Source organism: Pseudomonas sp. BN414 (assembly GCF_029871275.1).
Taxonomy (GTDB): domain Bacteria; phylum Pseudomonadota; class Gammaproteobacteria; order Pseudomonadales; family Pseudomonadaceae; genus Metapseudomonas; species Metapseudomonas resinovorans_C.
The window spans coordinates 1-56,456 of record NZ_SSOL01000032.1 but is presented as its reverse complement, the minus strand read 5'-3'; the positions used below and the strand labels follow the sequence as shown (position 1 = coordinate 56,456).

Here is a 56,456-nt window from a genome sequence, read left to right as displayed (position 1 = left end):
GCTGGAAAACATGCGTACCTTCTGGGACTTCGACGGTCGCATCACCGCGCCACTGCACGGTTTCAGCGATGCGCACGACTACTATCGCCGCGCGTCCAGCCGCTACTACCTGGGCGGAATCCGCATTCCCACCCTGCTGATCCAGTCCGCCGACGACCCCTTCGTCTTCCGCCACAGCCTGCCGGAGGCCCATGAACTTTCGGCCTCGACCCGCATGGAGCTGCATGCGCGGGGCGGCCACGTGGGGTTCATCGAAGGATCGCCGCAGCAGCCCGCCTATTACCTCGAGCGGCGGATTCCGGACTGGCTTGCGAGTCAGACAACGGAGCGCTGAACGCTGGGGCTCAGTGATCGCTGGCCCAGCTGTCGAGCCAGCGCCAGCGATGGGGGAAGCGCGCCTTCAAACCCAGACGGTCCACACGCCAGAACGCCGGCCACTCCCCTTTTACCCGCGCCAGCAAGCGCAGGTTGCGGCTCGGGGCGCTGAATGCCTCGCGCAGCTCCACCGGCACAGGAGCGGCGTCCTCCACCATGCGCACCACCTCGGCAGGCAGCCAGGTGCCGTCCGGTAGGCGCAGCCGGAAAGGCTGGCCTGGAGAGGCATAGACGGCATCCCGCGGGTCGAGATAGACCCAAAGTTCGGCGTCGCCCAGACGCTGCAGGCGCATCAGCGGCGTCCCGGGGCCGACGTTCTCGCCCTCATCCACCAGCACCTCGCTGATCACCCCGGACTCACCAGCCTTCAGCTCCAGCCCATGCAAGCGTGCTTGCAGCCAGTCGCTTTCCAGTCGGCGTTGACGCTCCAGAGTGTCGTCCACCGGTTGCGACTCTCGCCGCTCGAATTGCAGCAGGTCACGCTGGCGTCTGTCCCGCTCGTCCTGGGCCTGCTGCACCTCACCCCGGGTCGCGGCACCGGCGGCGAGCAGCCCGCGCAGGCGTCCCAAGCGATCCTCCGCACTGGCCAGAAGACGCTCCAGGGCCTGACGCTCCTGCTCCGGCAAGGGCCGATTCCCGGCAGGCTGTCGCGCCTGGGCGGCGGAGTCACCGAGCAGGGCAAGTCGACCGCGCCACTCGGGGTTATCCATCTTCACCAGCAACTGGCCGGCCTCGACCCGGTCGCCGGGCCTGGCCAGCACGCGCTCCACCTGTCCAGCCTCCCTCGCCCGCAGCTCGGTGGACGGCAGGTGCAACTGCACCGGCGCCTCGATCAGCCAGAGGCCGAGGAACTCGCGCCCGACCAGGAACAGCAGCGGACTGGTGACCGCGAGCAGGATCAGGTACCAGCGCAGCTTGAAGGCCAGGCGCTTACCGGGTGCGTAGAGCACCTTGAGCCCCTGCTCCTGGGTGGGCTGCTGTTCCTTGGGGCTGGAGAATCGAATCTTCATGGCCTGACTCAACGGGGGAAATGGGTCCAATCCTGCCAGTCGACACCGGTGATACCGGCGGGCTGCAGGCGCGTGCGCCAACGCTCGAGCTGTTCCCGCAACTGCGTGCGCGATGCCCCGGCCCAGGATTCCTCAGCCGGTAGCTGGGGCTCGACACTCTGGGCCAGACGGAAGCGCAGTGCCGGCCAGCGCCGGGCGATGGATTCAGCCAGTTCGGCGCTTCGGGCGGGATTACGGGTGTAGATCATCAGGTCGACCTGCCGCACGCCGCGCTTCGGCAGGGCACAGGGCACGCAGGTCGCGCCGGCAACTGGCTCGGCGAACCAGCGGGGATGGCTGGACAGCTCCAGCGGCCAAGACACGGCCCCGGACACGGCGCCCAAGGTGTCCAGCCAGTCCTGCATGCGGCGGTCGGGCACCGGCCAGCCGAGTTGCTCCACCTCAAGATCCAGATGCAGGGCATCGAACGGCAGCCCCTTGAGCTTGCCGAGCAGATCCAGCAAACCCGGGCGCCCAGCGGGCTCCAGCCAAGCCGGATCACCCAGCAGCAAGGCCACCTGCAAGCCTTGGCCGTGGGCTTCATCAAGGGTGTCCTGCAGTTGCTTGCGCAGGGCCGGGATGTCGGCCACCTGCCCAGCATCGAGCCCCAGGTACAGTCGCGTCATGCCGGCGCGGCGCAGTTCGCGCAGCTCCGCGTGACGAGTCGCGGGATTCAGCAATGCCCCGCTTTTCCACAGGTAAACACCCGGACTCCAGCCCGTCGAGCCGACGCCCTTCGGCGCCGCCCCAACCACACCCAGGGCCGTCCAGTCGAGACGCTGCGGCCCCAGCAGGCCAGCCAGGGCCTGGTCATCGTCGACAAACAGTCGCAGAGCCGCTTCGCGCAGCCAGGCAGCGTGCCAAGCGGCAATCAGGCGCAATCCGCTGTTGTAGCGCTCCAGTTCCACAGCCAGTTCCTCGGCCGCGCTCTCGGAAACCGAGCGCTCGGCGCGCAGCCGCTGCTCCCGCAGGGCCTGGTCTGAAACGGCTAACTGCTCGCGCTCTCGATCCAGGTCCAGCGCTGCCTGGCGTTGGGCCTGCAGGGTTTGCCCAAGGGACTGGAGCAATTGCTGGCGCTCGGCCTCCAGCTGCGCCAGGGCAGCTTGATGGCGCGCCTCACCTTCGCGATTGCGGGCCCGGCCGTAGTTCATCAGGTCGAAGGGCGCGGACAGACTGAGGGCGGCCACCAGCCCGTCGCCGCTCTTGCTAGCGCCGCTGCGTGACTCGTAGCTCTGCGCAACGCTGAAGCTTGAGTCGACGCTCTCGTACCAGGGCGATTGACGATTGCGCTCGGCGTGGCGCAGTTCGTCCTGTTTCTCTTGCAAGCTCGGGTGACCCTCCAGGGCCTGACGCCAATTGGACAACGGCAGCACTTGCGTTGACAGCGATTCCGCTTCGGCCTGTTGACCAGGGCCGATCTCCATACCCGCCAACCCGGCCAGGCTGGCACGGGTGTCTTCCACCAGGAGCGCGCTCTGCCGGCAACGCTGCTGGAGACCCTGCCACTGGCCGTCCAGCAATCGCGCCTGCGAAGGCAGCAGCCAGCCGCCCTGCTGACGCCGGGCCAGGCGCTCACGAGCCGCCTGGGATGCAGGCAGCAGCCCCTTGCACCAGCGCTCTTCCTGCTCGGCGCGCCACCAGTCGGCGTAGGCGCTGCGCAAGGCCAGCCGTTGCTCCGCCAGGCGCAACAGGCGCTGCGCCTGCTGCCGCTGCTGCTCAAGCTCCACCGCCGATACGGCCTGCACTTGTCGACGCAGGCTGCCAAGCAGCGGGTGGCGCAGGCCGAGGGCCAGGTCACGCCCGTAATAGTCGTCACGCAGATCTTCGGTCACCAGTTCGTGATAGTGCCCGGTACTGCCGGAGCCGAACCACTGCCAGCCCGCCTCGGCTTCGCGCTGTTCCTTGAGTGCATCCAGCGCCCGCAGCTCGGCCGCCTTGGCCTGCAGCACGGCCCCGTCTTCGGCGCGGTCCAGCACCTGGGCCAACGGCAGCACTTCGGCCCGGACCATGCCGGCGGCCAGCAGCAGTGTGCAGAAAAGAAATGGACGAATCATGAACTCAGAACCTCTTGGCCCTGCGCAGCACCCACCAGGGCGCCATGCTGGTTTCCTCATGGCCGCGACGCAGGGCCTCGTTGAGCATGGCCACCGCGCTCCACATGCGCATGACCAGCATGAACAGCGGGAAGACGAAGACCACGGGGAACAATCGCAGGTCCAGGCGCGGCCGCTCGGACACCAGGGCCAGCATGGCCACATAGAGCAACAGCGTCATGCCCAGATAGACCAGGTAGATGAGGGCGGCCAGGGCCAGGAAGCGCGGCCAGGGCAGCACCAGGGGCCCGGCCAGGCAATAGCCGGCGATGATGAAAGGCAGTACCAGCTGGAAGAAGAAGCCGGTGATCAGGGTCATCAGGAAGTTCGGCCAACCCAGCAGTCGCGGATTGAAGCTGTGGCGATGCTTGCGGATGTAGAGGAAGTACAGGTCACCGTCCCAGCGCAGGCGCTGCTTGAGGAACTGCAGGAAGGTCACGGGGGCGTCGGTATGGCCGATGGCGCCGGGCTCGAAGGGAATTCGCAGAGGCCTGCGGCCGAAGTAGTTCTTGATCCGCAGGGTGATGTCGAGGTCTTCCGCGGTGTGGGTGTCCCAGCCGCCGATCTTGTCGAGGAAACTGCGGCGAAACGCGCCGAACGCGCCGGATACGTTATTCACCAGGTTCCATTCGCTGAGACCGATCTTGGCCATATGGATCGACAGCTGATACTCCAGCGCCTGCATGGCGGTGGTGAGCGAAGCCCGGGCATTGCGCACGCGAAGGCTTCCTGCCACGGCCGGAACGTCCGGGTCGGCGAAATGACGGACCATCTGGCTGACCATGTCGTTGTCGAAGGAGGTGTCACCGTCCAGGGCCATCACCACTTCGCCGGTGCAGTGCGCCAGCCCTGCGTTCAGGGAGGAGACCCGGCCGCCGCGCTGCCACTTGGCAATGGGTCGCAACAGGCGTCGCGGATAGAGCTGCGGATCGACGCGAAAGTCCCGCACGGCCTGCATGGTGGGCTGGTTCACGGCAGCTCCGTCAACCACCGGAATCATCTCGATGTAGCCGGGGTAGGTCTGCTCGCACAGGCTGCGCAGGGTCGTCTGGACGTCCCGACCCTCGCTGTAGCAGGTGATGATGCAGGACACCCGCGGCCGATAGGTGCTCTGCTGGGGCAACTCGAATGGCTTGCGGACGAACCAGCGCAGGACGCCGATCAGCACCAGCAGGTTGAGCGGCAGCTCCAGCAGCAGGAAGGCCGGCAGCAGCATGAAGGCACCCTGCAGAATGCCATCGCTCCTGGCGAACTCGCCGAGGAGCAGCAGCCACTGCTCGACAAAGGCTTCCATGCTCAGCCCAACTGTCCGCCCAGACGCGCCAGCAGCAGGGCAGCGTCTTCCTGGTCCTGCTGATCATCAGGAGCCGTGAAGACGGCCAACCGCACCTCGATGGGCGTCGCCTGTCCGGCGGTCAGGCGTTCCGCGCCCTTGATCAGGCGCTTGCGCACCACCTCCAGGCCGATGGCATCGGTGTGCGGCATCAGCAGCCAGAGCACCTCCTCGCTCAGCCGGCAACAACGATCGGTTTCCCGCACGGCTTCCTGCAGGCGCTCCACCAGCCCGTCCACCAGCGCGTGGCCGCGCATCTCGCCGAGTTGGGAGAGGGTTTCCAACAGGTTGACGAAACGCAGACCGAGTAGGGAGAAGGCCGGCTCCCGGTGCCGTCGCGTCAGTTGCAGCTGCCAGTTCAGCAGCTCGAAGAAGGCCTGGCGTGGCAACAAGTTGAGGCTGCCGAAGCGCTCGAGGTTCGTCGCCCCGGCGCCAAAGCCTTCCCGGCATCTCAGGCGCCCGGCCTCGGCCAGGCGGAAGTGGCGTATCTCGCGCACGCGCAGCTTGTCGGGCGCGTGGGATTGGCCGCAGTCCAGGCAGCGCGCATCCACGGCGGCATCGACGAAAAAGGCCTGGCAGTTGCGGCAGCGGTAGTTCTCCAGCGGACGGTCGTAGTCGCTGCCAATATGGCGAAGACGGGTCAGGCAGTTCGGGCAGAGCAGCACGCCTTCCTTGAGGAAGTGTTCCTGGGGGCCGACGTGCCCGCAGGTGAAGCAATGCAGCGAAGGCTGGCGACCGATGTCCAGGGCCTGGCACTCGGGACAGACATCCACGTAATTGAGGCGGCCCGAGCCACAGCTGGTGCACAAACGCAGCCTGTCCTGCAGCTCCCCCTCCTCCAGCCAGCCCTGCTGGCTCATCAGCTGTAGCCAGGAGAATTGATTGATGGTCTCTTCGTTGCCCAGGACTTCCATCAGCGGATAGCGGTAGTGCTGGGGCACGCCGGCATCACGCACTGCAAGGACTTCACCACGTGAGCGCAGCCAGAGCCACGCCATCACCCGTTCCTCGAAGCGTTCCGGGGCGGCTCCGCGATTGAAAAGGCCAAAGCGCTCGCGCCAGAGGCGCCAAAGGGGCGTGATCGCACCAGGGTCGGCCGGCGGCGGGCCGTCACCCAGGGCAATGCACCAGGGATCCTGGTCCTGGCAGCAGTAAATCAGACTGAAGCGATAGCGAGGATCGAGGCGCAGGCTCCGCAAGGCCTGGCCCGCCTGCGCGCCCGGCAGGTCGACCAACAGCACATCGGCTTCGGAATCGGCCTGCAGGCTCGCAAGATCGGTGTAGCGTTCCAGCTCAATGCCAGGGAATCGATACGAACCAGCGCCAAGTAACGCAATCCTGGGTGTAGTTCTGGACATGGATAAAACTCAAGCATTCCTTGGCTCAATTTTCTCACTATAGACGCGCCCCTTCGCCTTAACACGCGTCAATGTTTCCTCGATCAGCTCGGTACCACCTGCTCCAGTGGTACATACAGTTTCTCGTACAGGGCCTTGACCGCAGGCTGGGCTTCGGGCGCGAGGTAGCCACCTTCCAGCGCCAGCACCTGGTAGATGCCACGGCGCAGCAGTTCCTGGCTGAGGTCGGCGGCATCGCCTCGGGTGGTACAGAGGAAGCGCACCCAGGAGGTGACGATGATCCAGCTGTTGAGGGTCAGGGCTTCAACCTGGGCAGGACTCATCAGCAGGATGCCGGCGCCGACGAAGCCGCGGTAGATGCCCTGGGCATGATCCAGGCAGCGCTGGGCGAACAGGCGATAGCGCGCGGCAAGCTCGGCATCTGATTCCAGCAGGTGTTCCAGGTCCCGGTGCAGGAAGCGGAAATCCCACATGGCCGCCAGCAGCGACTCCAGGTAGAAGGTCTTGTCTTCCACCGTCACCGGGCGACCTTCCGGCAGGCGCAGGAAGCTGTCCACCCGCGCCTCGTAGAGTCCGAACAGCTCGGCGATGATCTCCTGCTTGTTGCGGAAGTGGTAATAGAGGTTGCCCGGCGACATGCCCAGGTGAGCGGCGATGTGGTTGGTGGTGACGTTGCGCTCGCCCTGGGTGTTGAACAGCCCGAGGCTCTCCAGAACGATACGGTCGCGGGTCTTGGGTCTTGGGGACATCAGGTGGAAATTCCTGCAAATCGATGGAACGCGGCGAGCGCTAAAGGTACACCGCAAGACGCTCCGGAAACACCCGGTGTTACCGGGACCCGACACGCCCAGCTTTTCGATGGGCTGCCGGCGGACGGGTCACAGGGCAAGCTAATTTGACAGATTAGAGCAATTGCTCTAAAAATCCAGCGACATCACAAGAACAGAGCCTTACCGTATCCGTACAGCGGATGCGAACGGCTCGTCCGGAGCCGCCGAGGAGCAGCGCCATGGTCGCCGACATCGCTTACCTGCAACAGACCCAGCAGCAGATCAGCCAACTGGAGTCCCTCTTCCAGCGCCAGCGCGAAGCCTTTCGCGCCAACCCCATGCCCAGCGCCGCGCAGCGCATCCAGTGGTTGAAGGCGCTGCGCGACCTCCTGTTCACCGAGCAGGACGCCCTGATCGCCGCCATCTCCCAGGATTTCAGCAACCGCTCAGCGGATGAGACGCTGCTCGCGGAGATCATGCCCAGCCTCCAGGGCATCCACTACGCCAGCAAGCGCATCCGCAAGTGGATGAAGCCTTCCCGTCGCAGCGTCGGCATGGCGTTCCAACCGGCTTCGGCCAAGGTGGTCTACCAACCGCTGGGTGTCGTCGGCGTCATCGTGCCGTGGAACTACCCGCTGTTCCTGGCCATCGGCCCACTGGTGGGCGCGTTGGCGGCGGGCAACCGGGTGATGATCAAGATGAGCGAATCCACCCCGGCCACCGCCCAGCTGCTGCAGGATCTGCTGGCGCGCGTCTTCCCTGAAGACCTGGTCGCCGTAGTCCAGGGCGAGGCCGAGGTCGGCGTGGCGTTCTCCCGCCAGCCCTTCGATCACCTGCTGTTCACCGGCGCAACCAGCATCGGCAAGCACGTGATGCGCGCCGCCGCCGAGAACCTGACCCCGGTAACCCTGGAACTGGGCGGCAAGTCGCCGGCCATCGTCTCCGCCGACGTGCCCCTGACCGACGCCGCCGAGCGCATCGCCTTCGGCAAGACCATGAACGCCGGTCAGACCTGCGTGGCCCCGGACTACGTCCTGGTTCCGGAAGACCGCGTCGACGGCTTCGTCGAGGCCTATCGCCAGGCCGTGAAGGGCTTCTACCCGCAGCTGACCGACAACCCCGACTACACCGCCATCATCAATGACCGCCAACTGGGCCGCCTCAAGGGCTACCTGACCGACGCCGAAGCCAAGGGCGCGCGTCTGGTCCCGCTATTCCCCGAAGCCCAGGGCCGTCGCCTGCCACACACCGTCGTGCTGGGCGCGACCGACGACATGAAGCTGATGCAGGAGGAGATCTTCGGCCCGCTGCTGCCCATCGTCCCCTATCGCGCCATCGACGATGCCTTCGCCTACATCAACGATCGTCCGCGCCCGCTGGCCCTCTACTACTTCGGCTATGGCAAGGCCGAACAGCAGCGCGTGCTGCACGAGACCCATTCCGGTGGCGTGTGCCTGAACGACACACTGCTCCATGTGGCCCAGGACGATATGCCCTTCGGTGGCATCGGCCCGTCCGGCATGGGCCACTATCACGGCCATGAAGGCTTCCTGACCTTCAGCAAGGCCAAGGCGGTGTTCATCAAGCAGCGCTTCAATGCCGCGAAGCTGATCTACCCGCCCTACGGCAAGGCCATCCAGAAGCTGGTCTTCAAACTTTTCGTCCGCTGAACCGGGCCTTCGCAGGCAGATAACAAGAATGAGCGAAACCATCCTCGACGCGCCGGGGCTCTCCCGGCGCAACCTGCTCAAGGTCGGCCTGTTCGGCTCGGCCTTTCTCGCCACCGCCGGAGTGACCGCCAGCCTCACCGGCTGCTCGGCCAGCGTACCCGCCAGCGGTTTTGCCGTGCTGCGGGACTCCGACCTTCCCTTCCTGCGCGCGCTGGTGCCGGTGATGGTGGACGGCGCCGTATCCATCGAACAACTCCCGGCGGCGGTGACTGGCACCCTGCAAAGCCTGGATTACGCCCTGCACCGTCTATCGCCGGAAATGCTCAAGCTGACCCTGCAGCTCTTCGACGTGCTCGCCCTGCCGGTCACCCGTGGCCCGCTGACTGGCGTCTGGGGCAGCTGGGAGAAGGCCAGCGCCCAGGACGTCCGCGACTTCCTCACGCGCTGGGAAAACAGCTCCATCGGCCTGCTGAAGATGGGCCACGCGTCGCTGCTGCAACTGGTGATGATGGCCTGGTACGGCCGGCCGGAATCCTGGGCCCACTGCGGTTACCCCGGCCCGCCCAGCGTGTGATCCACGCCCATAACGACAAGAATTCGCTCGAGACCCTGACATGCCTGTACCCGATCTGTTCGCCGAAGGCCTCGCCCGCGGCTGGAAAACCCACAACGGCTCGCGACTGGAGCAAGACCTGACCCTGGAAGCCGACGTTGCGATCGTCGGCAGCGGCGCCGGCGGTGGCACCACCGCGGAAATCCTCAGTGCTGCAGGCTTCAAGGTGTTGCTGATCGAAGAAGGCCCGCTCAAGACCAGTTCCGACTTCAAGATGCAGGAGGCCGAGGCCTACCCGAGCCTCTACCAGGAAGGCATCGGCCGCATGACCAAAGATGGCGCCATCACCATCCTGCAGGGCCGCGCCGTGGGCGGCACCACGCTGGTGAACTGGACATCCAGCTTCCGCACCCCCGACCTGACACTGCAGCACTGGGCCAGCGAACATGGTGTTAAGGGGCTATCGGTGGCCGAGATGGCGCCCTGGTTCGAGAAGATGGAACAGCGCCTGGGCGTCGCGCCCTGGGCGATTCCGCCCAACCCGAACAACGATGTGATCCGCCTTGGCTGCGAAAAGCTCGGGCTGCACTGGAAGGTGATTCCGCGCAATGTGCGCGGTTGCTGGAACCTCGGTTACTGCGGCATGGGCTGCCCGACCAACGCCAAGCAGTCGATGCTGGTCACCACTATTCCCGCCACCCTGGAAAAAGGTGGCGAGCTGCTCTATCTGGCCCGTGCCGAAAAACTGCTGATCGAGGGCGACAAGGTCACCGGCATCGAATGCCTCGGCCTGGACGAGCGCTGTGTGGCACCCACAGGCCGCAAGATTACCGTCAAGGCGCGCCATTATGTGCTGTCCGGCGGCGGCATCAACACCCCCGGCCTGCTCCTGCGCTCCAATGCACCGGACCCGTACGGCCGCACCGGCAAGCGCACCTTCCTGCATGTGGTGAACTTCTCCGCCGCGCAGTTCGAGCGGGTGATCAACCCCTTCTACGGCGCGCCGCAGTCGATCTATTCCGACCATTTCCAGTGGGATGACGGCGCCACCGGACGCATGTCCTACAAACTCGAAGTGCCGCCACTGCAGCCCGCGCTCACCAGCACCCTCCTTGGCCGTTTCGGCGTCGACAATGCGCTGCGCATGGAACAGCTGCCGCACACCAACGTGATGCTGGCCCTGATGCGCGACGGCTTCCACCCGGACAGCGCCGAGGGCACGGTGGAGCTGCGCGGCGACGGCAGCCCGGTGCTCGACTACCGCATGACCGACTACACCTGGGACGGCATTCGCCGGGCGTACCACGTCATGGCCGAGATCCAGTTCGCCGCAGGGGCCCGCGCGGTACTGCCCATGCACAACGACGCCGACTACGTGAAGACCCTGGCCGAAGCCCGCAGCCTGATCGACAGCCTGCCGCTGGAGCTCTACCGCGCCCGCCTGGGTAGCGCCCACGTGATGGGCGGTTGCGCCATGGGCGAGGACCCGAAGCAGGCAGTGACCGACAGCCTGGGCCGGCACCATCAGTTGGCCAACCTGTCGATCCACGACGGCTCGCTGTTCCCCACCAGCATCGGCGCCAACCCGCAGCTGTCGGTCTATGGCCTGACGGCTAAGCTGGCCAGTGACCTGGCCGAGCGGCTGGGCAAGGTGTAACGGCTCCCCGCGAGGACAGGCCCCATGGACAAGTTCCTCTCCGCCCTGCTGATCGTCGCCGGCATCATTCACCTGCTGCCGATCAGCGGCCTGCTCGGGGCTGAACGACTGGCGGCGCTCTACGGCGTGCCATTCAGCGAGCCCAACCTGCTGATCCTGATGCGCCACCGTGCGGTGTTGTTCGGCCTGCTCGGCGCGCTGCTGGTCTGGGCGGCCTTTCGTCCGGCGCTGCAATCTGCAGCCATCCTGGGCGGGCTGGTGAGTGTGCTGTCGTTCCTGCTGCTGGCCTGGCTTACGCCTGGCTACAATGCCGCGCTGCGCAAGGTGGTGATCGCCGATTGGGTAGCGCTGGCCTGCCTGGCAGTGGCCATCCTGCTCTGGCTACTGCGCCGGCCGGGGTCGACCGGATGAGCGCACTTCTTGGCCGCGCGGTTTCGCTGCGCTACCATCCGATTCCCTTTCGGTCCCCTGCCAGGACGTCGCGATGAACCGAGTGTTGTATCCGGGCACTTTCGACCCCATCACCAAGGGTCACGGCGATCTGATCGAACGCGCTTCGCGCCTGTTCGATACCGTGATCATCGCCGTTGCCGCGAGCCCGAAGAAGAATCCGCTGTTCAGCCTGGAGCAGCGTGTGGAGCTGGCGCGCGAAGTCACCAAACACCTGCCGAACGTCGAAGTGGTGGGCTTCTCCACCCTGCTGGCGCACTTCGTCAAGGAGCAGAACGCCAATGTGTTCCTGCGTGGTCTGCGCGCCGTTTCGGACTTCGAGTACGAATTCCAACTGGCCAATATGAACCGCCAGCTGGCACCGGACGTGGAGAGCATGTTCCTCACTCCGTCGGAACGGTATTCCTTCATCTCCTCCACGCTCGTGCGTGAAATAGCGGCCCTGGGCGGCGATATCAGCAAGTTCGTCCATCCGGCTGTCGCTGCGGCATTGGCCGAGCGTTTCAAACGCTGAGCACGGGCTTCTGCTGAAGGCTCGCAAGAGCCTCGCCCCGCACCCCTGGCGATCGGCGCGTGCGTCGATCGCGGCAATCCGGCACAATTCCGCTAATTTCTGTTAAAGGCCGCCGCTGCATGGCGACGGCAGGAGTTGTTCCCATGTCCCTCAAGATCACCGACGACTGCATCAATTGCGACGTCTGCGAACCCGAGTGCCCGAACGGCGCGATCTCCCAGGGCGAAGAGATCTACGTGATCGACCCCAACCTGTGCACTGAATGCGTCGGCCACTACGATGAACCCCAGTGCCAGCAGGTCTGCCCCGTCGACTGCATTCCGCTCGACGAAACCCATGTCGAAAGCAAGGATGAGCTGATGCAGAAGTACCTGAAGCTCACCGGCAAGGTCTGATCCATGGGCCGCCCGGTACGCGGCGCCTACCGTGGCGCGCTGCTGGCGTCGCTGCTCCTGCTCGCGAGCGTGTCCCAGGCCGCCGAACCGGGCCGCGCAGCAGTTGCCACGCCCCATCCGTCTGCCACGGTAGCCGGCCTGGAAACCCTGGCGCAGGGCGGCAACGCCTTCGATGCCGCAGTCGCCATCAGCGCCGCACTGGCAGTCGCTGAACCTTACGGCTCCGGCCTCGGCGGCGGCGGTTTCTTCCTGCTCCGCAAGGGCGGCGACAAGCCCACCTATCACTTCCTCGATGCCCGCGAACGCGCCCCCCTGGCCGCTAATGCACGCCTGTATGTCCGCGACGGCAAGGTGGACCCGGCCCTGTCCCTCAATGGCCCGCTGGCCGCCGCCATTCCCGGCTTGCCTGCCGCCCTGGCGGACCTCGCCGGCCGCTACGGCCGCTTGCCCCTGGCCGACAGCCTGACACCAGCCATCCGCCTGGCCCGTGACGGCATCTCGGTGGATCGGATTTACCGCGAGCGCGCCTCCTGGCGACTGTCGTCCATGCGCGACGACCCGGAAACGGCGCGGCTGTTCCTCGACCACAAGGGTGAAATCCCGGAAGAGTTCAGCCTGCTGCGCCAGCCGGAACTGGGCAACACCCTCGAACGCATCGCCCGTTACGGCAAGGCCGGCTTCTACAGCGGCCTCACCGCCGAAAGGCTGGTGCAGGGCGTGAACGCCGCCGGCGGCATCTGGAGCCTGCGCGACCTGGCCGAATACAAAACCGTGGAACGCCAGCCGATCCGCTTCGGCCTTGTCGATGGTCGTGAGCTGATTGGCGCCCCGCCGCCCTCCGCCGGCGGCATCGCGCTGGCCCAGAGCCTGGCCATGTTGCAGGAACTGCCCTGGCGCAAGGCCGACCGCGTGCAGCGCACCCATTACGTGGTGGAAGTCCTGCGCCGCGCCTATCGCGACCGTGGCCTGCTCGGCGACCCGGATTTCGTCGCCATTCCCCAGACCAAGCTGCTCGACGCCAGTTACCTGAAAGACCTCGCCAAGGGTATCGACGCCCGCCGCGCCACCCCGAGCAGCAGCCTGCCGCCGTCGCCACCCTTGCATGAAGGCGACCACACCACACACTTCGCCGTCATCGACAAGGACGGCAACGCGGTGGCCGCCACGCTGTCCATCAACCTGCCCTTCGGCGCCGCGTTCACCGTGCCCGGCACCGGCGTTCTGCTGAATGACGAGATGGACGATTTCGCGGCGAACCCCGAAGGCGCCAATGCTTACGGCCTTGCCGCCAGCCAGGCCAATGCGGTGGGCTCCGGCAAACGCCCGCTCTCGTCCATGAGCCCGACCTTCATCGAGAGCGAAGGAGAATTCGCCGCCTTCGGCACCCCGGGCGGCAGCCGGATTCCCAGCATGGTGCTGTTGTCAGTGCTGGAGTATCTGGATGGTCAGCCAGTGAACCGCTGGCCAGCGGTGGCGCGCTATCACCACCAGTACCTGCCGGACCAGATCGAGCACGAACCGGGCGCCTTCAGCAGCAGCGAAACCGCCGAACTGCGCGCTCGCGGCTACAGCCTCAAGGCGCTGGAACGCAACTACGGCAACCAGCAGGTGCTGTTCTGGAACAAGGCCAAGGGCAGCCTCGAAGCGGCCAGCGACCCACGCGGCCTCGGCCTATCCGAAATCCTCGACATCGAGAAGTTGAAGTAGGAGCGAATTCATTCGCGAAGGGCCGCCCCAGCGGCCCGTTGCCCCAAGCCAGCACAAGGGGTCCGCATTGCGAATGAATTCGCGCCCACGAGAATAGGGCCTCCCTTCAGGACAGCCGCTCTCCTTCCAGCACGATCAACGCCTCGTCATCCTGCTCCAGCCGCCGCAGCTCGCGGAACAGCAACTGTCCTTCACCCAGCATCATCACGTTGCGAAGGCTCTGGAAGATCCGACTGGCATAACCCAGATCGTTCATCAGGGAACTGGTCATCAGGCCATCCAGCTCGCCACTGCGCACCGAATTGAACAGCCGGGTACGGAAGCTGCCATCGAAGGTCGCGGCCTTTCCGTCCAGCCAGGCCAGGCGCTCGTTCCAGGCCTGCTCCGGCAGGTCGGAACGGCCCAGCTCGCGCAGCTCATGAAGCATCGCCAGCAGGTGGCGACGCAGGTCCACGTAGGCATCACGCAAGGGCGACGGTTCCTGGTCCAGATAGCGGCCGAGGTTCTTCTGCAGATGCTTGGCATCCTTCACCGCATCCACCAGTTGCAACGCAGCCAGTTGGCAACTGACCCAGAACTGCTGATGCGCTTCGTCCAGAGGCAGGTCGAGTCGGCCCATGAAGCTCAGCAGATCGCCGTACACACCCTTGATATGCCGCTGGTAGAGCGCTTCCGCATCCAGATGATGGCGCTCCGGCCGGGCCTGCAGCAGGCGCTCGTCGCCTTGCGCCTTGGCCAGTTGATCCACCGGTAGATAGAGCGCGTGACAGATCACCTCCATGCTCAAGCGCCCGAGATGGCGCAGCTCGCGCACCACGGCACTCGCGGCGGCATCCACCGAGTCCAGCGCGCGTTCGTTGAGGTAGCGCGCCCGTGTACGCAGCAGCTCCTCCGGCCCGGCGGCCAGCTCGGTGATCAACACCTGGGGCTCTTCGCGCTCCGGCAACCAGCGCACCAGCCAGTGTGCGAGACGCTCCTGAAGCGGCCAGAACAACAGCACCCCCATGGCGTTGATCAGGCTATGGAACATGGCCAGCTGGATCAGCTCGTTGTCGCCCAGCCCGGTGAGACCGGCGATCCGATCGACCAGCCAGCTCAATGGCCCCAACAAGATGAAAGCCAGGCTGCAGGTGACCACGTTGAACAGCACATGGGCCAGCGCCAGCCGCTGTCCACTGCGGTTGCCGCCGAGGGAGCCCACGAAGGCCGTGGTGACGCTGCTGCCGACGTTGGAGCCGATGGCGATGGCGAACCCCTGGGCCAGGTCCAGCTGACCACCTGCCAGGGCCGCCAAGGTCAGCATCAGGGTCGCGTGGCTGGATTGCAGCACCACGGTCACCAGCAACCCCACCAGGGCGAATAGCAGGCTACCCATCAGCCCTTCCGCCTGGTAAGCGGTGAAGTCGAGGCCGTCGCCGAAACTGGAGAAACCGTCCTTGATCTGGTCGATCCCGAGGAAGATGAAGGCAATGCCGAGAACGATGCGTCCGGCGGCCTTGCTCTTCTCACCCAGGAAGCCACCGAGGACGCCGAATACCAGCAGCGGCAGCGCCAGCGGGCTCAGGCTGAGGTTCTGCCCCGCCAGGGCCAGCAGCCAGATGCCGCTGGTAGCCCCCAGGTTGGCGCCAAAGAGGATGGCGATGCCGCCGGCGAGCTGGATCAGCCCGGCACTGATGAAGGCGATGGTAAGCAGCGACACCAGCGTGCTGGATTGCAGCAGCAAGGTGCCGCTGATGCCGAACATCAGCCCCTTGAAGTTGGTGGAGGTGCTGCTGGCCAGCAGTTGCTCGAGTTTGCTGCCGGCGAGTTGGCGTAGCCCCTCTTCCAGGCACTGCATCCCGAACAGGAACAGCGCGAGACCGGCACAGAGTTCCAGCCAGCCGGAGCTGAACCAGAAGCTCAACGCCAAGCCGATGGTGGCCAGGATGAGCAAGACGATGCGGGAGTAGTGCTTCACAGGCGGTATTCCTTCACCAGACACAGCCCAGCTATTACCCGATGCGGCCGCCAATCGGCAACCCGTACGGTGCCCCGAAAACGCCGACGGCCCCGAAGAGGGGCCGTCGCGATGGAGCCGCAGGAAGGGATCAGTCTCGCTGGTAACCGCTTATGGTGCAGCCCAGGCAGCGCACGAAGGCCTCTCTGCCCGGCTCGACAACCAGCGCATTGGCCGCATCCTCGACATTACCGCCCAGAGCGGAGAACGGCAGGCTGATGATGAACAGGCCTGCGCCGATCACGGTGGCACCGATCAGCAGCGGGCGGGCGATCAGGATGTCACCGGCCATGCTGTAACCGCTGGGGGCATTGGCGGTGTACATCGGGTCGCCGCTGACATTTTCCTGTACCACTTCCGCATTAGCCGGCAGCGCCAGCAGGCCAGTGGTCAGCGCCAGGACAGCAGCGGTTGTGCGGAGCAGGTTCATACGGGCGATCCTTCAGATAGTGGTGTACGAAAAACTATAACAGCGCATGGCACATTGGCAGCGTGACGGCCTTCAATCGCCATTGAAAGCGTAGTCGGGTTTTTTCGGCACGTAAGGACGGTAGAAGGCCAGCAATTGGCGCAGATCGGCCTGCTCGTCGCCGGTGGTGTAGAACGGCTGACCGAGCACCACCCGGCGATTGACGTAATCCAGGGCCGCCGGCACCACCGGCACGTCAGCCCCACGGGCGATGTGGTAGAAGCCCATCTTCCAGCGCTCCACTCGCTTGCGGGTGCCTTCAGGCGAGATCACCAGCATGAACTCGCGGCTCTCGCGGAAGCGTTCCACGGCCTGCTCCACCATGTTGAGTTTCAGGTGGCGATGGATCGGCACGCCGCCCCAGCGCTGCATCAGCCCCGCAAAAGGCCAACGGAAGATGGTGTGTTTGCCGAACCAGCGGGCATTCAGGCGCAGCACGAACTTCACCGCGAGGAACAGCACGAAGTCCCAGTTGGAAGTGTGGTGGGCGCCGATGATCACGAACTTGTCGAGTGGCGGCAGGCGCCCTTCGATGCGCCAGCCCATCAGGCGCAGCAATCCGTGGCCGATCGCTTCAGCAAAGGGATTGCGGGGCAGATAATTACCGTACATGGAACAGACTTCTTTCTTGTTATACGAATGCTCGACGCCGAGTCTGGCGACCCGGCGAGGGATTAGCGTTGGCAGCGCGGACAGTAGACGCTGGCGCGCTGGCCCAGGCGGACTTCCCGCAGGGTCGAGCCGCACTGCTTGCAGAACTCACCCGCGCGGCCGTAGACGAACAGCTCCTGCTGGAAGTACCCCGGCTTGCCGTCACCGCCTACGAAGTCGCGCAGCGTGGTACCACCACACTCGATGGCTTGCGCGAGGATGCGTTTGATCTCCTCGGCCAGTTTCAGGTAGCGCGCCCGCGAAATGGTGCCCGCTTCGCGGCGCGGGTCGATCCCGGCGGCGAACAGCGCCTCGGTGGCGTAGATGTTGCCGACCCCGACCACCACGGCGTTATCCATGATGAAGGGCTTCACCGCCATGCTGCGGCCACGGGAGAGCTGGAACAGGCGGTCGCCGTCGAACAGCCCGGTCAGCGGTTCCGGCCCCAGGTGACGCAGCAGTTCGTGGTTGAGCGGATCGTCGCTCCAGAGCAGCGCGCCGAAGCGACGTGGGTCGGTGTAGCGCAGGGCCATGCCCGACTCCAACTCGATATCCACATGCTCATGCTTGGCCGCTTCCAGCCCTGCTTCCACCAGGCGCAGGCTGCCGGACATGCCGAGGTGGCTGATCAGGGTGCCGACCTCGGCCTGCAGCAACAGGTACTTGGCGCGCCGCTCCACCAGCAGGATGCGCTGGCCGGACAGGCGCACATCGAGGTCTTCGGGAATCGGCCAGCGCAAACGGCGCTCACGCACGATCACCCGGCTGACTCGCTGGCCTTCGAGGAAGGGCGCAATTCCACGACGGGTAGTTTCGACTTCGGGTAATTCAGGCATCGGAATCTCGGTACTCGGTCGCGGCTCAGCTCACGCCAAGCTCGCGGATGCTTTCCTTGAGGTTCTCGAAGTCGTACTCCGACAACCCGACATAGTCCAGCACCTGCGCGCGAATGCTCATCCACTCGTAATCCTCTGGCTGGTTGCCCAGCACCAGGTGAGAGGCACAGATGTGCTCGGCCATCTTGAGGATGGCCAGCAGTGTCTTGAGCTGGGCATCGCGAGCGGAATCGTCGGTGAAGATCGACAGTGCGTTGTGGTGGTTGGCGATGGCTTCGCAGAGATGCTCCGGCAAGCGCCAGGAGCGCGCCGTGAAGAAGCCGACCACGGCATGGTTGGTATTCAGCAGGCGATTCTCGGTGTCCACCACGCGACGCTCGGGGCCTGCACTGGCGTAGGCCTCTTCCAGCACCATCATGTAGTTGGGGAAGCGCTTGAGCATCAGCGGGATGCCGCAATTGTGGAACAGGCCAAGGGCATAGGCCTCGTCGGCCGACTGGTAACCGATGCGCTTGGCCAGCGTCAGGCTGGTCATCGCGACGTCCTGGGCGGTGTCCCAGAAGCGATTCAGGGTAAGGATGGTCTCATCGCTCATTTCGCCCTTGATCGACTGCGCATTGATCAGGTTGATCACCGTGTTGCAGCCGAGCAGGTTCACCGCCTGCTGGATCGAGGCGATGCGGTTGGTCAGGCCGAAAAAGGGCGAATTGACGATCTTCAGCAGCGCGCCGGACAGGCCCGGGTCCTGGCTGATCAGGCGGGCGATGGACTTCAGGTCCGGGTTGGGCATGACCTGCTCCATTTGCAGGTCGACCATGATCTGAGGTTGCGGCGGCACACTGATGCCCTGCAGGACCTGACGGATCTGATCTGCGGATAGTTCTTGAGCCATGGGAATGAGAGAGAAGTTTGACCGAGTCGACAGTCTACCCGGTTGCACCAATCACTTGCTCGGGATTTCCAGGCATTTTCCGACCATCGTGCCAGGTCGCCTGCAGCACCGCCGGGCGGCCCCCGGAGCCTGCGCGGGCTGGGGTATAATCCCCGCCTTTTTTCCGGAGAGCGACACATGTCCCTGCCCAGCCTGCGCCTCAAAGCCAACGCCGATCGACGCCTGCGCGCCGGCCACCTGTGGGTCTACAGCAACGAAGTGGACGTGGTCGCCACCCCGATGAACCTCTTCCAGCCGGGCGACCAGGCCATCCTCGAAGCCGCTGGCGGCAAGCCCCTGGGCGTGGTCGCCATTTCGCCGAACAACCTGATCTGCGCCCGCCTGGTGTCCCGTGACATCAAGCACAGCCTGGACAAGTCCCTCCTGGTGCATCGCATCAACGTCGCCTTGAGTCTGCGCGAGCGCCTCTTCGACAAGCCCTTCTACCGCCTGGTCTACGGCGACTCCGACCTGCTGCCGGGCCTGGTGGTGGACCGCTTCGGCGATCACCTGGTGGTGCAACTTGCTTCCGCCGCCATGGAGCGCAACAAGGACGCCGTGCTCGACGCCCTGGTGCAGGTCCTCAAACCTCGCGGCGTGCTCTGGAAGAACGACTCCAGCGCCCGTGACGCCGAAGGCCTGGAGCGCTACGTGGACACTGCCTTCGGTGTGGTGCCCGAGTGGGTCGCCCTGGAAGAGAACGGCGTGAAGTTCGAGGCCCCGGTCATGGAAGGCCAGAAGACCGGCTGGTTCTACGACCACCGCATGAACCGCGCGCGCCTGGCGCCCTACGTGAAGGGCAAGCGCGTCCTCGACCTGTTCAGCTACATCGGCGGCTGGGGCGTGCAGGCCGCGGCCTTCGGCGCCAGCGAAGTGTTCTGCGTCGACGCCTCCGGCTTCGCCCTCGATGGCGTGGAGCGCAACGCGACCCTCAATGGCGTGGCCGAACAGGTCACCTGCGTGGAAGGTGACGTGTTCGAAGCCCTCAAGGAACTGAAAGCCGCCGAAGAGCGCTTCGACGTGGTCGTCGCCGACCCGCCCGCCTTCATCAAGCGCAAGAAGGACCTGAAGAACGGCGAGGCCGCCTACCGCCGCCTCAACGAGCAAGCCATGCGCCTGCTGAACAAGGACGGCATCCTGGTCAGCGCCTCCTGCTCCATGCACCTGCCGGAAGACGACCTGCAGAACATCCTGCTCAACAGTGCCCGCCACCTGGATCGCAATATCCAGCTGCTGGAGCGCGGCGGCCAGGGCCCGGACCACCCGGTACACCCGGCCATCGCCGAGACCCGCTACATCAAGAGCCTGACGGTCCGCCTGCTGCCGAACAGCTAAACAGCTCCGCTCAGCATCGGGCCGGCCACCGCGCCGGCCCGACCGCCAGCCTTTCCCTGCCGGCCGGGCCCGGCGTAGAATCGGGCCATTCCTCGCCAACCATCCTCCGGCGGGCCAGTGAGCTTCGGCCGAGCGAGCGGTGACCCCGCCCCGCCTTCCGGCCACCACCGACCGAATGGCCATCTGCCGTTTGCATCCGGTACGTTCCGCGCTCACGATGAGACTCTTATTGATACCTGATTAGCCGCAGGAAACCGTCATGCCCGATTACCGCTCGAAAACCTCCACCCACGGCCGCAACATGGCCGGCGCCCGCGCCCTGTGGCGCGCCACCGGGATGAAGGACGAGGACTTCAAGAAGCCGATCATCGCCATCGCCAACTCCTTCACCCAGTTCGTGCCCGGCCACGTGCACCTGAAGGACCTGGGCCAACTGGTCGCCCGCGAGATCGAGAAGCACGGCGGCGTGGCCAAGGAATTCAACACCATCGCCGTGGACGACGGCATCGCCATGGGCCATGACGGCATGCTGTACTCCCTGCCGAGCCGCGAGATCATCGCCGACTCCGTGGAATACATGGTCAACGCCCACTGCGCCGACGCCATCGTCTGCATCTCCAACTGCGACAAGATCACCCCCGGCATGCTGATGGCCGCCCTGCGCCTGAACATCCCGGTGGTCTTCGTTTCCGGCGGTCCGATGGAAGCCGGCAAGACCAAGCTGGCGAATCACGGCCTGGACCTGGTCGACGCCATGGTGGTTGCCGCTGACGACTCCTGCTCCGACGAGAAAGTCGCCGAGTACGAGCGCAGCGCCTGCCCCACCTGCGGTTCCTGCTCCGGCATGTTCACCGCCAACTCGATGAACTGCCTGACCGAGGCCCTCGGCCTGGCGCTGCCGGGCAACGGCTCGACCCTGGCCACCCACAGCGACCGCGAGCAGCTGTTCCTGCGCGCCGGCCGCCTGGCCGTCGAGCTGTGCCAGCGCTACTACGGCGAAGGCGACGAGTCCGTGCTGCCGCGCAACGTCGCCAGCTTCAAGGCCTTCGAGAACGCCATGACTCTGGACATCGCCATGGGCGGCTCCACCAACACCATCCTGCACCTGCTGGCCGCCGCCCAGGAGGCGGAGATCGACTTCGACCTGCGCGACATCGATCGCCTGTCGCGCAAAGTGCCGCAGCTGTGCAAGGTGGCGCCGAACATCCAGAAGTACCACATGGAAGACGTGCACCGCGCCGGCGGCATCTTCAGCATCCTCGGCGAACTGGCCCGTGGTGGCCTGCTGCACACCGACGTGCCCACCGTGCACAGCCCGAGCATGGCGGACGCCATCTCTCAGTGGGACATTACCCAGACCAATGACGAAGCCGTCCACACCTTCTTCAAGGCGGGCCCGGCAGGCATCCCGACCCAGACCGCGTTCAGCCAGTCCACGCGCTGGGACACCCTCGACGACGACCGCGCCGAAGGCTGCATCCGCAGCGTCGAGCACGCCTACTCCCAGGAAGGTGGCCTCGCGGTTCTTTACGGCAACATCGCCCTCGATGGCTGCGTGGTGAAGACCGCTGGCGTGGATGAATCCATCCACGTGTTCGAAGGCAACGCGAAGATCTTCGAAAGCCAGGACAGCGCCGTGAAAGGCATCCTCGCCGACGAAGTGAAGGCCGGCGACATCGTGATCATCCGCTACGAAGGCCCGAAAGGCGGCCCGGGCATGCAGGAAATGCTGTACCCGACCAGCTACCTGAAGTCCAAGGGCCTGGGCAAGCAGTGCGCCCTGCTCACCGACGGCCGCTTCTCCGGCGGCACCTCGGGCCTGTCCATCGGCCACGCCTCGCCTGAAGCCGCTGCTGGTGGCGCCATCGGCCTGGTGGAGGACGGCGACCGTATCCACATCGACATCCACAACCGCACCATCCAGCTGCTGGTCAGCGATGAAGAGCTGTCCCACCGCCGCCATGTGCAGGACAAGAAGGGTTGGAAACCGGTCGCGCCGCGTGCGCGCAAGGTGACCACCGCGCTCAAGGCCTACGCCCTGCTCGCCACCAGCGCCGACAAGGGCGCGGTGCGCAACAAGGCGATGCTGGACCACCTGTAAGCTCCGGCAACGAAAAAGCCCGGCAAATGCCGGGCTTTTTGCTTCTTGTGGGGGCGATTTCAATCGCTGGGCGGACCGAAGGCCCGCCTGTTGTCCCCTTGGGGCAGCTGCGCCGCCCTTTGCGAATGAATTCGCCCCCACAGGACATCAGCGCCGCAGTAGAATCGCCGCTTTTTTGCGGTCGATCGCCATGACTTCACTGGAAAAGCCCCCCGTCCCCGAGGCTCGCAACGAGCTGCTCTACGGCCTGGAAGACAAGCCGCGCCCGCTGGCTGCCCTGCTCGCTGCGCTGCAGCACCTGCTGGCCATCATCGTTCCCATCGTCACCCCCGGCCTGCTGATCTGCCAGGCGCTGGGTGTCTCGGCGCGGGATACGAACCTGATCGTCTCCATGTCCCTCGTGGTATCGGGCATCGCCACCTATGTGCAGTGCAAGCGCTTCGGGCCGTTTGGTGCGGGACTGCTGATCGTCCAGGGCACCAGCTTCAACTTCGTGGGCCCGCTGATCGCTGGCGGCGCGTTGATGGTCAAGCAAGGCACACCGGTTGAAGCGGTGATGGCCGCGATCTTCGGCGTGGTGATGGCCGGCGCCTTCGTTGAGATGGGCATCTCCCGCGTGCTGCCCTTCGTGAAGCGCCTGATCAATCCGCTGGTGACCGGCATCGTGGTACTGATGATCGGCCTGACCCTGATCAAGGTCGGCCTGATCAGCATGGGCGGCGGCTTCGGCGCCATGGCCAACGGCACCTTCGCCAATGGTGAGAACCTGCTGCTGTCGGGCACCGTGCTCGGCGTGATCCTGCTGCTCAATCGCATCCCACTGGTGTGGATGCGCAGCTGCGCCATCGTCATTGCACTGCTCGCAGGCTACGCCCTGGCCGCGTGGCTCGGCCGGCTCGACTTCAGCGGCCTGCACGACGCGCCGCTGGTCCAGGTGCCGGTACCGCTGCATTTCGGCCTGGGCTTCTCCTGGTCCCTGTTCGTGCCGATGCTGGTGATCTACCTGGTCACCTCGCTCGAAGCCATCGGCGACGTCACCGCCACCAGCAAGGTTTCGCGCCAGCCGGTGGAAGGCCCGCTGTGGATGCAGCGGATCAAGGGCGGCGTACTCGTGAATGGCGCCAATTCCCTGCTAGCCGGCCTGTTCAACACCTTCCCCAGCTCGGTCTTCGCGCAGAACAACGGCGTGATCCAGCTGACCGGCATCGCCAGCCGCCACATCGGTCTGTGGATCGCCCTGATGCTGGTGCTGCTGGGCCTGTTCCCGGCGGTAGCCGGCGTGCTGCAGGCCATTCCCGAACCGGTACTGGGTGGCGCCGCCATGGTGATGTTCGGCGCAGTCGCCGCTTCCGGCATCAACATCCTCGCCGGCACCACGCTGGATCGCCGCGCGCTGCTGATCATCGCCGTGTCCCTGGCATTGGGCCTCGGCGTATCGCAGGTGCCGGAATTCCTCGCCCATATGCCGGCAGCCCTGCGCAACATCCTCGAATCCGGCGTCGCCACCGGCGGCCTCTGCGCCCTGCTGCTGAACTGGTTCCTGCCGGAATCCCGCTAAGTGGCAGAATGGGTCCCATCACTCGATGGGACCCAGCCATGACCTCCCTCCGAATCGGCCTGATCTCAGACACCCACGGCCTTCTCCGGCCCCAGGCCCTTGCGGCGCTTGAGGGGTGCGACCATATCCTCCATGCCGGCGACATCGGCACGCCCGAAATCCTGGACGTCCTGCGTCAACTGGCGCCGCTGACTGCGGTGCGCGGCAATAATGACGTGGACGCTTGGGCCGACGTTGTACGCGACGTCGAAGAGCTGTGGCTGGGAGAAACGGGTATCTATCTGGTGCACGACCAGGCGGACATCCCCGCTGATTTGAAGGAGCGTGGATTCAGCGTAGCGGTCACAGGGCATTCCCATAAACCGCTGATTACCGAGCGCGCCGGCCTGGTGCACGTGAATCCGGGCAGCGCCGGACCGAGGCGTTTCAAGCTGCCGGTGTCAGTGGGGTTTCTGCTGATAGAGAAAGATGAGGTGCGAGCGGAGTTGCGGGAGCTACAGATCTGACGGACCAATCGCACTGTAGGTTGGGCAGAGCGCAGCGAAGCCCAACACCTGGCCCGCGATGTTGGGCTTCGCGTTGCTCAGCCACAACCTACCAATCTGGATTGGTCTGGGACCTCAGCGCTTTTCCCATACTTCGAAGGCGTAGGCCGGCGTGTCCGTCGTCGCCTCGTGCTCGATGCTGGAGGCCAGGCGCCAATCCTGCTGCGACACTTCAGGGAAGAATGCATCGCCTTCCGGAGCCAGCTCCACGCGGGTCAGGTAGAGGCGATCGGCGTGGACCAGGCCCTGGATGTAGAGCTCGGCACCACCGATCAGCATCAGCTCTTCGGCATCTTCCTCGCGCGCCCAGGCATCAGCGCGCTCAATGGCGGCCTCCAGGCTGGGGAAGACTTCCGCGCCTTCCAGCACCAACCCTTCCTGGCGGCTGACCACCAGATTGAGCCGGCCCGGCAGCGGACGCCCCAGGGAGTCCCAGGTCTTGCGGCCCATGATGATCGGCTTACCGAGGGTCATGGCCTTGAAATGCTTGAGGTCCGCCGGCAGATGCCAGGGTAGTTGGTTGTCGCGACCGATCACGCGATTCTGCGCGAGGGCGGCAATCAGGCAGAGGGGTAGGGTCTTTTTCATGGCGGCGAGAATACCGATTGCCGTCCCGGAGAGAAAGCAAACGGAGGTTTGGGCATCCCTGGAATCGGTTTCCGGCATGGCCTGTGCATACCTGAAATCGCCGACTCAGCGGACAGCCTCCATTCGTCGACAATCATTTTTCTGACCACATGGTCAGCTACGTGTTCTGCGTTTTTAGGAGAATTTGCGTGATCTTTTGCTGGAAATAGGCGAAAAAGATCGCCTAAAAAATTGTATACAAAGCACTAGTCAATGGACCGGATAATTGTCTACAGTTGCCAGCACAATAACAAAACCGAGAGCCCACCATGACAGTCCCAACCGCAAGTCCGTCTCCGGTGCAACGACCGGAAGATGAAAACCTCGGCATTGGAGCCAACCTCGCCTATGGTCTGCAGCATGTGCTGACCATGTATGGCGGAATTGTCGCGGTACCCCTGATCATCGGCCAGGCCGCCGGGCTTTCGCCCGCGGACATCGGCCTGCTGATCGCAGCCTCACTGTTCGCCGGTGGCCTGGCCACCTTGCTGCAAACAATCGGTCTTCCCTTCTTCGGCTGTCAGCTTCCGCTGGTGCAAGGCGTGTCCTTTGCCGGCGTGGCGACCATGATCGCCATCATCGGCAGTAACGGCGCCGGCGGCATTCCAGCCGTACTCGGCGCGGTAATCGCCGCCTCACTGATCGGCCTGCTGATCACCCCGATATTCTCGCGGATCACCAAGTTCTTCCCGCCGCTCGTGACCGGCATCGTGATCACCACCATCGGCCTCACCCTGATGCCCGTTGCGGCACGCTGGGCGATGGGCGGCAACAGCCAGTCGCCGGAGTTCGGCAGCGTGGCCAACGTCAGCCTGGCCGCGTTCACCCTCGCCACCGTGCTGCTGCTGAGCAAGCTGGGCAGTGCCAGCATCTCGCGCCTGTCGATCCTCCTGGCGATGGTCATCGGCACCGTGACGGCGGTGTTCTTCGGCATGGCGGACTTCTCCAAGGTGCTTGAAGGCCCGCTGGTAGCCATGCCCTCGCCGCTGCACTTCGGCATGCCGGAATTCCACATCGCGGCGATCCTGTCGATGCTGATCGTGATCATCGTGACCCTGGTGGAAACCTCGGCCGACATCCTCGCCGTCGGTGAGATCATCGGCACCAAGGTGGACTCCAAGCGCCTCGGCAACGGCCTGCGCGCCGACATGATTTCCAGCTCCCTGGCCCCGCTGTTCGGTTCCTTCACCCAGAGCGCCTTCGCCCAGAACGTCGGCCTGGTAGCCGTCACCGGCGTGAAGAGCCGCTACGTGGTCGCCACCGCCGGCCTGATCCTGGTGACCCTCGGCCTGCTGCCGGTGATGGGTCGCCTGATCGCCGCCGTGCCCACTTCGGTACTGGGTGGCGCTGGCGTGGTGCTGTTCGGCACCGTCGCCGCGTCGGGCATCCGCACCCTGGCGCAGGTGGACTACCGCAACAACATGAACCTGATCATCGTCGCCACCTCCATCGGCTTCGGCATGATCCCGATCGCGGCGCCGACCTTCTACCACCACTTCCCGGCCTGGTTCGAAACCATCTTCCACTCCGGCATCAGCTCGGCCGCAATCATGGCCATCCTGCTGAACCTCATCTTCAACCACCTGAAGGCCGGCAACTCGGACCAGCAGTCGGTGTTCGTCGCCGCCAGCGAGCGCACCCTGCGCTACCAGGACATCGCCGCCCTGAACGAGGGCGACTATTTCCGCGACGGCAAGCTGTACGACTGCGACGGCAACGAAGTGAAAGTGGTGTCCGAACATGACGACCATCACGACGCGCCATCAGCACCCCGGGTGAAGGTGGCAGCCAGTTCCCATAGCCACTGACAGATGAAGGCCGGCGCCCAGCGCCGGCCTTCTCTTTTGATGATGGGGCCGCTTCCAGCGGTTATTCTCAACGCTCACCCTTGGCCAAGAAGCCCTTCGTGAGCGAACCCAATCCAGCCTCCTTCCCTTCCCTTTCCCGACTCGACCGGCTCTGGCTCACCGAGGCCATCCGCCTGCGCGAAGAACACGCCGGCCCTCTCGAAGACACCGAAGCCAACCGCCGCGCCAATGCCGCCGGCGGAGACCTCGCCACACGGATCGAATCCCGTGCCCTCTGGCTGGCCCAGCGCGACGGGCCGTTCCAGGCCCTGCAGCACTGGCGCCAGGGTGCACGACTCGCCGGTCTGGTGCTGCTGCTGCTCGCCCTGGTCAGCGGCGCGGGCCTGGCGGTTGCCGCGCTTGGCGATGGCCAACGCCCGGTCAACCTGTTCTGGGCATTGGGCAGCCTGCTCGGCCTGCACGTACTGATGCTGCTCGGTTGGGCCCTGTCGTTTTGTTTCGGCAGCAGCGCCAGCGTGCTGGGTCGCATCTGGCTTTGGCTCAGCGGCAAGCTCGCCCGCGACGCCCAGGCTGCACACCTGGCCCCCGCACTGCTCCTGCTGCTGCAACGCCAACGTCTGACCCGCTGGGGCCTGGGCACCCTGGTTCACGGCATCTGGCTGCTGACCCTGGGCAGCGCCCTGGCGGTCCTCTTCCTCCTGCTCGCTACCCGTCGCTACGGTTTCGTCTGGGAAACCACCATCCTCGGCAGCGACACCTTCGTCTTCCTCACCCAGGCCCTCGGCGCACTTCCCAGCCTGTTCGGTTTCAGCCTGCCGGATGCCGCAACCATTCGCGCCAGCAGCAGCGTGGTCGGCGACGATGCCGCGCGTCAGGCCTGGTCAGGCTGGCTGCTGGGGGTCACCTTCACCTACGGCCTGCTACCGCGCCTGCTGCTGGGCCTGTTCTGCTTCTGGCGCTGGTCACAAGGACACGCGCGCCTTGGCCTGGACCTCAGCCTGCCTGGCTACAGCTTACTGCGCGAACGCTTGCAGCCCGCCAGCGAGCGCCTGGGCGTTTGCGATGCCGCCCCGGCCGAACTGGTCGAACCCCGCGCCGGCAGCCTGAACGGTGTCAGCCAGGGCGCGCTGCTGGTGGCGATCGAACTGGATGATCGCCGCCCCTGGCCGCCGCCCTTGCCCAAAGGTGTCGGTGACGCTGGCGTGCTCGACAGCCGCGAACAACGCCAGCGTCTGCTCGACCAGCTCAGCCGCTTTCCGCCAGAACGTCTCGCCGTGGCCTGCGACCCTCGTCGCTCGCCGGATCGAGGCACCCTGGCATTGATCGGCGAACTGGCGCGCAGCGCGGGCCAGATCCGCATCTGGCTCCTGCCACCGCCCTCAGGCGAGGTCCTGGATAGCCAGCGCCTGGAAGATTGGCACCAGGCACTCGACCGCCTGGCCCTGACCCACGCCCAGGGGGCTCCCCTGCACTGGCTGGAGACCGGCCATGACTAAGCCCTTGAAGCTCGCCGTGGTGGGCCACACCAACGTGGGCAAGACCTCCCTGTTGCGCACCCTGCTACGTGATCGGTCATTCGGCGACGTGTCCCATCGCCCCAGCACCACCCGCCATGTGGAAGGGGCGCGCCTGTCAGTGGACGGCCAGCCATTGCTGGAGCTTTACGACACGCCGGGCCTGGAAGACGCCATCGCCCTTCTCGATCACCTGGAACGGCTGGATCGCCCCGGCGAACGCCTGGATGGCCCCGCCCGCCTCGCCCGTTTCCTCGACGGCAGCGAAGCACGCCAGCGTTTCGAACAGGAGGCCAAGGTGCTGCGCCAACTGCTGGCCTCCGACGCCGGGCTCTATGTGATCGACGCCCGCGAGCCGGTGCTGGCCAAGTACCGCGATGAGCTGGCAGTGCTCGCCATGTGCGGGCGACCGCTGCTTCCCGTGCTGAACTTCGTCGCCAGCGAGAACCACCGTGAAGCCGACTGGCGCGAGGCCCTCGCCCGTCTGGGCCTGCATGCGCTGGTGCGCTTCGACAGCGTGGCGCCGCCGCTGGATGGCGAAGAGCGGCTCTACGACAGCCTGGCCCTGCTGCTGGAACGCGCCCGCCCGCAGCTGCAACGGCTGGTGGACGATCACCAGGCGCAACGCCGGTTGCGCCTGGAAGCAGGTAGCCGCCTGATCGCCGAACTCCTGCTGGACGTCGCCGCCTGCCGCCGCAGCGTGCCGGCCCAGGAAGCCGCCCTCCAGGCGGCCACCGAGGCACTGCGCCAGCAGGTGCGCCAGCGTGAGCAACGTTGCGTGGAGGCCCTGCTGCGCCTCTACGCGTTCGCTCAGGACGACGCCGCCACCAGCGACCTGCCGCTGCTGGGCGGCCGCTGGGGCGACGACCTGTTCAACCCGGAAACCCTCAAGCAACTGGGTGTGCGCCTGGGCGGCGGCATGGCCGCAGGAGCGGCGGCCGGCGCCAGCGTCGACCTGCTGGTGGGCGGCCTCACGCTGGGTGCGGCAGCAGCGCTCGGAGCCATCGCCGGCGGTGCCTGGCAGACCTTCGGCCACTATGGCGAACGGCTGCTGGGCAAGATCAAGGGACAACGCGAACTGACCGTGGACGACGCCATCCTGCACCTGCTGGCCTTGCGTCAACGGCAGTTGCTGGCGGCGCTCGACGCGCGTGGTCACGCGGCGTTCGAGGCGGTGCGCGTCGACACGCCGGAGGCAAGGCAGTGGCAGGAAGGCAAGCTGCCGGCGGTGCTGGGCAAGGCCCGCGCCCATCCGGAATGGTCGTCGCTGAATCCGGGCGCCGAGCTGGAGCAGGCGGAGCGCCAGGGACAGGTAGCGACCCTGGCCACTGGCCTCATGCCCTGACGACATACCGGCGGCAAGGACTTACCGAAAACCCTCCGCTCCCGTAGGATTGGCCCGCCGCTCCAACAGGGCCCACCGCCAGAATGCACGGTGCCGGCAAGGGGCCAGATTCCCCGCCCCAGCGCGCCCGACACAAAAACAAGAACCGGGAGAGATGGATGATGCGCAAGTTGTTGATGCTGTTCTGCCTGCTGAGCCCGCTGGCCTGGGGTAGTGAGCAGGATGCCCGGCACCTGGGGGAGCTGAGCAGCCATGGCCGCCTGCTCTGCGCCAGTGCCATGGTCTACTTCAATCCCCAGGAGCGCGAGCCCGACCCCCGCGCCCTGAAGGCGACCTTCTACCACCTCAACACCCTGAACCGGCTCATCGTCCAGCTCGGTAGTCCGGCGTCGTTGCAGCGTCCGGTGCAGGCCATGGAAAAGTTGTTCAATACACTCGACGGCCTGCCGCGCGATCAGGCGCCCCGCTTCCCGGAACTGGTAGGCCAGCTGTTGGAGCAGGAGCGGGGCCTGGAACAAGCCGCCCAGGCGCTCTCCGCGAACATGAAGCAGGACCCAGCCAGCGACCCCGGAGCGCCGTTCAACGCCCAGAGCCAGGCGCTGGCCAGCGTGCTGCTGGACTATCAGCTCCGCGCCTATCCGTTGCCCAACAAGCTGGACTTCGCCTTGCCCGAAGCGCAGGCGGCAGGCCTGGACGCCGACATCGAACAGCGCTTCGACCAGTTGCTCACTGGCCATCCGGAACACGCCGAGGTGCTGGGCAAGGCCCGGACCAATTACCGCTTCGTGCGCGCCCAGCTACAGCAAGGCGGGGGCCGCACCCATGGCGGTGCCGAGTTCTATCTCAGCCGCGCGGCCGACGATCTCGACGAGCTGGCGGCGACCCTGAACTAAGCAGCGACCCGCACCAACCGAGCTGCCGAGGGGGCTCCCCGAAGCAGCTCGGCGCACACCGGCTCAGCGGCCACCGGCTTCGATCTGGATGCGATCAGCACGGCATTCGCTGCGATCCCGCGCGCGACTCGCGGCGAACTGCCCATCGACGACACCGACCAGGCTGTCAGCCTGCTTCAGCTCACGGGGCAGGGCGACACGAATCTCCTGCAGGTACTGACCGCTGCAAATGAGCAGGAAGTTGTTCTGCGCATCGCGGCTGCCAAAGTCCTTCTCCACGCGCTCGTAGAAGAGGCGTTTAGAAATCGCACCGCCGATGTTGGCAACGATGTACTGGCCCGCCGCCGACTGGTCCAGCTGGCGCACCAGGTCCACCGCGCGGCGGAAGTAGGCGTCGTCGTCCATCTGCCTCTGGCAGACACCGTGCTTGTCCCACTGGTAACGGCCGAAACTGGTGCCGTAACGGAAGTTCGGCATCCACGGGCGAACGTAGGCCAGTGTGTCCGCGCTGAGTTTGAGATCAGGCCCGGCGCAGTGGCCGTAGCGCGTGCCGCAGGATTGTCGATTGGGCCAGAGGCCATGCAGGGTCAGGTGGGAGATTTGCAGCTCACCGGACTCCAGGCCCTCGCATTCGGGCTTGCTGCCCTTGAAGGAGGCGTGCTCGCAGAAGCCCGGCTGCCAGGTGGCCGCCAGCACATAGCCGTCGTGCTGGTCAGGCAGGCTGCAGATGTCGCCGCCGCTTTCGGTCTTCGCGGGCTTTCCGGTATTGAACACCAGCCCCTCAACGGCCCCGCAACCGGCCGCAACCCAGCGCAATGGCGTGTCACTGCCCGGAATGCGGATTCGCAGCCAGTCGTAATCGCCCTTGTTGACCTCTACCACTTCGTAGCGCTGGCCCGGTTCTAGCTTGAGGTCGTCCGGATTGCTCTGCTTGCGAATGGACTGGAACGCCTCGCAACGCTGGCTGGCGACGAAGCTGCCCTGGGCAGGCTCGGCCCAGACAGCGAAGGACGGCCAGAGGCCGAAAAGCCCCGTGAGCAGGGCTGCAAGCGGGGCTTTCATGGTGACTCCTGTCAGCGGAAGACCGGGGCGTTTGCCGCCCCGGCGGATCAGACGGCGACCGGCGCCTTGATGTGCGGATGCGCCTGGTAGCCCACCAGCTCGAAGTCTTCGAACTTGAAGGCGAACAGGTCTTTCACGTCCGGATTGATCTTCATGGTCGGCAACGGCAGCGGCTCGCGGGTGAGCTGCAGGTCGGTCTGCTCGATGTGGTTGGCGTAGAGGTGGCAGTCGCCGCCAGTCCAGATGAACTCGCCCGGCTCCAGGTCGCAGACCTGGGCCACCATCAGGGTCAACAAGGCATAGCTGGCGATGTTGAAGGGCACGCCGAGGAAGATATCGGCGGAGCGCTGGTACAGCTGGCAGCTCAGCTTGCCGTTGGCCACGTAGAACTGGAACAGCGCGTGGCAGGGCGGCAGGGCCATCTCGTCCACCAGGGCCGGGTTCCAGGCCGAAACGATCAGCCGGCGCGAGTCCGGGTTCTTCTTGATCATTTCCACTACTTTGGCGATCTGGTCGATGGACTCGCCATTGGGAGCCGGCCAGGAGCGCCACTGGTAGCCGTAGACCGGCCCGAGGTTGCCCTCTTCGTCGGCCCATTCGTCCCAGATGGAGACGCCGTTGTCCTTCAGGTACTTGATGTTGGTATCGCCCTGAAGGAACCACAGCAGCTCATGGACGATAGATTTCAGGTGGCACTTCTTGGTGGTCACCATGGGGAAGCCTTCGGCCAGGTCGAAGCGCATCTGGTGGCCGAACACGCTATAGGTGCCGGTGCCGGTGCGGTCGCTCTTGAAGGTGCCGGTCTCGCGCGCACGGCGCATCAGGTCGAGATACTGTTTCATCAGACGACTCCTTGGGCTGCCTGGCGGCGATGGGCCCAGACAATCAGGGCGATGCCGCCGAAGATCATCGGCAGGCAGAGGATCTGGCCCATGGTCAGCCAGCCGAAGGCCAGGTAACCGAGTTGGGCATCCGGTACGCGGACGAACTCCACCGCGAAGCGGAAAAGGCCGTAGAACAGCGCGAACATGCCGGAAACGGCCATGGTCGGGCGGGGTTTGCGCGAATAGAACCAGAGGATGGCGAACAGCGCCACGCCTTCCAGCGCGAACTGGTACAGCTGCGACGGATGGCGCGGCAACTGCGCCGGGTCGGTGGGGAAGATCATCGCCCAGGGCAGGTCGGTGGCCTTGCCCCAGAGCTCGGCATTGATGAAGTTGCCGATACGGCCGGCGCCCAGTCCGATGGGGACCAGCGGCGCGATGAAGTCCATCAGCTGGAAGAAGCTCTTGTTGTTGCGCTTGCCGAACCAGAGGGTGGCCAGCATCACGCCGATCAGGCCGCCGTGGAACGACATGCCGCCCTTCCAGACTTCGAGGATCAGCAGCGGATTGGCGATGTACGCCGACAGATCGTAGAACAAGACGTAACCAAGACGACCGCCGGCGATGACGCCGAGGGCGACCCAGAACACCAGGTCGGAGAGTTTTTCCTTGCTCCAGGTGGGGTCGAAGGCCTTCAGGCGGCGCGAGGCCAGCCACCACGCACCCCCGATGCCGATGAGGTACATCAGGCCGTACCAGTGGATCTTCAGCGGGCCGATAGCCAGCGCTACCGGATCGATCTGGGGATAAGCCAGCATCACAGCTCCTTAGATCAGGAAGTTCAGGCCCACTGACAGCAGCAGCAGGGCGAACAGGCGCTTCAGCAGGCGCGGCGATAGCCTATGGGCCAGGCGCGCACCGAAGCGGGCGAACAACATGCTGGTGGCGGCAATGCCGACCAGCGCCGGAAGGTAGACGAAGCCAAAGCTGTAGGGCGGCAGGTTGGCGTTGTTCCAGCCCAGCACCATGAACGACAATGCGCTCGCCGCGGCAATCGGCAGCCCGCAGGCCGCGGAGGTGGCCACAGCCTGCTGGATGGGTACGCTGCGCCAGGTCAGGAAGGGCACGGTCAGGGAGCCGCCACCGATCCCGAAGATGGCCGAAGCCCAGCCAATCACTACGCCTGCCAGGGTCAGGCCCGGCTTGCCGGGAACCTCGCGACTGGCCTTGGGCTTCAGGTCCAGGCCCATCTGGATGGCTACCAGTATGGCGAAGACACCGATGATCTTCTGCAACATCGGGCCCTGGATGGCGGCGGCGGTCAGCGAGCCGAAACCGGCGCCGATGAGGATGCCGACGGCCATCCAGGCGAAGATCGGCCAGCGCACCGCACCCTTGCGGTGATGCTCGCGCACCGAGTTGATGGAGGTGAAGATGATGGTGGCCAGGGAGGTACCGACTGCCAGGTGCGTGAGGATGCCGGGATCGAATCCTTGGGCGGTGAAGCTGAATACCAGCACCGGCACGATTATCATGCCGCCGCCGACGCCAAACAGCCCGGCCAGCACTCCGGCGCAGGCGCCGAGCACCAGGTAGAGCAGGAATTCCATGGACACCCCCGAAAACAAAGCGGCATGTTAACGGAAGGCTGTTTCTGGCTCCACCGCGTGGAGATGGACGTTCGACGGAAGCTGCCGATAACCCGGAAGTAGACATTTGCAGCTGATGTAGTTTTCCTACCGGCTGCTACACTCCGGCTCATAAAAAGGAGACGACTCCATGTGCCTGATCGTATTCGCATGGCGCCCCGGACACGAAGTCCCGCTGGTGCTCGCTGCAAACCGAGATGAATTCTACGCACGCCCCACACTGTCCATGGCGAACTGGGAAGACGCACCTGGCGTGATCGCTGGGCGCGATCTGGAAGCCGGAGGTACCTGGCTCGGCGCCGGGCCCAAAGGCCGTTTCGCCGCCCTCACCAATATCCGAGACCCCCGAACGCCCCCGGTCGGCCGCACCCGTGGCGAGCTCTGCGTGCAGTTCCTGCGCGGAACCATGGGGCCGGGCGAATTCCTCGAGGATGCGCTGCGCCGCGCCAACGACTACTCGGGGTTCAACCTGCTGGTGGGGGACGACCGAGAGCTGTGGTTCCTCAACCCGCGCAGCGGCGGCCCGATCAACCTCAAGCCGGGCATCTATGGCGTCTCCAACGCCGATCTGGATACGCCCTGGCCCAAGGTCGAGCGCGGCAAGGCAGCCATCGCCGAATGCCTGAACCCGCCCTCGACCGATTCCCTGCTCAACCTGCTGCACGACCCGGAGGTGGCGCAGGACCACATCCTGCCGGACACCGGCGTGGGGCTGAACACCGAGCGCATGCTCTCCAGCGTGTTCATCGCCACCCGCACCTACGGCACCCGTGCCAGTTCGGCGCTGATCGTCCGCGCCGACGGCAGCCGCGAGCTGGTGGAGCGCAGCTACGGGCCTTACGGCGCGAAGCTGGGGGATGTGCGGATGGAGCTGAAGGACTAGCCCGCCACCCTGTGGGAGCGATTTCAATCGCGAATGAATTCGCTCCCACAGGACAAGATTCCCAGCGCCCTGAAACGACAAAGGCCACCCGAAGGTGGCCTTTGTTTTTTCAGCACTGGATCAGGCAGCCTGGGTGGCAGCCGGTTTCCAGTTGGAGGAAGCAGCTTCCTCGGCCATGGTTTCCATCGCCTGCTGGATGGCGCGCTTGCGACGCTCCTCGGCCCGGCGTGTGAAGTACCAGGCAAAGAAGGTGAACAGCGAGACCGTCAGCAGGATCAGGCTGGCCACGGCATTGATCTCCGGTTTCACGCCCAGGCGCACGGCGGAGAAGACCTCCATCGGCAGGGTGGTGGAACCGGGACCAGAGACGAAGCTCGCCAGTACCAAGTCGTCCAGGGACAGGGCAAACGACATCATGCCGCCTGCCGCCAGGGACGGCGCGATCATCGGAATGGTGATCAGGATGAACACCTTCCAAGGACGCGCGCCCAGGTCCATGGCCGCTTCTTCGATGGACAGGTCCAGTTCACGCAGTCGCGCCGACACCACGATGGCCACGTAGGCCGAGCAGAAGGTGGTGTGGGCGATCCAGATGGTCACGATGCCACGCTCCTGGGGCCAGCCGATCAGTTGCGCCATAGCCACGAAGAGCAGCAGCAGCGACAGACCGGTGATCACCTCAGGCATTACCAGCGGCGCGGTGACCATGCCGCCGAACACGGTGCGGCCACGGAAACGCGGGATGCGGGTCAGCACGAAGGCAGCGAGGGTACCCAGGGCTACAGCGGCAACTGCGGTGTAGATGGCGATCTCCAGGGAGCGGCCCACCGAGTTCATCAGCTGGGTGTTATCCAGCAGACCCACGTACCACTTCACCGACCAGCCGCCCCAGACCGTCACCAGCTTGGAGGCGTTGAAGGAGTAGATCACCAGGATGACCATCGGCAGGTAGATGAACAGCAGGCCTGCCCACAGCATCAGGTTGGAGAAACTGAAGCGTTTCATACTTTGCCCTCCAGTTCCTTCGCTTGGTTACGGTTGAAGAGAATGATGGGCACGATCAGGATCGCCAGCATCACCACTGCCAGGGCGGACGCCACCGGCCAGTCGCGGTTGTTGAAGAACTCCTGCCACAGCACCTTGCCGATCATCAGGGTCTCCGGGCCGCCGAGCAGTTCCGGGATCACGAATTCGCCCACCACCGGGATGAACACCAGCATGGAGCCGGCGATGATGCCGTTCTTCGACAGCGGCACGGTGATCTTCCAGAAGCTGTTGAACGTGCTCGAACCGAGGTCCGAAGCAGCCTCCAGCAGGCTCGGATCATGCTTCACCAGGTTGGCGTAGAGCGGCAGGATCATGAACGGCAGGTACGAATAGACGACACCGATGTACACCGCCAGGTTGGTGTTGAGGATCTGCAGCGGCTCGTCGATCAGGCCAAGTCCCATCAGGAAGCTGTTGAGCAGGCCGTTGTTGCTGAGGATGCCCATCCAGGCGTAGACGCGGATCAGGATCGCGGTCCAGGTCGGCATCATGATCAGCAGCAGCAGCACGGTCTGCGCTTCCTTGCTGGCACGGGCGATGGCGTAGGCCATGGGGTAGCCGATCAACAGGCACAGCAACGTGCTGAGGAAGGCGACCTTCAACGAGCCCAGATAGGCCGCCAGGTACAGTTCGTCTTCGCTGAGCATCACGTAGTTGCCCAGGTTGAGGACGACCTGCAGCTGGCTTTCAGCCCAGGTGTAGATCTCCGTGTACGGCGGGATCGCCACGTCGGCTTCGGCGAAGCTGATCTTCAGCACGATGGCGAAGGGCAGCAGGAAGAACAGGAACAGCCAGAAGAACGGTACCCCGATGACGAGGTGCCGGCCGGTCGGCAACAGGTCTTTCAGCTTGGAAGTTCTCATGACCGCAGTACCACGCCGCTGTCGTCTTCCCACCATACGAAGACTTCGTCATCCCAGGTCGGACGGGCGCCACGGCGCTCGGCGTTGGCGACGAAGGACTGGACGACCGAGCCGTTCGGCAGCTTGACGTAGAACACCGAGTGACCGCCCAGGTAGGCGATGTCGTGGACGCGGCCGCGCGACCAGTTGTACTCGCAGGTCGGTTGCTCGGTGGTCACCAGCAGCTTCTCGGGACGCAGGGCATAGGTGATGCGCTTGTCCTGCACCGAGGTGGTCACGCCGTGGCCGACGAAGATCGGACGCTCCAGTTGCGGACAGGCGATCAACGCATGGGCCTCGTGGTCTTCCACCACTTCGCCATCGAAGAGGTTGACGTTACCGATGAACTCACACACCAGGCGGCTGATGGGCGTCTCGTAGATATCCACAGGGCTGCCGATTTGCTCGATGCAACCCAGGTGCATGATCGCGATGCGCTGGGCCATGGTCATGGCCTCTTCCTGGTCGTGGGTCACCATCACGCAGGTCACGCCCACGCGCTCGATGATTTCCACCAGTTCCAGCTGCATCTGCGAGCGCAGCTTCTTGTCCAGCGCGCCCATGGGCTCGTCGAGCAACAGCAGCTTCGGACGTTTGGCCAGCGAGCGGGCCAGGGCCACGCGCTGACGCTGGCCACCGGACAGCTGGTGCGGCTTGCGCTTGGCGAACTGGGTCATCTGCACGAGCTTGAGCATCTCGTTGACGCGCTCGTCGACCTCGGCGGCCGGGAGCTTGTCCTGTTTGAGTCCGAAGGCGATGTTCTGCGCAACAGTCATATGCGGGAAGAGCGCATAGGACTGGAACATCATGTTGATCGGGCGCTCGTAGGGCGGCATGTCGGTGATGTCGACACCGTCGAGGAAGATGCGTCCTTCAGACGGCCGCTCGAAGCCCGCAAGCATCCGAAGCAAGGTTGATTTACCCGAACCGGAACCGCCGAGCAGGGCGAAGATCTCGCCTTTCTTGATGTCCAGGGACACGCTGTCCACGGCCACCGTCTCGTCGAATTTCTTGGTTACCCGGTCGATCTTTACCAGCACCTCTTTGGGTTGCTGGTTGCCCTCAAGGGCTTTCTTGTAGGCACCGGAGGCTATTGCCATTACCACACTCCCAGAAATTGCTACCCGGCCACCGCGGCCGGGCGGGTTTGTACAGCATGGGCGTGAATCAGGCTCCCTGCCTGACACCGCCTGGGTTGATCCGACGCGCCCGCCACACTACGGGCGTGCCGGTTTTGCATCATTTGCCCGACTTGACCTTGGTCCAGCTGCGGGTCATCAGCCGCTGGACCTTCGGCGGCAGCTCCGCCGAAACATAGAGCTTGTCCAGCACCGCTTGTGGCGGGTAGACGGACTCATCGGTGCGCACTTCCTGATCCATGAACTCCCCAGCCTTGAGGTTGGGGTTCGCATAGCCGACGTAATCGCTGACCTTCGCGATCACTTCGGGCTTCAGCAGATAATTGATGAAGGTGTGGGCTTCCTTGGCGTTCGCCGCATCGGCCGGGATGGCCAGCATGTCGAACCAGAGGTTGCCGCCCTCTTTCGGGATCGCGTAGGCAATCTGGATGCCCTTGCCGGCTTCCTCGGCGCGCGAGGCGGCCTGGAAGATGTCACCGGAGAAACCGGCGGCGACGCAGATGTCGCCATTGGCCAGGTCGCCGATGTACTTGGACGAGTGGAAGTAGGTCACGTAGGGACGTACCGCCAACAGCTTCTCTTCGGCCTTCTTGTAGTCGTCCGGGTTGGTGCTGTTGGGGTCGAGGCCCATGTAGTTCAGCACGGCGGGGATCATCTCATCGGCCGAGTCGAGGAAGGCCACGCCGCACTGGCTGAGCTTCTTGATGTTCTCGGGCTCGAAGATCGCCGCCCACGAATCGATGTGGTCGACGCCGAGCGCGGCCTTGACCTTCTCGACGTTGTAACCGATGCCGTTGGTACCCCACAGGTAGGGAACGGCGTAGAGATTGCCTGCGTCGTTGCGCTCGAGCTGCTTGAGCAGGTTGGGGTCCAGGTTCTGCCAGTTGGGCAGCTGGTTGCGGTCGAGTTTCTGGAACGCGCCCGCCTTGATCTGTTTGCCGAGGAAGTGGTTGGACGGCACGACCAGGTCGTAGCCCGTACGGCCCGCCAGCAACTTGCCTTCCAGGGTCTCGTTGGAGTCGAAGACGTCATACACCGGCTTGATGCCGGTTTCCTTCTGGAAATCCGCCAGGGTGGTCTCGCCGATGTAGTCCGACCAGTTGTAGATATGCACCGTCTGATCCGCCTGGACCTGGGAAACCAGGGTCAGTGTGGCGGCGGCAGTGATCATCATCTTGCGGATGGGGAAGTGCACAGGTTCGTCCTCTTCTGTTATCCGGCGGAGCCGGAAGAAGCCCGGGTCATTCCAGCAACCGGGGCCAGTCAACTCGTGGTGTTGCGCAGCGCGGTCCGGGCACCGGCGGGGATGTCCCCGCCGGGCACGGCAGCCGTGCTTACTTGCCCGACTTGATGGTGGTCCAGGTACGGGTCATAGCGCGCTGCACCTTGGACGGCAGGTCCGGGAAGGCGTAGAGCTTGGCCATGGTGTCCGCGGTCGGATAGATGCCCGGGTCCTTGCGGATCGCCTCGTCGACCAGCGCAGTCGCAGCAGCGTTGCCGTTAGGGAACTGCACCTCGTTGGTGATCTCGGCCATGATTTCCGGCTTCATCAGGAAGTTCATGAACGCATAGGCGGCTTCGGTGTTCGCGGCATCAGCCGGAATGGCGACCATGTCGAAGAAGGTGCCTGCGCCTTCTTTCGGAATGTTGTAGGCGACCTTCACGCCACCCTTGGCCTCTTCGGCGCGGGACTTGGCCTGGTACACGTCACCCGAGTAACCGACTGCCACGCAGAGGTTGCCGTTGGCCAGGTCGGAGATGTACTTGGAGGAGTGGAAATAGGTGATGTGCGGACGGATCTTGAGGAACAGCGCCTCGGCTTCCTTCAGCTGCTTCGGGTCCTGGCTCAGCGGATCGTGGCCCAGGTACTTCAGCGCGATCGGCAGGATCTCGGTCGGCGAGTCGAGGAAGGAAACGCCGCAGGCCTTCAGCTTCTCGATGTTTTCCGGCTTGAACAGCAGGTCCCAGGAATCGACCGGAGCGTTATCGCCCAGTACGGCCTTGACCTTGTCCGGGTTGTAGCCGATGCCGATGGAGCCCCACATGTAGGGGAAGGCGTACTGGTTACCCGGATCGGAAACTTCGACGGTCTTCAGCAGGTTCGGGTCCAGGTTCTTCCAGTTCGGCAGCTTGGACTTGTCCAGCGGCTGATAGACCTTGGCCTTGATCTGCTTGGCGAGGAAGTTGTTGGACGGCACCACGATGTCGTAGCCCGACTTTCCGGCCAGCAGCTTGGCTTCGAGGGTTTCGTTGGAGTCGAAGACGTCGTAGACGACCTTGATGCCGGTTTCCTTGGTGAACTTCTCGACCGTATCCGGCGCGATGTAGTCCGACCAGTTGTAGACGTGCAGAACTTTGTCGTCAGCCTGGGCCATGCCGGCCACGGCGCCCGCCAGGGTCATGGCGAGCAGGGTCTTGCCGAAGGTTTTGATCATGCGGGTAGCTCCATTTTTGTTGAAGTGTCCGAGTGGCGTCGTACCGAATACGTCACCACTCGGTGAGCCTGGCCAACGCACCGGCGAAGTCTGGCAAGGTAGAGGGCTTGCTTACAACAGGCGGCGTCCCTAAATGCCACCATCAAGCCCTCTTTTTCTTAGCCTTTGACTTCAGCCAGGGTGAGGTCCAGGCACTTGCGTGCCTTGGTCACCAGTTCGTCGACTTCGTCTTTGCTGATCACCAGCGGCGGCGAGATGATCATGGTGTCACCCACCGCGCGCATGATCAGGCCATTGCGGAAGCAGTGCTCACGGCACAGCATCCCCACACCACCGGCGAAGCGTTCACGGGTCTGCTTGTTCTTGACCAGTTCCAGCGCCGCCACCATGCCGACACCGCGCGCTTCGCCCACCAACGGATGGTCGGCCAGCTCCTGCCAGCGCTGCTGCAAATACGGTGCCGTTTCAGCCTTCACTTTCTCGACGATCTTCTCTTCGCGCAGGATGCGGATGTTCTCCAGCGCAACCGCCGCCGCCACTGGATGACCAGAGTAGGTGAAGCCGTGGTAGAACTCCCCACCCTCATTCAGGGTATGGACGATCTCGTCACGGACAATCACGCCGCCCATGGGGATGTAACCCGAGGTCAGGCCCTTGGCGATCGGCATCAGGTCCGGGGCGTTGCCGTAGTACTGGCTGCCGAACCATTCGCCGGTACGGCCGAAGCCGCAGATCACTTCGTCGGCGATGAACAGGATGTCGTACTTGGCGAGGATCTCGCGGATCTTCGGCCAGTAGGTTTCCGGCGGGACGATCACGCCACCGGCACCCTGGATGGGTTCGGCGATGAAGGCAGCGATCTTGTCCTCGCCCACTTCGAGAATCTTCTTCTCCAGCTGCTCGGCGGCCCAGACGCCGAATTCGGCCGGCGCCATGTCGCCACCCTCGCCGAACCAGTAGGGCTGGGCGATGTGCTCGATGCCGGGAATCGGCAGGTCACCCTGCTCGTGCAGGGCCTTCATGCCGCCGAGGCTGACACCGGCCACGGTGGAGCCGTGGTAGCCGTTCCAGCGGCCGATGATGACTTTCTTCTGCGGCTGACCTTTGATCGCCCAGTAGTGGCGGACCATGCGCAGCACGGTGTCGTTGGCTTCCGAACCGGAACCGGTGAAGAACACGTGGTTCATACCTTCCGGCGCGATCTCGGCGATCGCCTTGGAAAGCTCCACTGCCGGCGGGTGCGCGGTCTGGAAGAACAGGTTGTAGAAGGGCAGTTCACGCATCTGCCGGGTAGCCGCCTGAACCAGCTCCTCACGGCCGTAGCCGACGTTGACGCACCACAGGCCCGCCATGCCATCGAGGATCTTGTTGCCTTCGCTATCCCAGATGTACACGCCTTCGGCCTTGGTGATGATCCGCGCACCCTTGGCATTCAACGCCTTGTAGTCGGTGAACGGCGGCAGGTGGTGGTCACGACCGAGCGCTTGCCATTCAAGGGTCTTGGGGTTGGTCACTTGGCTGTTCATTTCTATACCTCAGTAAACACACGTCTGGAGGGCCGACCGGGTCGACCGGCCTCCGTTCCGGATCAGACGGAGAGCAGCAGGAACTCACGTTCCCAGGAGCTGATCACCCGTTTGAAGTTTTCATGCTCGGCACGCTTGACCGCCACATAGGCCGTCACGAACTTGCCGCCCAGATATTTCTCGATGTCCCGGCAGGACTCCATGCGCTCCAGTGCTGCCTCGAGGGTCAGCGGCAGGCGCAGGTTGCGGCGTTCATAGCCACGGCCCTTGACCGGTGCGCTCGGCTTCACGCCTTCCACCATGCCGATGTAGCCGCACAGCAGGCTGGCGGCGATGGCCAGGTAGGGGTTGGCGTCGGCGCCGGCCAGGCGGTTTTCCACACGGCGGTTCTGCGGACCGGCATCAGGTACGCGCAGGCCCACGGTGCGGTTCTCCTCGCCCCACTCCACGTTCACCGGCGCGGAGGTATCCGGCAGGAAACGGCGGAAGGAGTTCACGTTCGGCGCGAACAGCGGCAGGACCTCGGGGATGTACTTCTGCAGGCCGCCGATGTGGCTCAGGAACAGCTCGCTCATGGAGCCGTCATCATTGGAGAAGATGTTCTTCCCGGTATTGATGTCGACCACGCTCTGGTGCAGGTGCATGGCGCTGCCCGGCTCGTCGGTGATCGGCTTGGCCATGAAGGTCGCCGCCACGTTGTGCTTGAGGGCGGCCTCGCGCATGGTGCGCTTGAACACCAGGATCTGGTCGGCCAGGTCGAGGGCATCGCCATGACGGAAGTTGATTTCCATCTGGGCGGGGCCTTCTTCGTGGATCAGGGTGTCGAGATCCAGGTCCTGCGTCTCGCACCAGTCGTACATGTCCTCGAACAGCGGGTCGAATTCGTTCGCCGCATCGATGGAGAAGGACTGGCGACCGGTTTCCGGGCGGCCCGAACGGCCCAGCGGGGCTTGCAGCGGGAAGTCTGGGTCGTCGCAGCGCTTGGTCAGGTAGAACTCCATCTCCGGCGCGACGATGGGCTTCCAGCCTTTATCCGCGTACAGCTTGAGCACCATCTTCAGGATGTTGCGCGGGGACAGCTCGATGGGGTTGCCCTGCTTGTCGAAGGTGTCGTGGATAACCATGGCGGTGGGCTCGATGGCCCAGGGCACCAGGTAGACAGCGCTCTGGTCCGGACGGCAGAACATGTCGATGTCCGCCGGATCGAGCAGCTCGTAATAGATGTCGTCCTCAACATAGTCGCCGGTCACGGTTTGCAGCAGCACGCTCTCGGGGAGGCGCATGCCCTTCTCGTCCAGGAACTTGTTGGTCGGCGAAATCTTACCGCGGGCAATGCCGGTAAGATCGCTGATCATGCATTCAACTTCGGTGATTTTGCGTTCTTTCAGCCAGCTGGTCAGCTGGTCGAGCTTGGTAGTCATAAAGACCTCAGGGTTGAGAGCTTCACTAGGAGGCATCAGCAGGTTCGTGGCATTCACGCCCATCGAGGTACCGCCGCGAATCAGTACAGTCCGAACTGCGCGACACGGCAACTTCGCCGGTTTCCTGAAGAGTTCTCCCGCTCAGCGTTTCCCCGCCTTCTCCCTGCAAGCCTCACCAAAGGCCTGGAAGATGGCGAGATAGTTCGGGTTGGTCTGCACTTGCCATTCGGGATGCCACTGCACCCCAAGGGCAAAGCTCCTGGCGCCTTCGACCGAAAAGGCCTCGACCAACCCATCAGGCGCCAGAGCCTCTACACGCAGGCCCGGCGCCAGACGTTCAACGCCCTGGCCATGAATGGAGTTGACTAGAATCTCTGACGGCAAGCCGATGCCGTCGAGCACGCCACCCGACTGCACCTGGATCGGGTGCCGGGGAGCGTATTGCACCTCGAACGGCTGGTCGGCCGGCTCGCGATGGTCCATGAATCCTTCTACTACATGCACACGCTGGTGCAGGGTGCCGCCAAAGGCCACGTTCATTTCCTGGAAACCACGGCAGATGCCCAGAACGGGAATACCGGCGGCGATGGCCGCACGGACCAGAGGAAGAGTAGTGCGATCCCGGGCGGGATCGTGACGGGTGCCGGGCTCGGATGCGGGGCCCTGATAATGATGGGGCTCCACATTCGACGGGGAGCCGGTAAAGAGAAGACCGTCCAGGCTGGCCAGGAGCGTCGCTTGGTCCATCAGTTCAGCCAGGGCCGGAATTACCAGCGGAATTCCACCGGCTCCGACCGCTACCGCACGCAGATACTTCTCACCAGCTATATGATAGGTCTGAGGACCGATCTCTCTGGTGCAAGCGGATACGCCGATCAACGGCAGGCGAGACATGAGACACCCGTATTATTTGTCTGATTTGGGTTTCGACCGAGCTTAGCGTTGTTCATTTTTTTACACAATAGGGCTGTAAAAAATTGAACACGCCCCGCTGAGCACCGCAGCCAACAAGGTTCGGAGAGAGGTTCGGATGCCCCAGAACGCCCCAAAACTGGCCATCGAGCCCATTTTTGGGGCAAAATAGGGCTCGCTTGACATCAAGGGGTGATTCGGATTGACTCACACCTTAGATAGAGCGTGATTGATATTTTTAACAAAAAAGGTGTTGCATCATGTCGGTACCCCCGCGTGCCGTTCAGCTTCAAGAAGCGAACGAGTTCCTTAAGGAGCATCCTGAGGTCCAGTTCGTCGACCTGTTGATTGCAGATATGAATGGAGTGGTGAGAGGCAAGCGAATCGAACGCGCCAGCCTGACCAAAGTCTACGAGAAAGGCATCAACCTCCCCGCTTCGATCTTCGCTCTCGATATCAACGGTTCCACCGTCGAAAGCACCGGCCTCGGCCTGGACATCGGCGACGCAGACCGCATCTGCTATCCCATCCCCAGCACCCTCAGCGACGAACCCTGGCAAAAGCGCCCAACCGCGCAACTGCTGATGACCATGCATGAGGTCGAAGGCGAAGGCGAACCCTTCTTCGCCGACCCGCGCGAGGTCCTGCGTCGTGTGGTGGAAAAGTTCGATGACCTCGGCCTGACCATCTGCGCCGCTTTCGAGCTGGAGTTCTACCTGATCGACCAGGAGAACATTAATGGCCGTCCGCAGCCGCCGCGTTCGCCCATCTCGGGTAAGCGACCGCAGTCGACCCAGGTATACCTGATCGACGACCTCGACGAGTACGCCGACTGCCTGCAGGACATCCTCGAAGGTGCCAAGGTCCAGGGCATCCCGGCCGACGCCATCGTCAAGGAAAGCGCCCCGGCCCAGTTCGAAGTCAACCTGCACCATGTCGAAGACGCCCTGAAGGCCTGCGACTACGCCGTGCTGCTCAAGCGCCTGATCAAGAACATCGCCTACGACCATGAGATGGACACCACCTTCATGGCCAAGCCCTACCCGGGCCAGGCGGGCAACGGTCTGCACGTGCATATCTCGCTGATCGACAAGAAGACCGGCAAGAACATCTTCACCTCAGATGATCCCGAGCAGAACGCCGCTTTGCGTCACGCGGTCGGCGGTGTGCTCGAGACCATGCCTGCGTCCATGGGCTTCCTGTGCCCGAACGTGAACTCCTACCGCCGTTTCGGCGCGCAGTTCTACGTACCGAACGCGCCGAGCTGGGGCCTGGACAACCGCACCGTGGCGGTCCGCGTGCCCACCGGCAGTTCGGATGCCGTGCGCATCGAACACCGCGTGGCCGGTGCCGACGCCAACCCCTACCTGATGATGTCGGCCATCCTGGCCGGTATTCACCATGGACTGACCAACAAGATCGAGCCGAGCACGCCTATCGAAGGCAACTCCTACGAGCAGTTGGAGCAGAGCCTGCCGAACAACCTGCGCGATGCCCTGCGCGAGCTGGACGACAGCGAAGTCCTGGCCAAGTACATCAGCCCGGATTACATCGACATCTTCGTCGCCTGTAAGGAAAGCGAGCTGGAGGAGTTCGAACACTCCATCTCCGACCTCGAGTACAACTGGTACCTGCATACCGTGTAAGCGAGTCCACAACGCCGGCCCCAGGGCCGGCGTTGTTGTATCTGCAACCTTTGCAACACCCGGCGCGGCGCGTCATTCCGGCTGCCGACGCCTTGCGGCACCCGCACGCCTGAACAAACAGAACCCGCATGCTCTACCAGGGAGGACGTCATGCCCCGTTTGCTCGCCCCACTGTTGCTCGCATTGCTCCCCGCACTGGCCCAGGCCGAAGACCTGATCCGTGTCTACAACTGGAACGACTACATCGCCCCGGAGGTGCTGGAAGCGTTCCAGAAAGAGACCGGCATCAAGGTCGATTACCGTACTTTCAGCAGCGCCGATGAACTGGACAAGGCGCTGACCAGCGGCGAGCCCATCGACGTTGCCGTGCCCTCCCATAACGACTTGCCCCGACTGATCAAGGAAGGTCGCCTCCAGCCCCTGGACTTCTCTCGCCTGCCCAACCGCCAGCACCTGGACAAACAGCTGCTGAGCAAGCTGGCCGCGATGGACCCGAACAACCAGCACGCCGTGCCCTACCTCTGGGGCGCTGTCGGCCTGGCCGTGAATACGCCCCAGGCGGAAAAGGCCTTCGGCGGCCCGCTGCCCCACAGCTGGAGCCTGCTGTTCGATGCCGAGCAGAGTGCGCGCCTCGGCCAGTGCGGCATCAGTCTGCTGGACGCCCCCGACGAGACCCTCGCCGTGCTGCTCAACTACCAGGGCCGCAACCTCGCCCGCAGTGCGCCGAGCCGTCTCAAGCGCAGCGCCGAGACCCTCACCGGACTGCGACCGAACTTGCGCTACATCGACAGCGAGCGCTATATCGCCGACCTCAACGCCGGCAAGCTCTGCGTCGCCATGGCCTGGGTCGGTGACGCCCTGAACGCTGCCGCTGCCGGCCAGCCGGTGACCTTCATGGTCCCGGACGAAGGCTCTGTGCTGTTCATCGACAACCTGGCGATTCCCACCAGCGCCAACCGTGCCGACCTCGCGCACAGGTTCATCGATTTCATGCTGCGCCCAGAGGTTGCGGCCAAGGTCACCGGCGCGACCCTCTACCCCAGCGGCAACGCCGACGCCCGCCAGTACCTGGACGAGTCCCTGCGCAACCAGCCGGGCCTGTACCCGGACAAGGACACCAAGCGGCGCCTGTTCCCGGTCGAGCCCGTGCCGGAGAAGCTCAGCGCGACCCGTGACGAAGTCTGGACCGCCTTCCGCGAGGGTCAGTAAGGCGCCTTGTAGGAGCTAGCTTGCTAGCGAAAAGGAGCCATTCGCTGGCAAGCCCGCTCCTACGAGCAGCGAATACATCCCCCTCTCCCGCAAGCGGGAGAGGGGGACATTCATCGCTCTCTTGCTCCTGAACCACCGCCTGGCGTCCAATAGCGGCTCTTCGGAAAGGAGCTACCCATGCCGCGCCACGCCACCGCTCGCAAGCCCCGCGCCAGCAGCCAGCTGCGCATCGCCGGGATTCTCGATGCCGCCCGCACCCTGCTCGCGGAACAGGGCGTGGCCAACCTGTCGATCTACAGCGTCGCCGAGCGCGCGGAAATGCCGCCCTCTTCTGTCTACCACTTCTTCTCCAGCGTCCCGGCGATCCTCGAAGCCCTCACCGCGGATATCCACGCGGCTTTCCGCGCCTGCCTCCAGGAGCCCATCGAGCACGAAGGCCTGCGCCACTGGCACGACCTGTCGCGACTGGTGGAGGAACGGATGTTGTCGATCTACGGCGCCGACGCTGCCGCGCGTCAGCTGATCCTCGCCCAGCACGGTCTCACCGAAGTCACCCAGGCCGACCGCCAGCACGACATCGAACTGGGACGGCTCATGCATGCCCTGTTCGAACGTCACTTCGAGCTGCCGGTGCTGCCCGACGATGTCGACGTCTTCGCCCTGGCCATGGAACTGGGCGACCGCGTCTACGCCCGCTCGGTGCAACTGCACGGCGAAATCACCCCGCGCCTGGCCGAGGAAGGCATGCGTGTGTTCGATGCCTACCTGGGTTTGTACCTGCCGCCCTACCTGCCGAAGCGAGCGGCACCGCAGGAAATCTGAGCCAACACAAATCCGATATTTATCCGCAAATAAATCGGAATTCAGCCTTCGATAGATAAATCTCGCTTTGAAAGCAGATTTTTATCGGATATAAAGTCACCATCCGCACGGCGGCACACTCCGCCAGCACGGAAAAACCACCGATTGCCGATAGATATCCGGCAACCGGCCCTTATTCGTACTGACGAGGTGTTTCATGTCCCGCATTGTTACCGTCGCCGCCACGCAGATGGCCTGTTCCTGGAATCGCGGCGCGAATATCGCCAACGCCGAGAAACTGGTTCGCCAAGCCGCGGCCAAGGGCGCGCAGATCATCCTGATCCAGGAGCTCTTCGAGACCCCTTACTTCTGCCAGAAGCCGAACCCGGACTACCTGCAGCTGGCGACGTCGACCGAAACCAACGAAGCCATCGCGCATTTCCAGAACGTCGCCCGTGAGCTGCAGGTCGTGCTGCCCATCAGCTACTTCGAGCAGGCCGGCCGCGCGCGCTTCAACAGCATCGCGATCATCGATGCCGACGGCTCCAACCTTGGCGTTTATCGCAAGAGCCACATCCCGGACGGCCCCGGCTACCACGAGAAGTACTACTTCAACCCGGGCGACACCGGCTTCAAGGTCTGGAACACCCGCTACGCCAAGATCGGCGTGGGCATCTGCTGGGACCAGTGGTTCCCGGAAGCCGCGCGCAGCATGGCCCTGCTGGGTGCCGAAATCCTCTTCTACCCGACCGCCATCGGCAGCGAGCCGCACGACGCCAACATCACCTCCCGTGACCACTGGCAGCGCGTGCAGCAAGGTCACGCCGGCGCCAACCTGATGCCGCTGGTGGCATCCAACCGCATCGGCAAGGAAGAGCAGGACGGCTACGACATCACCTTCTACGGCTCCTCGTTCATCGCCGACCAGTTCGGCAAGAAAGTCGAGGAACTGAACGAGACCGAGGAAGGCATCCTGGTGCACAGCTTCGACCTGGACAAACTCGAGCACGTGCGCAGCGCCTGGGGTGTGTTCCGCGACCGTCGCCCGAACCTATACTCCCCGATCAAGACCCTGGACGGCTCCCTCGAGTCCTGACAGTTAAAACAGGGGCCAGCCTGATGGCGATGCACTGTTCGCCAGCAGGTTGGCCCCTGCCCCATTCCATACCGATGGTGGATCGATGAACACTCTGAACAGCCTCCCCCGTGACGACGGCTTCCGCATGCCGGCCGAATGGGAACCCCATACCCGCACCTGGATGGTCTGGCCGGAGCGCCCGGACAACTGGCGCCTTGGCGGTAAACCCGCGCAAGCGGCCTTCACCGCTGTGGCCAAGGCCATTGCCCGCTTCGAGCCGGTGACCATCTGCGTGTCCGCCGGCCAGTACGAGAACGCCCGCGCGCGCCTCGACGAGCCGAACATCCGCGTCGTGGAAATCAGCACCGACGATGCCTGGGTGCGTGATACCGGCCCTACCTTCGTGATTAACGACAGTGGCGACGTCCGCGGCGTGGACTGGACCTTCAACGCCTGGGGCGGCTTCGATGGCGGCCTCTACTTCCCCTGGAACCGCGACGACCAGGTGGCGCGCAAGGTCCTCGAGATCGAATGCAGCAAGCGCTACCGCACCGATGGCTTCGTGCTGGAAGGTGGTTCGATCCACGTGGACGGCGAAGGCACCCTGATCACCACCGAAGAATGCCTCCTGAACAAGAACCGCAACCCGCACCTTTCCCGTGAGGAAATCGAGGCGGTGCTGCGCGAGCAACTGGCGGTGCAGACCGTGATCTGGCTGCCGGATGGCCTCTACAACGACGAAACCGACGGCCACGTGGACAACTTCTGCTGCTACGTGCGCCCGGGCGAAGTCCTGCTGGCCTGGACCGACGATCCGCACGACCCGAACTTCCCGCGCTGCCAGGCCGCCATGAAGGTGCTGGAACACGCCCGCGACGCCAAGGGCCGCCAGTTGGTGGTGCACAAGATGCCGATCCCCGGCCCGATCTACGCCACCGAGGAAGAATGTGCGGGCGTGGACCTGGTGGAAGGCACCCAGGAACGCGATCCGTCGATCCGCCTGGCCGGTTCCTACGTGAACTTCCTGATCGTCAACGGCGGCATCGTTGCGCCGAAGTTCGACGACGCGAAGGACGCCACGGCCGAAGCCATCCTCAAGCGCATCTTCCCGCAGCACGAAGTGGTGATGGTGCCCGGCCGCGAGATTCTCCTCGGCGGCGGCAACATCCACTGCATCACGCAGCAGCAGCCGGCGCCGCAAAAGCGCTGAGTGAAGCTGGAATGAACAAACCCCCGCACTTGCGGGGGTTTGTTTTTGTAGGGGCGAAACTGCAGGGGCATTGCTCTTGTGGGGGCGAATTCATTCGCTAAGCAGTCCGCAGGACTGCCCTACAAGGTCGCGGACCGCTGCGCGGTCCTCAGCGAATGAATTCGCCCCCACAGGAAAAGCGCCTTGAGCGCCCGCGAATCACAGCTTCGCGATCGACACCTCGGTGGATTTCACGAAGGCGATCACCTCGGAGCCGATGCCCAGCTCCAGCTCGCGCACGGAGCGGGTGGTGATGACGGAGGTGACGATGCCGGCGGCGGTCTGTACATCAATCTCGGAAAGCACCGGACCTTCGATGATTTCCTTGATGGTGCCCTTGAACTGGTTGCGGACGTTGATGGCTTTGATGGTCATGGCGGTTATTCCTTTGCTCGGGGGTATGGGGTTTGGGTCAAAGCGCCCAGCGCAGTTGCGTGGGCAGGGGGGAAACGGGTTCAGGTTCCGGTGGCGCGGCCGGGAGTGACAGCACCCGGTCCAGTACTTCGGCTTCCAGCGCGGCCAGGCGCGCCGAGCCACGGGCTCGCGGGCGCTGCAACTCGACCGGCAGATCAAGGCCGATGGCACCTTCCTCGATCAGGATCACCCGGTCGGCGACGGCCACTGCCTCGTTCACGTCATGGGTCACCAGCAGGACGGTAAAACCGTGCTGCTGCCACAGGCGTTCGATCAGTTGCTGCATCTCGATGCGGGTCATGGCATCCAGCGCACCCAACGGTTCGTCCAGCAGCAGCAGGCGCGGCTGGTGGATCAGCGCGCGGGCCAGAGCTACACGCTGCTTCTGGCCGCCGGAAAGCGCTGCCGGCCACTCCTGTGCACGGTCGGCCAGGCCCACCGCTTCCAGGGCTTCCAGGGCGCGCGGGCGCCAGTCGCCGGAGAGGCCCAGGCCAACGTTGTCGATCACCCGCTTCCAGGGCAGCAGGCGCGCATCCTGGAACATCAGGCGCGTGTCCTCGCGGGCATCCTCCAGCGGTGCCGAACCGGCCAGCAGTTCGCCACGGGAAGGCTGATCCAGCCCGGCCAACAGCCGCAGCAGGGTGCTCTTGCCGCAGCCACTGCGACCGACCACGGCGACGAACTGGCCGGCCGGAATCAGCAGGTCGATACCCTTGAGCACTTCACGCTCGCCGAAGGACTTGCCGATGCCACGCAGCGCCAGCGGAATGCCGCGCTTGAGGCGTTGAGGTGCATGCAGAGCGGTCATGCGGCACCTCCCTTGGCCTGGTAGGCCGGGTGCCAGCGCAGCCAGACACGTTCCAGCCCACGGGCGGCGACGTCGGCCAGCTTGCCGAGCACCGCATAGAGCAGGATCGCCAGTACCACCACATCGGTCTGCAGGAACTCGCGGGCGTTCATCGCCAGGTAGCCGATGCCCGAGCTGGCGGAAATCGTCTCGGCGACGATCAGCGTCAGCCACATGAAGCCGAGGGCGAAACGCACGCCTACCAGGATCGACGGGAGCGCACCGGGCAGGATCACCTGGCGGAACAGCGCGAAACCGGACAACCCATAGCTGCGGGCCATTTCCACCAGCGCCGGGTCGACGTTGCGGATGCCGTGGTAGGTGTTGAGGTAGATGGGGAACAGGGTGCCGAGGGCGACCAGGAAAATCTTCGCCGACTCATCGATGCCGAACCACAGGATCACCAGCGGAATCAGCGCCAGGTGCGGCACATTGCGGATCATCTGCACCGAACTGTCCAGCAGGCGCTCGCCCCACTTCGACAGGCCGGTGATGAAGCCCAGCAGCAAGCCGAGGCCGCCGCCGATGGCGAAGCCGATACCCGCGCGCCAGCCGCTGATGGCCAGGTGGGTCCAGATCTCGCCGCTGGACAGCAGGTCCCAGCCCGCCGCCAGCACCGCACTCGGTGCCGGCAGGATGCGGGTGGAGAGCAGGCCAGTGACGACCGCGCCCTGCCAGATCGCCAGCAGCGCCACGGGCAAGGCCCAGGGCGCGAGGCGCAGGAGTATGGAATCGAGTTTCATCCCCGCGCCCTCAGCTCTGCGATGCCAGCTTGGCTTCGGGCAGCGCCTCGTTGGCCACCATCTCGCCGAACGGGCTGACGAAGGCCAAGCCGTCGTTGATGCGCGGACGGGCCACGTCCAGATGCGGGAACAGCAATTCGGCAACGCGATAGGACTCTTCCAGGTGCGGATAGCCGGAGAAGATGAAGGTATCGATGCCGAGGTCGGCGTACTCCTTCACCCGCGCCGCCACGGTCGGGCCATCGCCCACCAGCGCGGTACCGGCACCGCCACGCACCAGGCCGACGCCGGCCCAGAGGTTGGGGCTGACTTCAAGCTGGTCGCGCCTGCCGTTGTGCAGGGCGGCCATGCGTTGCTGGCCCACGGAATCGAAACGGGCGAAGGCAGCCTGGGCCTTGGCAATGGTCGCGTCGTCGAGGTTTTCGATCAGGCGGTCGGCGGCGGCCCAGGCGGCTTCGTTGGTCTCGCGCACGATCACATGCAAACGGATACCGAAGCGCACCGTGCGGCCCTGCTTGGCGGCCTTGGCGCGTACCTGCTCGATCTTCTCCTTCACCGCGGCCGGCGGCTCGCCCCAGGTCAGGTACAGCTCAACTTGTTCCGCCGCCAGGTCCTGGGCGGCCTCGGAAGAACCACCGAAGTACAGCGGCGGACGCGGTTGCTGCAGCGGCGGGTAGAACAATTTCGCGCCCTTCACCTGGATGTGCTTGCCGTCGTAATCGACGGTTTCGCCCTCCAGAACACGGCGCCAGATACGGGTGAACTCCACGGAGGCTTCGTAACGTTCTGCATGGTTCAGGTGCAGGCCATCGGCAGCCAGTTCGTCCGGGTCGCCACCGGTCACCAGGTTGAACAGCGCGCGGCCACCGGACAGGCGATCCAGGGTCGCCGCCTGGCGCGCCGCCACGGTCGGCGAAATGATCCCGGGGCGCAGGGCCACGAGGAACTTCAGGCGTTGGGTCACCGGGATCAGCGAAGCGGCCACCAGCCAGGAGTCCTCGCAGGAACGCCCAGTGGGGATCAGTACGCCGCCGAAACCGAGGCGGTCGGCCGCCTGGGCGATCTGCTGCAGGTAGCCGTGGTCAACGGCGCGGGCGCCCTCGGATGTGCCGAGGTAGTGGCCGTCGCCGTGGGTCGGCAGGAACCAGAAGATGTTCAAGCTCATGGAGTCGTCTCCTTAAAGGTGTCCCCTCTCCCTCCGGGAGAGGGGTTCAAGTCACTGCTGCGCGACCTTGGCAGGCGGCGTCCAGATCACGTCGGCGATGCTGAGTTTTTTCGGGATCAGCTTCAGCGCGGTGAAGGTGTCGGCGATCTTCTGCTGCGCAGTGACGACCTCCGGGCTCAGCGGCTGGGCACCGTAGCCCTGGCGCTTCACCGCGATGGAGGTGATGTCCTTGGGCAGGCCCAGCAGCGGCGCGACCTGTTCGGTGACCTTGTCCGGATCGGCCTTGGAGTCCTCGCCCACGGCGCGCACTTCCTCGATCAGGGTGCTGATCACCTGCGGATGCTTCTGCGCATAGGTGCGGGTGGCCAGGTAGAACTGATGGTTATCCACAAGCCCTTCGCCATTGCGCAGGGTGCGGGCTTCCAGTTGCTTCTCGGCGGCGGCCTGGAAGGGGTCCCAGATCACCCAGGCATCCACGCTGCCGCGCTCGAAGGCGGCGCGGGCGTCGGCCGGTGGCAGATACACGGGCTGGATATCGCTGTACTTCAGGCCGGCCTCTTCCAGGGCGCGCACCAACAGGTAGTGCACGTTGGAACCCTTGTTCAGGGCGACCTTCTTGCCGGCCAGTTCCTTCACTGACTGGATGGGCGAACCCTTCTGCACCAGGATCGCCTCGCTCTGCGGGGCCGGCGGCTCATAGGCCACGTAGAGCAGGTCGGCACCTGCCGCCTGGGCGAATACCGGCGGGGTTTCGCCGGTCACGCCGAAGTCGATGGAACCGACGTTCAGGCCTTCCAGCAGCTGCGGGCCACCGGGGAATTCGGTCCATTTGACCTCAACGCCCTGTTCGGCCAGACGCTTCTCCAGCGTGCCCTTGGCCTTGAGCAGCACCAGGGTGCCGTACTTCTGGTAGCCGATCCGCAGGGTCTCGGCCTGTGCTTGAGTGATGGCGCCGAAAGCCAGGGCAGCCGCGAACAGGGCAGCCAGGCTCCGACGCAAAGTGATGGTGCGCATGGCGCTCTCCTCATGACTTTGCTTGTGGTGTCGTTGCCTGCTTCCCGTTGGCGGGTGAGTAAGGCGGGGGTCGTTCAGTGCGCGCGAGGCGCCGGATGAATCAGCGGTTGGGTTGCGGGGTCAGGCGCAGGTACGGCCGGACCGCCTTGTAGCCGCGCGGGAAGCGCTGGCGAATCTCGTCTTCATCCTTGAGCGAGGGGACGATCACCACGTCGTCGCCGTCCTGCCAGTTGGCCGGGGTGGCAACCTTGTGGTTGTCGGTCAGCTGCAGGGAATCGATCACCCGCAGGATTTCGTTGAAGTTGCGCCCGGTGCTGGCCGGGTAGGTGATGATCAGGCGCACCTTCTTGTTCGGGTCGATGATGAACAGCGAACGCACGGTGAGCGTGTCGTTGGCGTTCGGGTGGATCAGGTCGTACAGGTCGGACACCTGGCGGTCGGCGTCGGCGATGATCGGGAAGTTCACCAGGGTGCCCTGGGTGTCGTTGATGTCCTCGATCCAGCGGTGGTGGGAATCCACCGGATCGACGGAAAGGGCAATCGCCTTGACCCCGCGAGCGGCGAACTCATCCTTCAGCTTGGCGGTGAAGCCGAGCTCGGTGGTGCACACCGGAGTGAAGTCGGCCGGATGCGAGAACAGCACGCCCCAGCTGCTGCCCAGCCACTCGTGGAAGCGGATGCGGCCTTCGCTGGATTCCTGTTCGAAGTCGGGGGCGATGTCGCCGAGGCGGATACTCATGGTGCTGCTCCTGTGTCTGGGTGTCGTTCCGTGGGGCTCACTATGCGGAGTCGCGTTGAAAATTAAAAAGAATAAATAACGATTTATTTATTACTTTATGAGCTATTGAAATGCAGTCGTGAAAAACCCGGGAAAGCCTCTGGAATGAGGCTCCCGGCTTGATCGAACCGTAGGTTGTGGCTGAGCTACGCGAAGCCCAACACGCGAATTCGCGACCGACCTCGTTGGGCTTCGCTGCGCTCTGCCCAACCTACAAAAGCCCCTCTCCCCAACCCTCTCCCGCAAGCGGGAGAGGGAGCTGTCCGTGCCGGCGTTCAGGCCAGGCACTTCCCTGTAGGGGCGAATTCATTCGCCAAGGGCCGCGCAGCGGTCCCGTAGGTTGGTCCGAGCCTGCGAGGCCCAACGTGGCCAGTCACAGCGCCGCAACGTTGGGTTTCGCTACGCTCTACACCAACCTACGAAAGCCTATTCGCGATTGTAGGGTGGGCTTCAGCCCACCAGCGCCCTTACAGCAGCGTCAGGGTGTAGCTGAGGATCAGGCGGTTCTCGTCCTGGTCACGCGCGGCGTCGCTGCGCAGAGAGGCGTTGCGCCAGGACACGCCGAGGCCTTTCAGCGGACCGTCCTGCAGCACGTAGTCGAGGCGGAAATCACGTTCCCACTCGCCCTGGTCGCTGCCCTGGGTCTCGATGTTGCTGCCCTTCAGGTAGGTCCCTACCGCCTTCAGGCCCGGCACGCCGAGCTTGGCGAAGTCGTAGCCGTACTCGGCCACCCAGGTGCGCTCGCCGGCGCTGAGGAACTTGCCGATCTGGCGGTCGGTGATCAAGTAGGCGGTGGCGCCATCGCCCTGGTTGAGGAAGGGGAAGGCGCTGTCGCCGGACACCTGCTGGTAGCCCAGGCTCGCCGCGTGGCCGCCGAGGGTGTAGGTGAACAGCGCACTCCAGGTGCGGTTGTCCACTTCGAAGCGATCCGGGTCGTTGGTCGCCCAGTTGCCCGCGCTGCGGAAGCCTTCGCGGCGGCCGGCGACGCTGCCGTTCTTGCCGTCGGAGTCGCTGTAGAAGTAGCGCAGGTCGGACTTCAGTGCGCCCACCGGCAGCGCCCAGTTGTGGGTCAGGCCGAGGAAGTGCTGCTGGTAGAAGTCTTCCAGGTTGCCGTAGTAGTACTGCGCGAGCAGGTTGTCGCTGACCTTGTAGTCGCCACCGGCGAAGTAGAACTTGTTG

52 protein-coding genes (1 of these 52 running past the window's edge) are annotated in these 56,456 nt (G+C 64.5%); 22 read left to right on the top strand and 30 right to left on the bottom strand.

Features of this window, described 5'->3' with window-relative positions:
- Window positions 1-334, top strand: the final stretch of a protein-coding gene (locus tag E8E95_RS04950; RefSeq protein ID WP_280348599.1) for a hydrolase. It extends 686 nt beyond the left edge of the window; 334 of the gene's 1,020 nt are visible here — the last part of the coding sequence; the start codon falls outside the window, past its left edge; its stop codon occupies window positions 332-334.
- Window positions 335-344: 10 nt separating this feature from the next.
- Here E8E95_RS04950 and E8E95_RS04945 read toward each other — a convergent pair whose 3' ends face one another.
- The 5 genes from E8E95_RS04945 to E8E95_RS04925 form a co-directional block, all read right to left on the bottom strand.
- Entirely contained in the window at window positions 345-1,385 is a 1,041-nt protein-coding gene (locus tag E8E95_RS04945; protein ID WP_280348597.1) for an HlyD family efflux transporter periplasmic adaptor subunit, read from the bottom strand.
- 8 nt (window positions 1,386-1,393) lie between these two features.
- Window positions 1,394-3,478, bottom strand: coding sequence for a TolC family protein (locus tag E8E95_RS04940; RefSeq protein WP_280348595.1), 2,085 nt, complete (start codon window positions 3,476-3,478; stop codon window positions 1,394-1,396).
- Between the two features lie 4 nt (window positions 3,479-3,482).
- Window positions 3,483-4,811: a glycosyltransferase gene (locus tag E8E95_RS04935; protein ID WP_280348593.1), complete on the bottom strand. Its 1,329-nt coding sequence runs from the start codon at window positions 4,809-4,811 to the stop codon at window positions 3,483-3,485.
- Window positions 4,812-4,813: 2 nt separating this feature from the next.
- Window positions 4,814-6,208 (bottom strand): diguanylate cyclase, encoded by a 1,395-nt coding sequence (locus E8E95_RS04930; protein WP_280348591.1) that lies wholly within the window; start codon window positions 6,206-6,208, stop codon window positions 4,814-4,816.
- A gap of 83 nt (window positions 6,209-6,291) precedes the next feature.
- On the bottom strand, window positions 6,292-6,957 hold the full coding sequence (locus E8E95_RS04925; protein WP_280348589.1) for a TetR/AcrR family transcriptional regulator: 666 nt from the start codon (window positions 6,955-6,957) through the stop codon (window positions 6,292-6,294).
- Between the two features lie 260 nt (window positions 6,958-7,217).
- Here E8E95_RS04925 and E8E95_RS04920 point away from each other — a divergent pair, with 260 nt between their 5' ends.
- The 7 genes from E8E95_RS04920 to ggt all read left to right on the top strand — a co-directional run bounded on the left by E8E95_RS04920 (window position 7,218) and on the right by ggt (window position 13,924).
- Complete coding sequence (locus E8E95_RS04920) at window positions 7,218-8,648, top strand: coniferyl aldehyde dehydrogenase (RefSeq protein ID WP_280348587.1); 1,431 nt, start codon at window positions 7,218-7,220, stop codon at window positions 8,646-8,648.
- A gap of 28 nt (window positions 8,649-8,676) precedes the next feature.
- Entirely contained in the window at window positions 8,677-9,222 is a 546-nt protein-coding gene (locus E8E95_RS04915) for a twin-arginine translocation pathway signal protein (RefSeq protein ID WP_280348585.1), read from the top strand.
- A gap of 40 nt (window positions 9,223-9,262) precedes the next feature.
- Complete coding sequence (locus E8E95_RS04910) at window positions 9,263-10,858, top strand: GMC family oxidoreductase (protein ID WP_280348584.1); 1,596 nt, start codon at window positions 9,263-9,265, stop codon at window positions 10,856-10,858.
- Window positions 10,859-10,882: 24 nt separating this feature from the next.
- Complete coding sequence (locus tag E8E95_RS04905; protein ID WP_280348582.1) at window positions 10,883-11,269, top strand: phosphopantetheine adenylyltransferase; 387 nt, start codon at window positions 10,883-10,885, stop codon at window positions 11,267-11,269.
- Between the two features lie 73 nt (window positions 11,270-11,342).
- Window positions 11,343-11,822, top strand: coding sequence for a pantetheine-phosphate adenylyltransferase (coaD, locus tag E8E95_RS04900; protein ID WP_028629060.1), 480 nt, complete (start codon window positions 11,343-11,345; stop codon window positions 11,820-11,822).
- Between the two features lie 143 nt (window positions 11,823-11,965).
- Window positions 11,966-12,217, top strand: coding sequence for a YfhL family 4Fe-4S dicluster ferredoxin (locus tag E8E95_RS04895; RefSeq protein ID WP_280348580.1), 252 nt, complete (start codon window positions 11,966-11,968; stop codon window positions 12,215-12,217).
- Between the two features lie 3 nt (window positions 12,218-12,220).
- Complete coding sequence (gene ggt / locus E8E95_RS04890) at window positions 12,221-13,924, top strand: gamma-glutamyltransferase (RefSeq protein WP_280348578.1); 1,704 nt, start codon at window positions 12,221-12,223, stop codon at window positions 13,922-13,924.
- Between the two features lie 106 nt (window positions 13,925-14,030).
- Here the strand turns inward: ggt and E8E95_RS04885 are convergent, their stop codons facing one another.
- The 5 genes from E8E95_RS04885 to E8E95_RS04865 form a co-directional block, all read right to left on the bottom strand.
- Window positions 14,031-15,881, bottom strand: coding sequence for a Na/Pi symporter (locus E8E95_RS04885; RefSeq protein WP_280348577.1), 1,851 nt, complete (start codon window positions 15,879-15,881; stop codon window positions 14,031-14,033).
- Between the two features lie 130 nt (window positions 15,882-16,011).
- Entirely contained in the window at window positions 16,012-16,350 is a 339-nt protein-coding gene (locus E8E95_RS04880; RefSeq protein WP_077524114.1) for a multidrug transporter, read from the bottom strand.
- Between the two features lie 72 nt (window positions 16,351-16,422).
- Window positions 16,423-17,001 carry a lysophospholipid acyltransferase family protein gene (locus tag E8E95_RS04875; RefSeq protein ID WP_280348574.1) on the bottom strand — a complete coding sequence of 193 codons (579 nt, stop codon included), beginning with the start codon at window positions 16,999-17,001 and terminating at the stop codon, window positions 16,423-16,425.
- Between the two features lie 62 nt (window positions 17,002-17,063).
- On the bottom strand, window positions 17,064-17,876 hold the full coding sequence (gene mutM, locus E8E95_RS04870; protein ID WP_280348573.1) for a bifunctional DNA-formamidopyrimidine glycosylase/DNA-(apurinic or apyrimidinic site) lyase: 813 nt from the start codon (window positions 17,874-17,876) through the stop codon (window positions 17,064-17,066).
- Between the two features lie 25 nt (window positions 17,877-17,901).
- The gene (locus tag E8E95_RS04865) at window positions 17,902-18,714 is read right to left on the bottom strand and encodes an HDOD domain-containing protein (protein WP_280348610.1); all 813 of its coding nucleotides are present in this window, start codon (window positions 18,712-18,714) and stop codon (window positions 17,902-17,904) included.
- A gap of 231 nt (window positions 18,715-18,945) precedes the next feature.
- Between E8E95_RS04865 and E8E95_RS04860 the strand changes: the two genes are divergently transcribed.
- The 4 genes from E8E95_RS04860 to E8E95_RS04845 all read left to right on the top strand — a co-directional run bounded on the left by E8E95_RS04860 (window position 18,946) and on the right by E8E95_RS04845 (window position 24,307).
- Window positions 18,946-20,142 carry a class I SAM-dependent rRNA methyltransferase gene (locus E8E95_RS04860; protein ID WP_280348571.1) on the top strand — a complete coding sequence of 399 codons (1,197 nt, stop codon included), beginning with the start codon at window positions 18,946-18,948 and terminating at the stop codon, window positions 20,140-20,142.
- Between the two features lie 259 nt (window positions 20,143-20,401).
- The gene (gene ilvD / locus E8E95_RS04855) at window positions 20,402-22,243 is read left to right on the top strand and encodes a dihydroxy-acid dehydratase (protein ID WP_280348569.1); all 1,842 of its coding nucleotides are present in this window, start codon (window positions 20,402-20,404) and stop codon (window positions 22,241-22,243) included.
- Window positions 22,244-22,433: 190 nt separating this feature from the next.
- Entirely contained in the window at window positions 22,434-23,801 is a 1,368-nt protein-coding gene (locus tag E8E95_RS04850; protein WP_280348567.1) for a nucleobase:cation symporter-2 family protein, read from the top strand.
- Window positions 23,802-23,839: 38 nt separating this feature from the next.
- Window positions 23,840-24,307 (top strand): metallophosphoesterase family protein, encoded by a 468-nt coding sequence (locus E8E95_RS04845; RefSeq protein WP_280348565.1) that lies wholly within the window; start codon window positions 23,840-23,842, stop codon window positions 24,305-24,307.
- Between the two features lie 114 nt (window positions 24,308-24,421).
- Here E8E95_RS04845 and E8E95_RS04840 read toward each other — a convergent pair whose 3' ends face one another.
- On the bottom strand, window positions 24,422-24,934 hold the full coding sequence (locus tag E8E95_RS04840) for a dihydrofolate reductase (protein ID WP_280348563.1): 513 nt from the start codon (window positions 24,932-24,934) through the stop codon (window positions 24,422-24,424).
- A gap of 308 nt (window positions 24,935-25,242) precedes the next feature.
- On the opposite strand from E8E95_RS04840, the gene E8E95_RS04835 reads away from it, so the two are divergent.
- The 4 genes from E8E95_RS04835 (at window position 25,243) to E8E95_RS04820 (ending at window position 30,533) form a co-directional block, all read left to right on the top strand.
- The gene (locus tag E8E95_RS04835; RefSeq protein ID WP_280348562.1) at window positions 25,243-26,781 is read left to right on the top strand and encodes a nucleobase:cation symporter-2 family protein; all 1,539 of its coding nucleotides are present in this window, start codon (window positions 25,243-25,245) and stop codon (window positions 26,779-26,781) included.
- Window positions 26,782-26,879: 98 nt separating this feature from the next.
- Window positions 26,880-28,277, top strand: coding sequence for a DUF2868 domain-containing protein (locus tag E8E95_RS04830; RefSeq protein ID WP_280348560.1), 1,398 nt, complete (start codon window positions 26,880-26,882; stop codon window positions 28,275-28,277).
- Complete coding sequence (locus E8E95_RS04825; protein ID WP_280348558.1) at window positions 28,270-29,640, top strand: GTPase/DUF3482 domain-containing protein; 1,371 nt, start codon at window positions 28,270-28,272, stop codon at window positions 29,638-29,640. The genes E8E95_RS04830 and E8E95_RS04825 overlap by 8 nt, the downstream gene beginning before the upstream one ends.
- A 161-nt stretch (window positions 29,641-29,801) precedes the next feature.
- A complete protein-coding gene (locus E8E95_RS04820) occupies window positions 29,802-30,533 on the top strand; it encodes a hypothetical protein (protein WP_280348556.1) in 732 nt (243 codons plus the stop codon).
- Window positions 30,534-30,596: 63 nt separating this feature from the next.
- Here E8E95_RS04820 and E8E95_RS04815 read toward each other — a convergent pair whose 3' ends face one another.
- From E8E95_RS04815 to E8E95_RS04800, 4 genes are read right to left on the bottom strand one after another with little or no spacing between them, the layout of a single operon-like run.
- Window positions 30,597-31,595 (bottom strand): ribonuclease T(2), encoded by a 999-nt coding sequence (locus E8E95_RS04815; protein WP_280348554.1) that lies wholly within the window; start codon window positions 31,593-31,595, stop codon window positions 30,597-30,599.
- Between the two features lie 47 nt (window positions 31,596-31,642).
- The gene (locus E8E95_RS04810) at window positions 31,643-32,437 is read right to left on the bottom strand and encodes a thymidylate synthase (RefSeq protein WP_280348553.1); all 795 of its coding nucleotides are present in this window, start codon (window positions 32,435-32,437) and stop codon (window positions 31,643-31,645) included.
- Window positions 32,437-33,237, bottom strand: coding sequence for a prolipoprotein diacylglyceryl transferase (lgt, locus tag E8E95_RS04805; protein WP_179058577.1), 801 nt, complete (start codon window positions 33,235-33,237; stop codon window positions 32,437-32,439). Before lgt ends, E8E95_RS04810 begins: the two co-directional genes overlap by 1 nt.
- A gap of 9 nt (window positions 33,238-33,246) precedes the next feature.
- A complete protein-coding gene (locus E8E95_RS04800; RefSeq protein WP_280348550.1) occupies window positions 33,247-34,029 on the bottom strand; it encodes a sulfite exporter TauE/SafE family protein in 783 nt (260 codons plus the stop codon).
- A gap of 169 nt (window positions 34,030-34,198) precedes the next feature.
- Here E8E95_RS04800 and E8E95_RS04795 point away from each other — a divergent pair, with 169 nt between their 5' ends.
- A complete protein-coding gene (locus E8E95_RS04795; RefSeq protein ID WP_280348549.1) occupies window positions 34,199-34,951 on the top strand; it encodes an NRDE family protein in 753 nt (250 codons plus the stop codon).
- 120 nt (window positions 34,952-35,071) lie between these two features.
- Here E8E95_RS04795 and E8E95_RS04790 read toward each other — a convergent pair whose 3' ends face one another.
- From E8E95_RS04790 to E8E95_RS04755, 8 genes are all read right to left on the bottom strand, one after another.
- A complete protein-coding gene (locus tag E8E95_RS04790) occupies window positions 35,072-35,956 on the bottom strand; it encodes an ABC transporter permease subunit (protein WP_280348547.1) in 885 nt (294 codons plus the stop codon).
- A complete protein-coding gene (locus E8E95_RS04785; RefSeq protein ID WP_280348608.1) occupies window positions 35,953-36,834 on the bottom strand; it encodes an ABC transporter permease subunit in 882 nt (293 codons plus the stop codon). Before E8E95_RS04785 ends, E8E95_RS04790 begins: the two co-directional genes overlap by 4 nt.
- A gap of 23 nt (window positions 36,835-36,857) precedes the next feature.
- A complete protein-coding gene (gene potA / locus E8E95_RS04780; RefSeq protein WP_280348546.1) occupies window positions 36,858-38,000 on the bottom strand; it encodes a polyamine ABC transporter ATP-binding protein in 1,143 nt (380 codons plus the stop codon).
- Window positions 38,001-38,139: 139 nt separating this feature from the next.
- Complete coding sequence (locus E8E95_RS04775) at window positions 38,140-39,213, bottom strand: polyamine ABC transporter substrate-binding protein (protein WP_280348606.1); 1,074 nt, start codon at window positions 39,211-39,213, stop codon at window positions 38,140-38,142.
- Between the two features lie 160 nt (window positions 39,214-39,373).
- Complete coding sequence (locus E8E95_RS04770) at window positions 39,374-40,474, bottom strand: polyamine ABC transporter substrate-binding protein (RefSeq protein ID WP_280348544.1); 1,101 nt, start codon at window positions 40,472-40,474, stop codon at window positions 39,374-39,376.
- A gap of 158 nt (window positions 40,475-40,632) precedes the next feature.
- Window positions 40,633-42,000, bottom strand: coding sequence for an aspartate aminotransferase family protein (locus E8E95_RS04765; RefSeq protein WP_280348543.1), 1,368 nt, complete (start codon window positions 41,998-42,000; stop codon window positions 40,633-40,635).
- A gap of 62 nt (window positions 42,001-42,062) precedes the next feature.
- Complete coding sequence (locus E8E95_RS04760) at window positions 42,063-43,421, bottom strand: glutamine synthetase family protein (protein WP_280348541.1); 1,359 nt, start codon at window positions 43,419-43,421, stop codon at window positions 42,063-42,065.
- A gap of 141 nt (window positions 43,422-43,562) precedes the next feature.
- Window positions 43,563-44,315, bottom strand: coding sequence for a gamma-glutamyl-gamma-aminobutyrate hydrolase family protein (locus E8E95_RS04755; RefSeq protein WP_280348539.1), 753 nt, complete (start codon window positions 44,313-44,315; stop codon window positions 43,563-43,565).
- Between the two features lie 278 nt (window positions 44,316-44,593).
- On the opposite strand from E8E95_RS04755, the gene E8E95_RS04750 reads away from it, so the two are divergent.
- The 5 genes from E8E95_RS04750 (at window position 44,594) to aguA (ending at window position 50,277) form a co-directional block, all read left to right on the top strand.
- On the top strand, window positions 44,594-45,979 hold the full coding sequence (locus E8E95_RS04750; RefSeq protein ID WP_077524091.1) for a glutamine synthetase family protein: 1,386 nt from the start codon (window positions 44,594-44,596) through the stop codon (window positions 45,977-45,979).
- Between the two features lie 150 nt (window positions 45,980-46,129).
- On the top strand, window positions 46,130-47,188 hold the full coding sequence (locus E8E95_RS04745) for a polyamine ABC transporter substrate-binding protein (protein ID WP_280348537.1): 1,059 nt from the start codon (window positions 46,130-46,132) through the stop codon (window positions 47,186-47,188).
- A 177-nt stretch (window positions 47,189-47,365) separates the two neighbouring features.
- On the top strand, window positions 47,366-48,010 hold the full coding sequence (locus E8E95_RS04740) for a TetR/AcrR family transcriptional regulator (RefSeq protein WP_280348535.1): 645 nt from the start codon (window positions 47,366-47,368) through the stop codon (window positions 48,008-48,010).
- 196 nt (window positions 48,011-48,206) lie between these two features.
- Entirely contained in the window at window positions 48,207-49,085 is an 879-nt protein-coding gene (gene aguB, locus E8E95_RS04735) for an N-carbamoylputrescine amidase (protein WP_280348534.1), read from the top strand.
- 85 nt (window positions 49,086-49,170) lie between these two features.
- Window positions 49,171-50,277, top strand: a complete 1,107-nt coding sequence (aguA, locus tag E8E95_RS04730; RefSeq protein ID WP_280348532.1) for an agmatine deiminase — start codon at window positions 49,171-49,173, stop codon at window positions 50,275-50,277.
- Between the two features lie 198 nt (window positions 50,278-50,475).
- Here the strand turns inward: aguA and E8E95_RS04725 are convergent, their stop codons facing one another.
- The 7 genes from E8E95_RS04725 to E8E95_RS04695 all read right to left on the bottom strand — a co-directional run.
- Window positions 50,476-50,691 (bottom strand): molybdopterin-binding protein, encoded by a 216-nt coding sequence (locus tag E8E95_RS04725; protein ID WP_003455791.1) that lies wholly within the window; start codon window positions 50,689-50,691, stop codon window positions 50,476-50,478.
- 37 nt (window positions 50,692-50,728) lie between these two features.
- On the bottom strand, window positions 50,729-51,538 hold the full coding sequence (ssuB, locus tag E8E95_RS04720) for an aliphatic sulfonates ABC transporter ATP-binding protein (RefSeq protein ID WP_280348530.1): 810 nt from the start codon (window positions 51,536-51,538) through the stop codon (window positions 50,729-50,731).
- Window positions 51,535-52,320 (bottom strand): aliphatic sulfonate ABC transporter permease SsuC, encoded by a 786-nt coding sequence (gene ssuC / locus E8E95_RS04715; RefSeq protein WP_280348528.1) that lies wholly within the window; start codon window positions 52,318-52,320, stop codon window positions 51,535-51,537. Before ssuC ends, ssuB begins: the two co-directional genes overlap by 4 nt.
- 10 nt (window positions 52,321-52,330) lie before the next feature.
- Entirely contained in the window at window positions 52,331-53,485 is a 1,155-nt protein-coding gene (ssuD, locus tag E8E95_RS04710) for an FMNH2-dependent alkanesulfonate monooxygenase (RefSeq protein WP_280348526.1), read from the bottom strand.
- A gap of 51 nt (window positions 53,486-53,536) precedes the next feature.
- Window positions 53,537-54,499 (bottom strand): sulfonate ABC transporter substrate-binding protein, encoded by a 963-nt coding sequence (locus tag E8E95_RS04705; RefSeq protein WP_077524083.1) that lies wholly within the window; start codon window positions 54,497-54,499, stop codon window positions 53,537-53,539.
- Window positions 54,500-54,599: 100 nt separating this feature from the next.
- Window positions 54,600-55,238 carry a peroxiredoxin gene (locus tag E8E95_RS04700; protein ID WP_077524082.1) on the bottom strand — a complete coding sequence of 213 codons (639 nt, stop codon included), beginning with the start codon at window positions 55,236-55,238 and terminating at the stop codon, window positions 54,600-54,602.
- A 506-nt stretch (window positions 55,239-55,744) separates the two neighbouring features.
- A partial coding sequence (locus E8E95_RS04695; protein ID WP_280348522.1) for an OprD family outer membrane porin occupies window positions 55,745-56,456 on the bottom strand: 712 nt, incomplete at its 5' end.

What these genes read in the sequence shown, in the direction of transcription:
- E8E95_RS04705 (WP_077524083.1), bottom strand. Translation starts at nt 54,499, where the DNA reads ATGCGCACCATCACTTTGCGTCGGAGCCTGGCTGCCCTGTTCGCGGCT.
- E8E95_RS04765 (WP_280348543.1), bottom strand. Translation starts at nt 42,000, where the DNA reads ATGAACAGCCAAGTGACCAACCCCAAGACCCTTGAATGGCAAGCGCTC.
- E8E95_RS04815 (WP_280348554.1), bottom strand. Translation starts at nt 31,595, where the DNA reads ATGAAAGCCCCGCTTGCAGCCCTGCTCACGGGGCTTTTCGGCCTCTGG.
- E8E95_RS04835 (WP_280348562.1), top strand. Translation starts at nt 25,243, where the DNA reads ATGACAGTCCCAACCGCAAGTCCGTCTCCGGTGCAACGACCGGAAGAT.
- ilvD (WP_280348569.1), top strand. Translation starts at nt 20,402, where the DNA reads ATGCCCGATTACCGCTCGAAAACCTCCACCCACGGCCGCAACATGGCC.
- E8E95_RS04840 (WP_280348563.1), bottom strand. Translation starts at nt 24,934, where the DNA reads ATGAAAAAGACCCTACCCCTCTGCCTGATTGCCGCCCTCGCGCAGAAT.
- E8E95_RS04945 (WP_280348597.1), bottom strand. Translation starts at nt 1,385, where the DNA reads ATGAAGATTCGATTCTCCAGCCCCAAGGAACAGCAGCCCACCCAGGAG.
- E8E95_RS04800 (WP_280348550.1), bottom strand. Translation starts at nt 34,029, where the DNA reads ATGGAATTCCTGCTCTACCTGGTGCTCGGCGCCTGCGCCGGAGTGCTG.
- E8E95_RS04875 (WP_280348574.1), bottom strand. Translation starts at nt 17,001, where the DNA reads ATGTACGGTAATTATCTGCCCCGCAATCCCTTTGCTGAAGCGATCGGC.
- E8E95_RS04910 (WP_280348584.1), top strand. Translation starts at nt 9,263, where the DNA reads ATGCCTGTACCCGATCTGTTCGCCGAAGGCCTCGCCCGCGGCTGGAAA.
- E8E95_RS04925 (WP_280348589.1), bottom strand. Translation starts at nt 6,957, where the DNA reads ATGTCCCCAAGACCCAAGACCCGCGACCGTATCGTTCTGGAGAGCCTC.
- E8E95_RS04930 (WP_280348591.1), bottom strand. Translation starts at nt 6,208, where the DNA reads ATGTCCAGAACTACACCCAGGATTGCGTTACTTGGCGCTGGTTCGTAT.
- ggt (WP_280348578.1), top strand. Translation starts at nt 12,221, where the DNA reads ATGGGCCGCCCGGTACGCGGCGCCTACCGTGGCGCGCTGCTGGCGTCG.
- E8E95_RS04820 (WP_280348556.1), top strand. Translation starts at nt 29,802, where the DNA reads ATGCGCAAGTTGTTGATGCTGTTCTGCCTGCTGAGCCCGCTGGCCTGG.
- E8E95_RS04920 (WP_280348587.1), top strand. Translation starts at nt 7,218, where the DNA reads ATGGTCGCCGACATCGCTTACCTGCAACAGACCCAGCAGCAGATCAGC.
- aguA (WP_280348532.1), top strand. Translation starts at nt 49,171, where the DNA reads ATGAACACTCTGAACAGCCTCCCCCGTGACGACGGCTTCCGCATGCCG.
- E8E95_RS04760 (WP_280348541.1), bottom strand. Translation starts at nt 43,421, where the DNA reads ATGACTACCAAGCTCGACCAGCTGACCAGCTGGCTGAAAGAACGCAAA.
- E8E95_RS04940 (WP_280348595.1), bottom strand. Translation starts at nt 3,478, where the DNA reads ATGATTCGTCCATTTCTTTTCTGCACACTGCTGCTGGCCGCCGGCATG.
- ssuB (WP_280348530.1), bottom strand. Translation starts at nt 51,538, where the DNA reads ATGACCGCTCTGCATGCACCTCAACGCCTCAAGCGCGGCATTCCGCTG.
- potA (WP_280348546.1), bottom strand. Translation starts at nt 38,000, where the DNA reads ATGGCAATAGCCTCCGGTGCCTACAAGAAAGCCCTTGAGGGCAACCAG.
- E8E95_RS04915 (WP_280348585.1), top strand. Translation starts at nt 8,677, where the DNA reads ATGAGCGAAACCATCCTCGACGCGCCGGGGCTCTCCCGGCGCAACCTG.
- E8E95_RS04700 (WP_077524082.1), bottom strand. Translation starts at nt 55,238, where the DNA reads ATGAGTATCCGCCTCGGCGACATCGCCCCCGACTTCGAACAGGAATCC.
- E8E95_RS04755 (WP_280348539.1), bottom strand. Translation starts at nt 44,315, where the DNA reads ATGTCTCGCCTGCCGTTGATCGGCGTATCCGCTTGCACCAGAGAGATC.
- E8E95_RS04860 (WP_280348571.1), top strand. Translation starts at nt 18,946, where the DNA reads ATGTCCCTGCCCAGCCTGCGCCTCAAAGCCAACGCCGATCGACGCCTG.
- E8E95_RS04725 (WP_003455791.1), bottom strand. Translation starts at nt 50,691, where the DNA reads ATGACCATCAAAGCCATCAACGTCCGCAACCAGTTCAAGGGCACCATC.
- E8E95_RS04850 (WP_280348567.1), top strand. Translation starts at nt 22,434, where the DNA reads ATGACTTCACTGGAAAAGCCCCCCGTCCCCGAGGCTCGCAACGAGCTG.
- ssuC (WP_280348528.1), bottom strand. Translation starts at nt 52,320, where the DNA reads ATGAAACTCGATTCCATACTCCTGCGCCTCGCGCCCTGGGCCTTGCCC.
- E8E95_RS04895 (WP_280348580.1), top strand. Translation starts at nt 11,966, where the DNA reads ATGTCCCTCAAGATCACCGACGACTGCATCAATTGCGACGTCTGCGAA.
- ssuD (WP_280348526.1), bottom strand. Translation starts at nt 53,485, where the DNA reads ATGAGCTTGAACATCTTCTGGTTCCTGCCGACCCACGGCGACGGCCAC.
- E8E95_RS04775 (WP_280348606.1), bottom strand. Translation starts at nt 39,213, where the DNA reads ATGATGATCACTGCCGCCGCCACACTGACCCTGGTTTCCCAGGTCCAG.
- E8E95_RS04795 (WP_280348549.1), top strand. Translation starts at nt 34,199, where the DNA reads ATGTGCCTGATCGTATTCGCATGGCGCCCCGGACACGAAGTCCCGCTG.
- E8E95_RS04845 (WP_280348565.1), top strand. Translation starts at nt 23,840, where the DNA reads ATGACCTCCCTCCGAATCGGCCTGATCTCAGACACCCACGGCCTTCTC.
- E8E95_RS04810 (WP_280348553.1), bottom strand. Translation starts at nt 32,437, where the DNA reads ATGAAACAGTATCTCGACCTGATGCGCCGTGCGCGCGAGACCGGCACC.
- E8E95_RS04750 (WP_077524091.1), top strand. Translation starts at nt 44,594, where the DNA reads ATGTCGGTACCCCCGCGTGCCGTTCAGCTTCAAGAAGCGAACGAGTTC.
- E8E95_RS04790 (WP_280348547.1), bottom strand. Translation starts at nt 35,956, where the DNA reads ATGAAACGCTTCAGTTTCTCCAACCTGATGCTGTGGGCAGGCCTGCTG.
- lgt (WP_179058577.1), bottom strand. Translation starts at nt 33,237, where the DNA reads ATGCTGGCTTATCCCCAGATCGATCCGGTAGCGCTGGCTATCGGCCCG.
- aguB (WP_280348534.1), top strand. Translation starts at nt 48,207, where the DNA reads ATGTCCCGCATTGTTACCGTCGCCGCCACGCAGATGGCCTGTTCCTGG.
- E8E95_RS04935 (WP_280348593.1), bottom strand. Translation starts at nt 4,811, where the DNA reads ATGGAAGCCTTTGTCGAGCAGTGGCTGCTGCTCCTCGGCGAGTTCGCC.
- coaD (WP_028629060.1), top strand. Translation starts at nt 11,343, where the DNA reads ATGAACCGAGTGTTGTATCCGGGCACTTTCGACCCCATCACCAAGGGT.
- E8E95_RS04905 (WP_280348582.1), top strand. Translation starts at nt 10,883, where the DNA reads ATGGACAAGTTCCTCTCCGCCCTGCTGATCGTCGCCGGCATCATTCAC.
- mutM (WP_280348573.1), bottom strand. Translation starts at nt 17,876, where the DNA reads ATGCCTGAATTACCCGAAGTCGAAACTACCCGTCGTGGAATTGCGCCC.
- E8E95_RS04740 (WP_280348535.1), top strand. Translation starts at nt 47,366, where the DNA reads ATGCCGCGCCACGCCACCGCTCGCAAGCCCCGCGCCAGCAGCCAGCTG.
- E8E95_RS04745 (WP_280348537.1), top strand. Translation starts at nt 46,130, where the DNA reads ATGCCCCGTTTGCTCGCCCCACTGTTGCTCGCATTGCTCCCCGCACTG.
- E8E95_RS04825 (WP_280348558.1), top strand. Translation starts at nt 28,270, where the DNA reads ATGACTAAGCCCTTGAAGCTCGCCGTGGTGGGCCACACCAACGTGGGC.
- E8E95_RS04880 (WP_077524114.1), bottom strand. Translation starts at nt 16,350, where the DNA reads ATGAACCTGCTCCGCACAACCGCTGCTGTCCTGGCGCTGACCACTGGC.
- E8E95_RS04770 (WP_280348544.1), bottom strand. Translation starts at nt 40,474, where the DNA reads ATGATCAAAACCTTCGGCAAGACCCTGCTCGCCATGACCCTGGCGGGC.